Source organism: Alkalicoccus luteus (assembly GCF_052061695.1).
Taxonomy (GTDB): Bacteria; Bacillota; Bacilli; order Bacillales; family Salisediminibacteriaceae; genus Alkalicoccus; species Alkalicoccus luteus.
Map to the genome: position 1 here is coordinate 1 of NZ_JBPZEY010000009.1, position 57,671 is coordinate 57,671.

Below are 57,671 nucleotides of genomic sequence, written 5' to 3' on the forward strand. Positions count from 1 at the left end.
AAGTAGTAAACTAAGTATAGACGATCATCTGGGAAAAAGGGAGCAAAAAAGATAAAGAAGACCAAAAACGTCCACAAGGACGTTTCTAGTCTTCATCAAGGACTTTTTCAGTGGCCCCGGCTTCCACTGGTCCGGCTTTATGCTCATACAGATCCTTCTCTGAAGACCTCAGCTTCCGCTGTCCGCCGCTATGACCCTGCTTGGTAGCCAAAGATCGATAAGTAGCCAAGATAGTACGAAACAGCGAACGTAAGCAGCATGGCACCGTTAATCAGCCCGAAAAACGACCAGTCCCGTGCCTGTATCTGCATGTGATGGTAGTGTGTCCGCTCGGTGGAGCCGGTGAATCCTTTTGATTCCATCGCATTTGCCGTCCGTTCTGCCCGGCGGATCGCATTGGCCATCAGGGGAACAGCGTAGCGGCGGAACTGCAGCATCCGTGCCTTTACCCCTTTCGCTCTGCCAACTCCGCGAACCCGCTGCGCCTGCCGCAGCAGCTGAAATTCATGACGGAACAATGGCAGAAACCGGTAGCCTGCAAGCACTCCATAAGTAATGGAAGGCGGAAGTTTAAACTGCTGCATTAAACTAAGCATGAACTTCGTAGAGTCGGTCGTCAAAATAAACAGCAGCGACAAAGCCCCAAAGCAGAGAGAGCGCAAGGCAAGACTTATCCCGACAGCAACGGATCCTGTGGTCACCTCAAACCGCCAAACGGTAAATAACGTTCGGCCTTCAGCAAACGATCCTGAAGCATACAACATGCTCATCCAGGCAAACCCTGCCGCAAGCACCGTAAAAGGCATGAAGAACAGAAGCCACTTTTTCAGCGGAACGCCGCTGAAAAATACGGTGTAGCCGATGATAAACAGTAAAAACACAAGCGGGGTGAATATATCGAAGCTGAAGCTCAGTATGACACCCGGAATGAGAACCGTCACGGCTTTCAAAGCCGGATTAAGGGAAGCTGTCATCCTGTCACCGCCTCCCGTTCCGGCTGCAGCAAGCTGCAGGACTGCAAGAGGTCCTGCTCTTTCCAAAGCTGCTGCGGTTCCCCCTCGAAAGCCGCTTCTCCGCCCTTCATGACTAACACGCGATGACAGTAGCGATCGACAAGCATCATGTCATGGGTGATCAATACAACTGCGGTTCCGCCGCTGCGCAGCTCATCAAGCATGTTCATCAAATCAGCTGTAGACGCCGCATCCTGGCCAAACGTCGGCTCGTCCAAAAACAGCACGTCTGGAATGTCGCCCAGCATGACTGCTGCACTAAGACGGCGCTTTTGACCACCGGAAAGCGTAAACGGATTGTGATACCGGTGCTTCTCCAGCCGGAAGCGCCTCAACAGCGCCTCCATCCACTCTTCTGCATCATCACGTCCTGCAAGCTCCGGACCGAATAACAGCTCCTCTTGAACCGTATCGGTAATAAACTGGTGCTCCGGATTTTGGAATACAAATCCGGTACGCTTGCGAAACTGCTCCTCACCCAGTTCCTGCAAGGCTTTTCCACCGAGTTCAATACGGCCGGTGTCCAGCGGGAGCAGTCCGGCGGCTGCCTGAAGAAGTGTGGTCTTTCCAGATCCGTTTTCACCGGCAATTGCCAGCATTTCTCCGCGGTGCAGTTGAAACGAAGCGTGCTGCACGATCGCTTTTTTCCGCTTGGAGACTGTCAGGTTTTCTGCACGGAAGATTGTCTCTCCGCGGTGTGGACCCGGACTTCGCGGCGGAAGCGGATCGTATCGGAAAGGCAGATGAATGCCTTCGCGTTTAAGCAGGCTTCGTTTCGTTTGATAGATAGTATCCGGACTCCCGTCCAGCATGACGCTGCCGGCTGCAAGAAACACGGCCCGGTCTAGAAGGGACAGCCAGCGGTCAGCCTGATGCTCGATAATCAACACCGTACAGCCGCGTGATCGGCGGATTCGGCCGATCAGCTCTACCAGCTCTTCTCCTGAAGCTGGATCAAGATTGGCCGCCGGTTCATCGACGATCAGCACCTCCGGATCAAGAAGCAGCACGGAAGCAAGCGCAATCTTCTGCTTCTGGCCGCCGGACAGCTCATGAATAGCCCGGTGGCGAAAGTCGGTCATGTCTGTTTCTCTCAGCACATGATCGATTCGTTCGTCCATTACGTCTCGTGGAGCGGCAATATTTTCGAGCACAAACGCCAGCTCGTCTTCCACACTGATCATACAGAACTGACTCTCCGGGTCCTGAAACAAGACGCCGATGTGCTGTGCTGCTTCCCCTTTCCTATAGCTGGAAAGCGGTCGTCCATGCAGCCGGACCTCGCCGCGCATCGTTCCTTCCACCGCTTCTGGATAGAGTCCGTTCATGATCAGAGCGAGCGTGCTTTTCCCGCTCCCGCTCGCGCCTCCGATCAGGCAGCATTCGCCTGCCTGAAATTGAAGACTGATATCGTGAAGAAGCGGAGCTTCTTCTTCATAGGCAAAGCTGACGCGCTTCAGCTCTATGACAGGAGGTTTAGGATGCTTTTCGAATCCGTCCATGCTGTTTCACCTTCCCTAATGCATAGCCTCTGAGCACCCCCGTCTTGGCGAGCTGATCGCTGATCCATTTTCCGAGTACGCCGGCGAGCAGCGCACCGCTTGCCAATCTGACGAGCAGCGTTGCAATAATCAAGCCTGCCGGAAGTGCAGCCAGGCCGGACTGGAACCAGCCCCAGGCGTAGCTGAACAGCGCAGCGGACATCCCCGCTGCAATAAGCACCCAGAGGGAATAATTTTTCCATTTTGTCGCTGCAAACGCAGCTTCGGCACCGAGCCCCTGAATCGCCGCAGAAATGATCAACTGTGGGCCTGCCGGGCTCCCGACCAGCACCTGTACCGTGCCTGCTATCAGCTCCGACCAGAACGCAGCGCCCTTTTTCCGGATGATGTAGGCCGCTACAATGGAAACGATAAACCAAATTCCAAAAATCAGCTCATAGCCGAACGGCGCGAGGCCGAACGGCATGAGTGCATTTCGCAGACCTTGACCGAAGAAGTAAAAGCCGAGATAAATAAAGGCAAATACGACGCCGAGAATGGACATCAGGACAATTTCTTTCAGCTTCCAGTCTCTAAGCAGCATCAGCCGTTCCTCTCATTGTCTTTTTTCGACGGGCTGTTCGCAGATACTGTGGCGGTCATCGTTACGTGTCCGTGCGAGCTCGACTGCGCTGTATCAACAAATATTTCTTCAAGTGTCCCGAACACCTCATTCGCTGATCCATCGAGCCGTGACGCATAATGAACGCCTTTCGTAAACGTACCGTGCTCTTTTGCCGTTTCAACCTGGTCGGCAATGACTTGCATATACTCCGGGTTGTTCATTGGATATAGGGCGAAATGGGTCGCTGCTTCTACGTTTGTGTCGGCCGATGCTTCTTTATTCAAGCGCACGCCGTCTTCTGACATATACGTGTCGCCCTCACTGTCTCCAGGACAGCCGATCGAAAACGTACCGTTAAACACCGTGTGCGTGCCGTTTTTTGCCGCTTGTACGAATACAGCTTCAGCGACATCAAAAACGTGCTCACTCCTGCCGCGGACACAGGTCGTAATATCATCTGTCTGCATCCATACTTTCGACGTATCAACCTCTTGCAAAGCGGATTTGATAATGTCCGCAAACTGATCGGACATCGGATATACCGCAAAGCGCACTCCTACAATTCTGCTTGTTCCACAACTGACCTGACTCATTGAAACATTCCTCCAGCCGGCGGCGAACGCCAGATTATTTTACGATTCGAACGAAAAAAAGACAGTCCCCCCGCGGGACTGTCTTACATGCTGAAAATTCATTTATTCTGACAGGCGGCACCGAAAAAAAAGAGCATCTTCATGATCAGTCTCAGAAGATGCAGGTAACCGGCAAAGAAAGCCGCCTGCACTTCCCCACGCTGGTATTATCCAGTTCGGGTTCAAAGGGTTAACGGGAAGACCCGTCTCTCAGCATTGCAGCACCCCCAGTGCGTTCCGTATCGAATTGTAGTTTCATTGTACCCTTTCAAGCGGTACTCTGTAAAGCCCGCTGCCGAAAAGCACCTCTTCCCTGCGAACAAACCCGGCCCTTGCAGCAAAGCGAGAGCCTGCTGCAGGCTCCTATTGTCTGATCGTTTAGGAAGCAGGTTCTTCCCCCGCCTCAGGCTGCGCAGGTGCTGCCACTCGCTCCAGTACAAGGAGCAGTTTGTCACGAAGCTTCGTCAGCCGCTCCAGATCAGCAGCGGACGGGACGGGACCCGCTGCAGCCGGCAGGTACAGGCGCCTGTTCAGCTCAAGCTGTATCCACGGAATATCTGTCCGCGGTCCGTGCAGCTGCGTAATGTACCCGCCTCTGAACGGGGCGTTTACAAGCACAAGCGGGATTCCTTCTACCATTTCATCTGCAAACTCCCGTTCCAGCTCCTGCTTAAACAGCTGCATGAATTCCGGCGGCGCCGTGATCGTCTCTGTCTCTCTGCCTCCGCCTGCACTGCCGCGGTTGCTGATGCACATTAACGGACGCTGTTCCCACGTATTGCCGTCCTTAGCCGGTCCAATGTCCAGCATCGTATGGCAATCCACTGCAAAACGCAGCCCTTCTTCACTAGATGCATGCATCAGCTTTTGATGATACGGAGCATGTACGGCTTCAATCAGACTATTCGTTTCCTCGTCGCTCAACGGTTCGCTCCACACCTGCTGGCCGTCGACAGTGAGCGTTTTGACAATTCCGTCCGGATTTGCTGGAGGACGGTCCGTCGGATCCCTGTTCAGGTCAATGACGACCCTGGCAGTATCAGCTGCCATAAACGTCTGCACGCTGCCGCGGAAATCAAACAGCTCCTGCGTCCACGTGTCGCCGTCACGAGCAACGTCCGCCTCGGACAGCAGCAGTCTTTCTTTTAAATGGTCCGGAATATGCGATCCCCCGTGAGGGACTGAAATCAAAATCGGAAGGAGAGCTTGCTTCATGTAGATTCCTCCTGCAGGTAAAGTGCTAACAGGACTGCCCGCTGTACAAGTTCACTTCGATGCATCGCCTCATCCGGCGTATACAGCCTTCTGCTTGCCGGTGAAAATCCGCAAATACACGGAATATTCTCCGGTACGACTCCGGACGCTGTCGCCAGCAAGCTTGATTCTGTTCCAAAAGGCAGCTGATAGGCCTTTGCCCAGTGCTCCAGCCGCTCCAACATCGGGTGACTCTTTTGCCGTCTCAGCGGCGGCCGGGCTGTGATTTGTTCAATGTACGTTTTCATTCCCGTACGACCTGGTCTGAACAGCTTTTTCATTTGTTCTTCTGCTTCTTCTGCCAGCTTATCGTCCAAATAAGTAACGGCAATCGTTGCTGTGACGCGATGCGGCATGAGGACGCTGTACCGTTCGGATTGAATATCCTGGACGGAGACAGCGATCTTTTTTCGGCGGCTGCTTAACTCACGCAGACTCGCTGTCTGATCCAGAAACCACGTAAGCACGTCAAGCGGCTGGCTTTTTCTGCCGATGCGCTCCGGGTCTCCCTCCGCAATGATGTGATAGTCACGTGAACCGCGGCGCTGATCGACGACTTTTCCTTCCACAAAGCCCGGCTGCAGCACGATAACATCCTCAGCCTCTGCCGCTGCTTTTTCGAGCATCGCAGAGGAATAGCGCATCCCGCGTCCTTCATCAGCATAAAAGAAAATACCCGTTTTCGTGCCCGCAAGCTTTTTCTCATCCTTCAGTGCCTTCAAGGCTGCAAGAGCTGTTGTAATTCCCGCGCGGCTGGAGGCGACCCCTTCGCCATAAATCCATTCCTGCTCCTTTCGAAACGAGAGCGGATAACCGGTTCGCTTCCCCGGCACATCGATCGGAACCACGAGAAGCGTTCCTCCTTTAAGACCTGCCTTCGTTTCCCACGTCCATGCCGACCTGCCGTTAGTCAGTTCGGGAACTTCCTTCAGCGACAGCTTTGCAAGCCGTTCCTCAAGCCGTTTCCGTACGCTGCTTAAGCCGACTGCATCCTCTGTTCTCGAGGAAAGATTCGTCCAGCTTTTCAGCTCTTCTTCCAGCCTGCCGCGCGTAGTGGTAAGCCGCTTAAACAATTTATCCGCAGTCGTCTTCATTTCATGTGATTCCTGATCAAAGAAATCCTTGCCAAAATAGCGTTCACACGTCACATCGATCAGCCGGTTAACGAGCGCCGCATAATCCATGCCGATTTTATCGGCCGCAAACACGAGCGAGCCGTCTGCACCAAGACTGGCCATTGAGTTCACTTCCAAAATATACGGGTTCCCTTCCCGGTCAATGCGGAAGTCGACCCTCGCACTGTCATGACAGTGAAGCGCATTAAACGTCTGTACAGCCAGCTCTTTCACTCGTTCTGTTTCTTCATCGGAGAGCGGCGCCGGGCAGACTTTTTCGACGGTCCGGCCGCTTTGATTTTTCTTGTCTTCAAACGTATAAATTTGCGGACCTTCCCCGAATACGAGTTCAACCGGCGGAAGTGCTTCTACCGGATTGTTGCCGATCAGCGCTACGTTTACTTCCCGGCCTTCGATGTACTCTTCTACGAGCGTCGGAGCGTTGTATGTTTCATAGATGACACGGACGCCTTCGCGAAGCTCTTCTTCGTTATGCACGATTTTCAAACCGAACGATACCGCTTCGTCCTTTGGTTTTACGATAAGAGGATAGGTAAGCGACTCCCGCAGCGGGCTGTCCGGCTTATCAAGAACAGCAAATTTTGGTGTAGGCAGCCCCTGCTGCATGAGCAGGATTTTTGTCACAACTTTATCGAGCGCTAGAGCATGCGTTTCCGGACCTGAACCGACGTAAGGAATGCCGAGCATTTCCAGCATGCCGGGCACGTGCATATATCTGCCGCGCCCTTGGATACCGTAGCTTAAGTTGAAAACAAGACCAGGCCGCTCTCCTGAAATAACGGAGGGCATAAAATCTTCCAGGTTTTGAATCAGGTTTTTATCGCCTTCAAACGTTTTTACTTCGTGCCCGCCTTTTTTCAATCCTTCCCGAATGAGCCGGATCGTTTCCAAACCATATTTCTCCCGATTCTGGGTTCCAAATAAGTTAATGACGGCTTGGCTTTCTCTGTTGTACACCACTGCTATTTTCACGCAAACACACCCTTCTTCCTAATAGTAGTCATTAATGAGTCTGTTCCGGCCCTTCTGCCGTGCCATCACGGCGCGGGTCTGCAACTCCCTGGTACTTTTCCCAAAACCGTACAGGAAGCTGGACTCCCTGAACACAGCCCGTATAAAAACTGTACGCATCTTTTCGCTGCAGTTTAAAACTGGCCAGCTGCAGCGCTTCATACACCTGCTTGGAAAAACGGTCTTTTTCGATCATCAGTTCACCCTGGTCAGACGCATGGAAACGCGGTGCGGCAATGGCATCCTCCAGTGACTCACCTTTATCAATCAGCCGCACGATCACCTGTGCAAGAGTTGTTGAAATACGGGCACTTCCTGGGCTGCCGAGCAGATACTGAATTTTACCGCGTTTTTTAATCAGTACCGGCGCAACGCTGCTCCACGGCACCCCGCCCGGAAGCAGAAAATAAGGATGCGTTTTATCTTTGTATTCAAATGCACTCATGTAATTGTTATAAAAAAAGCCAAGTCCTTTTGCCATCCGCTTGCTGCCGAATACGAGCTCCACAGACTGCGTAATGCCTACGGTATTCCCGTCTTTATCGGTTACAGACAAATGTGTCGTTTCCCCTGATACCGGCGGTGCTGCGAAGGTATCTTGAAGCGCCAGCTTATGAATGTCCCGGATCCGCTTTGTAATTTCGGAAGCATATCCTTTATCGACCATCATTTGCGAAACAGATTGCAAATAGTGGTCTGGGGAAACGGGCATCCGCTGGCGGTAATTTAACGCAAATCGGAAGGCAAGTGCTAAAATCACTGCACCGGCCGGAGTATCCGGATCCAGCTCGTCAGGCTCAAATCCTTCCAGGGTATTTAATATTTGAACGAGCACTCTCCCGGCTCCCGGCGGCGGATACGTGACGATCTCCATGCCGCGGTAGCTGCTCTCAAGCACTTCCCTTTCCACCGGCAGGGGGATTTGCTGCAGGTCCACTTCTGTAATCAGCCCGCCGCGCTCTTCCATATCCTGCAAGATCTTTTTCCCGATGCTGCCGGTGTAAAAATCTCGCCAGCCTTCTGCTGCCATCGCCCGGAACGTGGCAGCAAGCTCCGGCTGCTTTAGTATACTGCCTGCCTTCAGCGGCTTCCCTTTTGCAAAATACCGCTTCAGAATGAGCGGATCTTTTCGAAGCTGCTCAGCTTCTTTTACGATTTTACTGTGAATGAGCGACGTCACTTCCACCCCCTCTTCTGCCGCGCGGATGGATGGAGCGAGTACTTCTTCGAGCGAAAGGCTTCCGTAATTCTCATGCAGATAGCCTAGAGCTGCCGGTGTAGACGGAACGGTGCTTGATTTTAAGCCAAGCTTAATCGCCTTTGACGGATTTTTATGCGGGGACAGGACGTAAGGGGCACGAGAAGAGCCATCCAGCGCAAATGTTTTTCCTTCATCCTCGAGGTGGACCAGAGCCATCGATTGTCCGCCGATTCCCGACGCCTGTGGTTCTGATACGCCAAGACAGAAGGCTGCGGCTACTGCTGCATCGACTGCATTGCCCCCTTTTCGAAGCATGTCCACGCCTGCCTGTGTTGCTGTAGAGGACGCGGTCGAGACCATTCCCTCACTGGACACCGCATGTGATACGGGTCTAGATTCCTTCATGACGATCCCTGCCTCTCCGGACATACATAATATTCCATTCGATAGTAAAAAAGAGCGTCTGCTGGTGAGCGTGCAGACGTATTATTTTCATTATAGAGGGAAAAGCCTCCGCATACAATCTGCAGAGCGATTCTCCACCGTATACGTCGTTATTTCTGCGAATTACGTCTCATTAATCGAAATATCATACTTCTTGATTTTTGCGTACATGGTGTTACGAGCCAGACCGAGCGCTTCCGCAGCCTTCGACACGTTGCCGTCTGATTCTTTTAGTGCCCTGGCTACGGCTTCTGCTTCTATTTCTTCAAGCGTGCCGCCTCCATGTCCGGCATGTATCTCATACTCATCTTCAAATTGAATATGAGCTTCGTCAATCTGATGATGCCCTGCCAGAAATACACCTTGCATAAGCACACTTTGGAGCTCCCTGATGTTTCCCGGCCAGCTGTACACCTCCAGCCTGCGTTTCGCGGCTTCCGTTAAGCTACTGCCTGCCGCCAGCTGTCCGAGAAGCACCTGTGCCACCTCCAGCACATCCTGCCGTTCACGCAGCGGAGGCATTGTCAGATGAATTCCCTTCAATCTGTAATACAAATCTTCCCGGAAGCGGCCTTCGCGTACTTCCTGCTTTAAATTTTTATTCGTAGCTGAAATGACCCGAACATCAACAGGAATCTGTGCTACGCTTCCGATACGCGTGATCGCTCGTTCCTGCAGCACACGCAGCAGTGATCCCTGCGCCTTTAATGACAGGTCCCCTACTTCATCCAGAAAAATTGTGCCTTTATCAGCCGCCTCAAATTTTCCCGCCTGGCCGCGGTGGCTGGCGCCGGTAAAAGCTCCTTTCTCATAGCCGAATAATTCACTTTCAACGAGCGTTTCCGGAATGGCACTGCAGTTCAGTGCTACAAACGGTCCCGAGCTTCTGCAGCCTTCTGTATGCATCGATTGAGCCATCAGCTCTTTTCCGGTTCCGCTCTCTCCGTATATGATCACAGGATAATCTGAATCGGCCGCTTTTTTTCCGAGCTCTTTCAGCTGGGTAATGCTCGGGCAGGAGCCGGCAATATCATGAAATTGGTGCAGATGCTGCTCGGAACGGTCCCGCAGCGCGACAACCGTTGTATGCTTACCGACCGAGGTGCTTCTGCCTGAAGGAAGGCGGGAAATTTCCTGGCCGACAATGCGGGAGCCAAGTTTTGACCTGGCAAGTCCGTTGGCACGAATCACCTTGCCCTTCTGCACGGTAATCATCGGAATTCCGGCCAGCCGTGACGTAACGGCCAGCTCTTCTTCGAGCATCAGCTCCTCCTCCCTGGAGCGGTCCAGCTTCATCGCCTGAGCAGCTGCTTCTGCAATCGTTTCTGTGAGACTTAACAGCATCGGATGATAATTTTCTTTTGCGGTACTGATATTTATTGCGCCCCGAAAGCACTGGTCTGCGTCATAGAGCGGACTTGCTGCGCAAGTGAGGGAATGATGCGCTTTGTAATAGTGATGCTCCCCGTGAATGACTGCCGGTCTCCTGTCATACAGAACGATCCCCATTGCATTGGTGCCCATCGCACTTTCCGACCAGTTCGTACCGATCTCCAAAAATCGATCCTTAGCAGCCGCACCCAGACTTCCGCATTTCGTCAAAATATACCCTTCTCTGTTTACAAAAACGGCCGTATACGCTTTTGAATCAAACGCATGCTCCAGCTGACGAAACAGCTGTTTGATGTGCGTTAACAACGTTTCGTCCTGCTTAAGCATCATACGCAGCTTCCCTGCATTTACCCGTTTCGGCTGAACGGGGCTGTCGGGCAGAATACCGTAGCTTTCACAGCGCTTACGTGACGCCCCAATCAGTGACAGCTCCATGCGGGCCCCTCCTTTCAAACCGGTTCTACCGGAATCATACTAAATATTCAGAAATGTTTGTACTAATTTGAGACATCTTTGTTCATTTTTTGCACATTTTACCTGAACGCCGGAAATGAAAGCGCTTTTACAACGCATTTTACACGCTGGCATCGTTTTTGCATAGTAAATAGACTGCAAGCCATTTTCATCACTAAAAAGGAGGCACACGTATGGGTGGAAACAGAGCGGTAGCGTACATGGGGGCAGGCAAGGTTGAAGTACAGGATATTGATTATCCGGAGCTTATTTTACGGGACGGACCGGGGGTTAATCCGCTTAACGTCGGGCGCAAATGTGAACACGGGGTTATCCTCAAAGTTGTAACGACGAATATCTGCGGCAGTGACCAGCACATGGTGCGCGGACGGACGACCGCGCCAGAAGGATTGATTCTTGGACACGAAATTACTGGTGAAGTCATTGAATGCGGCCGGGATGTTGAATTTATGAAGGTCGGCGATCTCGTCTCCGTTCCATTCAATATCGCCTGCGGCCGTTGTCGAGCGTGCAAAGAACGGGATACGCATATTTGTCTGAACGTGAACCCTGACCGGCCAGGCTCTGCATACGGATATGTAGACATGGGCGGATGGGTCGGCGGACAGTCCGAATACGTCATGGTTCCTTACGCTGATTTCCAGCTGCTTCGTTTTCCGGATAAAGATAAGGCCATGGAAAAGATACGTGATTTGACGATGCTGTCTGACATCTTCCCGACCGGCTTCCACGGAGCTTACAGCGCCGGGGTATCACCAGGTAAAACCGTTTATGTTGCCGGAGCCGGGCCTGTCGGACTTGCTGCGGCTCACTCCGCTCAACTTCTAGGTGCATCTGTTGTTATCGTCGGCGATTTGATTCAGGAACGGCTGGACCAGGCGAAGAGCTTCGGATGTGAAACCATCAACCTCCGTGAACATGATGATATTGGCGAACAGATCGAACAGATTCTTGGTACAAATGAAGTAGACTGCGCGGTTGATGCAGTAGGCTTTGAAGCCTCCGCTCACGGGGCAAATGCCACCGAGGCACCGGCAACCGTGCTGAACTCCATTATGCAGCTCACCCGCGCAGGCGGAAAACTCGGTATTCCGGGACTCTACGTAACGGGAGATCCGGGTGGTGTCGATGAGGATGCAAAAGAAGGAACACTCAAAATCCGTCTCGGTCTCGGCTGGGCAAAGGCGCATACGTTTGTAACCGGTCAAACGCCGGTTATGCGTTATCACCGCGAGCTGATGAACTCCATTTTAAGCGGGAAAGCCCAGATTGCAAAAGCCGTAAACGCTACGGTTATTTCACTCGATCAGGCGCCTGACGGCTATAAGGAATTCGACGGCGGCGCCTCTAAAAAGTTCGTTATTGATCCGCATAGCATGCTGAAGTAACCATTCACGTGAAAACCGCCCGGACTAGTGTCCGGACGGTTTTTTATGCTTATGTTGATTCATGCTCCGAACGGCTGATGACCCGGTGACCGATGTCACGCCGGTAAAACAATCCTGGCCATTCCTTCTGACCGAGCACCTCATACGTCAGCTTGAACGCTTCTTCGAGTGTGGGTGCCTGCGTGGAAAGCAGAAACACACGGCCCCCAGCTGTTTTCCAGCCTACCTGTTCGCTGTTAACAACCGATCCGGCATGGAAAAACTGCTGTGTTTCGTTAGACCGGGTCATCGGCATCGTAAAAGGCTGACCCTTTTCGTAACTGCCGGGATACCCTTCAGATGCCACCACTACTGCAGCACAGGCATGATCGCTCCATTCTGGAGTCGTTTCCCGGTCATCTAGGACATCGAGCAGGACCTGCACGAGATCGCTCTTCAGGCGCGGCAGCACGACCTGCGCTTCGGGATCCCCGAAGCGGGCATTGAACTCGATCACTTTCGGTCCGTTTTCTGTAATCATCAAGCCGGCATAGAGAACACCTGTAAACGGGACGCCTTCCTGAATCATCGCTTCTGCTGCAGGACGCAGAATGCTTTCTTCTGCTTCCTGCAGCCATTTGCCATCCAAATGAGGTACCGGAGAATAGGCTCCCATTCCTCCTGTGTTAGGACCCTTATCTCCCTCGTAAGCACGTTTATGGTCCTGAGCCGTTACCATTGGAATAACTGTGCTGCCGTGAACAAATGCCATGAAAGAAAGCTCTTCTCCACTTAAATACTCTTCAATAACTACAGACGATCCTGCGTCGCCAAAAGCATTGTCGTCTAGAATATCGTGCACAGCGCGGATCGCTTCATCTACCGTTTCGGCAACGATAACGCCTTTCCCGGCTGCAAGACCATCTGCCTTTACAACGATCGGAGCTCCCTGCGAACGGATGTAGCTGACTGCCGGTTCCGCTTCGGTGAACTGCTTAAACGCAGCTGTTGGGATCCCGTATTTTTTCATAAGCTCTTTAGCAAAGGTTTTACTGCTCTCCAGCTGAGCGGCTGCCTTTGTGGGGCCGAAGACACGGACCCCTTCTGCCTGAAGGACATCTGTCAGTCCCGCTGCAAGCGGCGCTTCAGGGCCGATCACAGCCAATTCAATTTCATACTGTTCAACGAGGCGCTTCATCCCTTCATGGTCATCTTCTTTCACGTCTTCAATCGTACACTCCAGAATTTGCCCAATCGCATCGCTTCCTGGTGCTACTACAATCTCATCTGCCAGATCGGAATCCGCGAGCTTCCAGGCTAGCGCATGCTCACGTCCTCCGCTTCCAACGAGTAATATATTCATAGGTTCCTCCTGTCTGCCGATCAGTGCTTAAAGTGACGCACGCCCGTAAAGACCATCGCAAGACCGTGCTTGTTGCAAGCATCGATCGATTCCTGATCACGTTTGGATCCGCCCGGCTGAATAATCGCACGAATTCCAGCTTCTGCGGCTGCTTCCACCGTGTCCGCCATCGGGAAAAAGGCGTCAGAAGCCATAACAGAGCCTTCTGCCTGCTCTCCTGCCTGTTTAATAGCGATTTCAGCAGCTCCGATCCGGTTCATCTGCCCGGCACCGATGCCGATCGTACGGTCTTCTTTCGCAAGTACAATTGCATTGGATTTCACGTGCTTCACTACTTTCCAGGCCATTGCAATCTGCTCAAGTTCTCGATCAGACGGCTTGCGGTCTGTCGGTATTGTCACTTCGATGTCCTCATATGAGAGTGTATCTGTTTCCTGAATAAGCGCACCGCCAGATACTGTCGTCACACGGCTTTCTCCAGCATAGTGGCTCTCCATATCAATTTCAAGCAGACGGATGTTTTTCTTTTTTTGCAGAATCGTCAGTGCTTCCTCTGAAAAAGATGGAGCGAGGATAATCTCCAGAAAAATATCTTTCATCATATCGGCTGTCTCAGCATCTACTTCGCGATTGCAGGCTACTATGCCCCCAAAGATGGACACTGGATCCGCTTCATAAGCTTTTTTATACGCCTGAGCAATATCTCCGCCGATCCCGACACCGCACGGATTCATGTGCTTAACCGCTGCAGCTGCAGGCTCGTTAAAATCGCGGATAACCGCAATCGCCGCATCCGCATCATTGATGTTGTTATAAGATAGCTCTTTCCCGTGCAGCTGCTTAGCCCGGGCAATCGTAGCTGAACCGGCAAGCGGCCGCTCATAAAAGCTTGCCATTTGATGCGGGTTTTCACCGTAACGAAGCGTCTGTTTCAAGTTATATGTTTTCGTCAGCTTTTCCGGTGCGCCTTCTCCAACATGCTTCGTCATGTATTCTGCAATGAGGGCGTCATAGGCAGCAGTGTGCCGGAATGCTTTAGCTGCAAGCTTTTGACGGTGTTCGTAGCTCAGTTCACCGTGCTGCTCCAGCTCATGAATCACCTTTTCATAGTCTTCGCTGTCGACAATCACTGCCACGTCCTGATGATTTTTAGCAGCCGAACGAATCATCGACGGGCCGCCGATATCGATGTTTTCAACCGCATCCTGAAACGTGGAATCCGGATTTTCAATTGTCTGCTGGAATGGATACAGGTTAACAATGACAAAGTCGATCAGCTCAATATGTTCCGAGCGGAGCGCCTGCATATGGGACTGATTTTCCCTTACGCCGAGCAAGCCTCCATGAATTGCGGGATGCAGTGTTTTCACCCGGCCGTCCATCATTTCAGGAAAACCGGTCACTTCTTCAATTCCAATTACGTCCATACCTGCTTCTTCCAGCGTTCGCTTCGTTCCGCCTGTAGAAATGATTTCGATCCCTTGATCCACAAGGTTTTGAATGAACGGCACAATACCTGATTTATCCGATACACTTACGAGTGCTCGTTTTGCCACGTGCTCTCACGCTCCTCTGCAGTTTTTCGCCAAGCTTCAATCGTTTCCGGATACAGTGAATGTTCAATACGGTGTATTTTAGCCGCGGTCGTTTCGTATGTATCCTCCGGTTCTATTGTAACAGGTTTCTGAGCAAGAATCGGGCCTGTGTCCATGCCCTCGTCAACAAGATGAACCGTAACACCAGTTACTTTTACTCCTGCATCAACGGCTTGTTCGACTGCCCGTAGACCGGGAAACGACGGCAGCAGCGATGGATGAATATTCATAATTCTGCCTTCGAATGCGCCTAGTAAAACAGGTCCGATCAGCCGCATGTAGCCGGCAAGCACGATTACATCTACCTCTCGTTCTTTTAACAGTGCAACGAGCTCTGTCTCAAACGCTTGCTTTGACTCATAATCAGATGGAGAAAAGGAAAAGAGCGGCACTCCGGCCCGCTCTGCTCTTGTTTCTACGTAAGCACCCGGCTTATCACAGACGGCCTGGCACACTTCCCCTTTAATTCTGCCTGAAACACATGCCTCCAGCACTGCCTGAAAGTTGCTTCCGCTTCCGGAAGCAAACACGGCAATCCGCATCATAGTGGAAGCTCCCCTTTCCAGTTCAACTGCCCTGAATCCGTCACGCGTCCCAGCAGAAAAGGCACCTCTCCAGTATCTCTTAACAGGTCGAATACAGTGTCTGTATGCTCCTCTGCAACAGCGAGCACCATGCCGGTTCCAGTGTTGAACGTGGTAAGCATGTCAGATTCAGTCAGGTTTCCGTTCTCACGAAGCCACGAAAACACAGGCAGCTGCGGCTGTGCATCCAGCTGTATATCGGCTCCTGCACCTTCAGCGAGCATACGTGGAATATTTTCGGTCAGGCCTCCGCCGGTAATGTGGGCAGCAGCACGGACGAACCCTTTATTATAGAGCGGCTTTAACGACTCAATATAGATTCTCGTCGGCTCCAGGAACACATCGGCGTAGCTGCTCCCGGCAGCGAATGATGCTTCGTCTTCCCAGTTTACTCCGGTATCTGTGATGATTTTGCGGACGAGCGAAAAGCCATTGCTGTGTACACCGGAAGAAGGGAGGCCGATCAGAACGTCGCCGGCCTCTGCCTTTTGCCAGAGTGCGGATTTTTCAGCAGCTCCTACGGTAAAACCTGCGATGTCATACTCAGACGGGCTGTACAGATCCGGCATTTCTGCTGTTTCCCCGCCGATCAGGGCACACCCAGCCTGACGGCAGCCTTCGGCTACTCCAGCAACTATCTGCTCCACAAGATCCGGATCATTTTTCCCGAGAGCGAGGTAGTCGAGAAAAAAGAGCGGTTCTGCTCCCTGAGCGGCAATATCATTTACACACATCGCCACTGCATCGATGCCGATCGTATCGTGGCGGTTCACGGTCTGCGCAATCAGCAGCTTCGTCCCGACGCCGTCTGTACCTGAAACCAGCACGGGTTCTTTCAGACCGAGCCGGCTCATATCAAACATCGCTCCAAAACCGCCGAGTCCATCCATTACTTCCGGACGCATCGTGGAACGGGCATGAGGACCAATCCGCTTCACGCCTTCATAACCCGCCTCGATATCGACTCCCGCTTTCTTGTAAGCTTCCCCCATGCTATTTGCCTCCTAATACTTTATCGTACGGATGGTCTGCTTCCGGAAAGATTTCGGTCGGATATTCTCCTGTAAAACAGGCCAAACACTGTCCGCAGTTCGGCATATTATCCGGCCTGCCAATTCCGTCCTTCAAGCCGTCCACGCTTAAATAAGCGAGTGAATCAGCGCCCATTTCTTCGCGTATATCTTCCACGGATTTCGTAGAGGCAATCAGTTCCCCTTTTGTGGATGTATCAATACCGTAATAGCATGGATTGATAATTGGAGGCGAGCTGATGCGGACATGCACTTCCGCTGCCCCTGCTTCCTTCAGAAGACGGACGATTCTGCGGGCAGTTGTTCCCCGGACAATCGAGTCATCCACCATGACGACCCGCTTTCCTTCAACGACACCGCGAACGGCTGACAGTTTCATTTTCACACCTTGCTCCCGCAAAGCCTGGGAAGGCTGGATAAACGTTCTGCCGACGTACCGGTTTTTGATTAACCCGAGCTCATATGGAATCCCACTCGTTTCGGCATAGCCGATGGCAGCTGAAATGCTGGAATCAGGAACTCCGGTGACAACATCCGCTTCAACCGGGGCCTCATCTGCCAGTTTTCTGCCGAGGTTTTTTCGCGCCATGTGGATATTAATCCCGTCTACGCTGGAGTCCGGCCTTGCAAAATAGACGTACTCCATGGAACAGATCGACCGGTTCGTCGCAAGAGAAAAGCGGTCTACGTGCATGCCTTCATCGTTGATAGTAATCAGCTCTCCCGGCTGAACATCGCGAATATATTCTGCTCCGATGATATCAAACGCACATGTCTCAGACGATACAACATACGCGTCGCCGAGCTTTCCGATTGCAAGCGGACGAAGACCGTTCGGGTCAAGTGCTACGATCATCGCATCTTCGACAAGACATGCGAGCGCATAGGCGCCTTTTACCATGGTCAGCGCGTTTTTAATCGAATCCTGCAAATTCGGATAGCCGCTCCGCTTGATCAAGTGAGCAATGACTTCGGTATCAGAGGTCGTCTGAAAAATACTGCCCTGATGTTCAAGCTGGTGCTTCAATGCTGTTGCATTGACGATATTGCCGTTATGGGCAAGCGCCAGACTCGAGGTCTGCGAGTTAAACAGCAGAGGCTGACAGTTGATAAAATCGCTGCCCCCTGCCGTTGTATAGCGAACGTGCCCAATCGCTCCATGGCCTTTTAAATGCTGCAGGCTGTCTGTATTGAACACATCGTTGACGAGTCCCATTCCTTTATGGATATTTAATTTATCTCCGTCTGTCACGACAATTCCGGCGCCTTCCTGGCCGCGGTGCTGCAGGCTGTGAAGTCCGTAATACGTGATGCTGGCAGCGTCTATGTGTCCCCAGACACCGAAAACGCCGCACTCTTCATTCAGCCCTTTGATTTCAGCGCGCATGCGATCGCTCCTCTCCACTTCTCCTCCAGATTACGGATCTCAGCGGAAATGATCGTTTCTCCACTGCGGTTTCTGAGCGTCAGCTGCTGGTCGTCTGTAATCGTGCCAATTTCCTCCGCATCCGGCAAATAAGCAGCGAACTGCTCCTTCTGCTCAGCCGACACGGTAAATAAATAGCCCGTTCCTTCCTCAAACAGCGCCGCCGTAACGGGGGCATCTGGAAGCGTCAACTCTGCGCCGAACGCTGTGCCGAACAGCTTCTCTGCAGCTGCACATGCCATGCCGCCTTCACTGATATCATGAGCGGATTGCACGGTACCAGCCTGAATCGCTTTCAGCACCTGCTGCTGCTGTTCTTTTTCGGCTTGAAGATCTATTGGCACCACGCGGCCGCTGTAGCTGCCCTGCACAAGCTTCTGCAGTTCAGAGCCTGAAAGCTCGCCGTGCACCTGTCCGAGAAAATAAACAGTGTCACCGGATGCTTTTGCCTGCTGCGTCGTGATGTGATCCAAATCATGAATCAGACCTACCATGCCGATGACCGGTGTCGGATACACGGCACCGTTTACCGTCTCATTGTACAGCGATACGTTTCCGCCTACGACCGGTGTTTGCAGCTCACGGCACGCCTCACTCAATCCGTCCGTTGAACGCTCCAGCTGCCAGAAAATCTCCGGCTTATCCGGGCTTCCGTAGTTGAGACAGTCCGTTACACCGAGCGGCTCGCCCCCCGAAACAACAATGTTCCGTGCTGCTTCCGTCACTGCCCGCTTTCCGCCTTCGTAAGGATCCAGGAACAAATAGCGGGAATTGCAGTCTGTCGTCATTGCGAGCGCTTTTTTTGTGCCGCGAATACGGACGACCGCTGCATCTGAGCCAGGGCTTACAACCGTGCTTGTCCGCACCATGTAATCATACTGCCCGTAAACCCACTCTTTACTTGCAATCGTCGGCTGCTCTAAAAGACGCTCGAGCGTTTTGGATGCATCGACTTCCGGCAAAAATGGCTCCTGAGCCTGAAAAACACGGAACGATTCCGGCTCTGTAGACGGCTTGTGGTATACTGGCGCTTCTTCTGCGAGCGCATCAACCGGCACATTCGCTGCCGTTTCTCCTGCGTGAATTAACTCCAGACGCTTCGTATCGGTTACTTCTCCCACTTCAACTGCATGCAGGCCCCACTTTTCAAACATCTCAATGAATTCCTGCTCGCTGCCCTTTTCTACTACGAGCAGCATCCGTTCCTGCGATTCGGAAAGCATCATTTCATAAGGCGTCATGTTCGTTTCACGCTGAGGCACCAGATCCAAATTCATACGGATGCCGGATCCGGCTTTGCTCGCCATCTCAGCTGAGGAAGAAGTCAATCCTGCAGCGCCCATATCCTGAATGCCGACAAGCTTCGGATGCTTTGTTGCTTCGAGACATGCTTCGACGAGAAGCTTTTCCATAAACGGGTCGCCAACCTGCACGGCAGGACGTTTCGCCTCGGAATCCTCGCTCAATTCTTCCGACGCAAATGTCGCTCCGTGAATGCCGTCACGCCCGGTCGAAGCGCCAACATACAGCACCGGATTGCCGATCCCTTTCGCCTGGCCTTTTTGAATATCCTGATGATCGATCAACCCTACACACATGGCGTTCACGAGAGGGTTGCCTTCGTAACCGTCATCAAACTGAATTTCACCGCCGACAGTCGGAATACCGATACAGTTTCCGTAGCCGGCAATACCCGCTACGACACCTTCAAACAAGTAGCGGACGCGCGGATTTTTCAATTCGCCAAACCGAAGTGAATTCAGCAGGGCAACCGGCCGGGCTCCCATAGAGAACACGTCGCGGATAATGCCCCCGACTCCGGTTGCAGCACCTTCATACGGTTCAACAGCGGAAGGGTGATTGTGACTTTCGATTTTGAACACGACAGCCTGTTCATCGTCGATATCGATGATTCCGGCGCCTTCGCCCGGCCCCTGCAGAACACGTGGTCCTTCCACAGGAAACTTTTTCAGCAGCACTTTGGAATTCTTATAGCTGCAGTGCTCCGACCACATAACAGAGAACAGACCGAGCTCCGTATAGTTCGGCTTTCGGCCGAGTTCTTTTACAGCGAGCTGATACTCATCAGCAGTCATCCCCATTTCTTCATAAAGACGCTGCTCTTCAATCATTTCCGCGGATGGTTCACGAAGTAACTGCATGCTTTTCCCTCCATTGCCTTACGATAGATTCGAACAGACGGCGGCCGTCCTCTGATCCGGTGAGGGCTTCTACAGCCCTCTCCGGATGCGGCATCATGCCAAGTACGTTGCCTGCTTCGTTTATAATGCCTGCTATATCAGCGACAGACCCGTTCAGCGCTTGCCCGTACGTAAATACGATTTGATCCTTCTGTTTCAGTTCCTCAAGCTGTTTTTCACTGCAGTAGTAGTTTCCTTCTCCGTGTGCAACCGGAATCTGCAGTGTTTCACCTGCTTCATATGCGCTCGTAAACATCGTGTCTGCTTTTGTCACCTGAAGCGGCACGGTTCGGCAGATAAAATGGAGGTCTTCGTTGCGGCGCATCGCCCCTGGAAGCAGACCGCTTTCAAGTAAGATCTGAAAGCCGTTGCAGACTCCCAGCACCGGCTTTCCAGCGGCAGCTGCCTGTTTGACTGATTCCATCACCGGAGAGAAGCGTGCAATTGCCCCGGCCCGGAGGTAGTCTCCATAGGAAAACCCTCCCGGAAGGAGAATGCCGTCAAAACGGTCCAGGTCGGTTTCTGTATGCCAGACATATTCTGCCTGCTCTCCGACGGCATCGGTTACAGCGTGATACATGTCGAGATCGCAGTTCGATCCCGGAAATACGATTACGGCGAACTTCATGTGGAGATAACCTCCTCCACCTCAAAGCGGTAGTCTTCAATCACCGGGTTCGCGAGCAGCTTTTCACACATTTCCGTCACTTTCGTTTCCACTTCCTCCGGTGCTGCCTCCAGCCGAAGCTGAAGCATGCGGGAGATGCTGACAGATTCTACTTCCCCGTATCCGAGCTTATGGAGAGATTCCGTTACTGCCGTACCCTGCGGATCGAGTACGCCTTCCTTCCACGTTACGTAAACTGTCACATCATATGTCATGCTTCATGACCTCCTAATCGGGATAAAATCGTTTCATAGCCTGTCTGTAAATCACCTTGACCAAATCGGAACAAATCTTTATCAAAGGAAGCGCCGGTTTCCTTATCCCAAAGCCGGCACGTATCCGGTGAAATTTCGTCTGCCAGCAGAATCTCGCCGCTGCGGCGGCCAAATTCCAGCTTAAAGTCCACAAGCGTGATGCCAGCACGGTCAAACAGCTTTGAGAGCACGTCGTATACGCGGAGTGACAGCTGTTTCATCGTTTCAAGCTCTGCAGGCTCTGCCAGCTTCAGCAGGCGGATATGCTCATCATTGAGAAGCGGGTCTCCGAGTGCATCGTCCTTAAAGTAGCATTCCACAACAGGCGGATCCATGATCGTTCCACGCTCCAGTCCGGTCCGTTTTACGATGCTTCCTGCAGCGATACGGCGCACGACCACTTCAAGCGGCACGATTTCCACTGGATGTACCAGCTGTTCTGTTTCAGACAGTCTGCGGATGAAGTGGCTCGCAATTCCTTCTTCCTGCAGCCGTTCAAATAGAAGCGAGCTGATCTCATTGTTAAGACGACCTTTACCGGTAAGCACTTCTTTTTTCTCTCCGTTAAATGCAGTTGCGTCATCCTTATAGGCAATACGCAGAACGTCCGGATCTTCTGTTTCAAAAATACGCTTCGCTTTTCCTTCGTACAGACAAGCAGTTCCCATTACGACATCCTCCTTCAAGGCGCTTGTGAATTATCCTTCAAGACCAAGTCTGGCAAAAATCATATCAACTTGCTTTAAATGGTGGCGGTAGTCAAAGCAGTCATCCAGCTCTGCTGCACTCAGCTTTTCCGTGATCGATCCGTCAGCTTCGATCAGCTCCCGGAACTGGCGTCCTTCTTCCCATGCCTGCATTGCTTTGGGCTGTACAAGATCATACGCTTCCTCCCGGCTCATACCTTTATCAATCAGCGTCAGCAAAACCCGCTGGGAGAAGATAAGCCCGTATGTACGTGACATATTTCGTTTCATATTATCCGGGAACACAGTCAGGTTTTTTACGATACCGGCAAACCGGTTCAGCATGTAATTCAAAGCCGTTGTGGCATCCGGGAGCATAATTCGTTCCGCTGAAGAATGAGAAATATCGCGCTCATGCCAGAGAGCTACGTTTTCATAGGCTGTAACAACGTGGCCTCGTAAAATCCGGGCGAGTCCTGTCATATTCTCTGATCCGATCGGATTTCGCTTGTGCGGCATAGCCGAGGATCCTTTTTGTCCTTTTGCAAAAAACTCTTCCACCTCACGCGTTTCGCTCTTTTGCAGCCCGCGGATTTCAACGGCCATCTTTTCGATCGATGCGCCGATCAGTGCAAGCGTGGAAATATAGTGTGCGTGGCGGTCCCGCTGAAGCGTCTGCGTAGAAATAGGAGACGGCTCTAATCCGAGACCGCGGCAGACGAACTGCTCAACGAATGGATCGATGTTGGCGTACGTACCGACTGCACCAGAAAGCTTGCCGACGCGAATCGTTTCTTTTGCCTGACGGAAGCGCTCCAAATTTCGCTTCATTTCCTCATACCATAAAGCGAGCTTCAGACCAAACGTTGTCGGTTCTGCGTGAACGCCATGCGTTCGTCCCATCATCACCGTATGTTTATGCTCCTGCGCTTTGTTTTTTAGAATGTCAATGAAGCGGATAATGTCCTGTTCAATGATTTCGTTCGCCTGGAGCAGCATGTAAGAAAGCGCAGTATCGACCACGTCCGTTGACGTCAGGCCATAGTGCACCCATTTTTTCTCTTCTCCAAGTGTTTCCGAAACGGCGCGAGTGAACGCGACGACGTCATGCCTTGTTTCTTCTTCGATTTCTAAAATGCGATCTACGTTAAAGGAAGCACTGCGGCGGATTTCCGCTGCATCCTCTTTTGGAATATCACCGAGTTCGGCCCAGGCTTCACAAGCCAGAATTTCAACTTCCAGCCATGCCTGATAACGGTTTTCTTCATTCCAAATTCGCTTCATTTCCGGTCGTGTATAGCGTTCAATCATCGTTTTGTGCCTCCTGTAGCTGCTTCTTTCCATACTGGACTTTCATCGAGCTCGTATAAGAGAGCTTCCGGATCGTCGGTCAGGAAGGTAATATGTCCCATTTTCCGATTATGCTTTGCCTCTTTCTTTCCATAGACGTGCAGGTGTCCTGCCGGCAGCTGATCCAGTTCATCCAGGCAGGCCTGCAGGTGCTGCCCCAGTAAATTTACCATGACAGCCGGCTTCAATAAGTCTGTGCTGCCAAGCGGCAGGCCGCAGACAGCCCGAATATGCTGTTCGAACTGCGACGTCTCACAGGCATTGATGGAAAAATGACCGGAATTATGCGGTCTGGGAGCTATTTCATTGACGTAAAGCTGCTCTCCTTCGGCAAACATCTCTACCGCCAGCGTACCGGTCAACTCCAGTGATTCTGCCAGACGGCGGGCGAGCATCTCGGCTTTTTCAGCTAGATTTTCACTGATTCTTGCGGGCACGATTGTACGGTGTAGAATACCGTTTCGGTGCTCGTTTTCCGCTATCGGAAAAACGGACATCTCTCCGGACGTGCTCCTCGTCATGATTACGGAAAGCTCCAAATCAAATGCAATTTTCTTTTCCAGCACGAGCGGCGCTGCTTCCTTCAGCTCTTCCCACGCAGCGTGAAGATCTGCTTCTGAGTGAAGCACGACCTGTCCTTTCCCATCGTAGCCGCCCCGCGTCGTTTTCAGCACGGCTGGAAGACTGATCGCATCAATTGCTTCTTTTAAACCTGCAAACGTGTATACGGCCTGCCAAGGAGCAGCTGGAATACCGAAGCTCTGCACCGTTTCTTTTTCCTTTAAACGGTCCTGGCTTATTTTCAGCAAGGCGCTCCCCTGCGGCAGGTACATGTTCTCCTCCAGGTAAGCGGCTGTTTCAGCAGTAATGTTCTCGAATTCGTACGTGAGAACATCGCAGACTTTTGCAAGTTCAGCTGCTCCCTGCTGATCGTCATATCCGGAAACGATTTCTTTATCGGCAATCATCCCGCAGGGAGAATCTGCAGCTGGCTCCATGACAGCAACCCGATATCCCATTTCGCGGGCCGACAGTGCCATCATCCGTCCAAGCTGCCCTCCGCCGAGAATGCCAATTTGAGCTGGAGGCAGCAGCCGTGTCCCTTTATTCATACGAGATCCCCCGTTTCCAGAACTTCTTTTTCTTTTGCATCACGGCGGGCCTGAAGCGCTTCACGGACAGCTGGATCATGGACAGCAAGCTGCTGTGCTGCAAGCAGTCCTGCGTTGATCGCACCGGCTTTTCCGATCGCAACAGTTGCAACCGGCACGCCAGCAGGCATCTGTACGATAGACAAGAGCGAATCCATGCCGCTGAGTGCTTTAGACTGCACCGGCACGCCGATGACCGGAAGCAGCGTCTTAGCCGCTACCATCCCCGGAAGATGCGCTGCTCCTCCTGCTCCGGCAATCAGCACGTGCAGACCGCGGTCTGCTGCTGCTTCTGCGTAGCGGAACATTTCGTCCGGTGTACGGTGAGCCGATACGACCTTTGCTTCAACCGACACGTTCAGCTCCTTCAGCGTCGCCACTGTGTGTTCCATCGTTTCCCAGTCCGAAGTGGACCCCATAATAACGCCGACTTTTGCTTCCATAACTTCCTCCTTCAGCAGTAAACAGTCATAAAAAAAGTCTTACCATCCACCTGCTAGACGGCGAGAGACGGTAAGACACTGGACTGTCAGATAATTGGACATGCTTTCTGCCGCACGGCAGCACATCCCGGTCTGAACCAGCCGGGTATCTCGTCCCTCATAGTCCGCTGATTTACGGTCAGCAGGTAGAAACTCTCAGGCCCTATCCCTGATATTATATGAGGTTTCGTATGAATCTACGCTAATCATATCAATTTTCGACAAACAGAGTCAACTATTTTCGAACATTAAACAGATGTTAATTCTCCATCGTTCGTATTTTCATTCTTGCCTGGAAAACGGCATTTTACCGCTTTTTATTTGGTACACTGTCCTGCCTTCTTAAGAAGGATCAGCAAGAAGGAGAAATACGCACAGAAGAAACGCATGATAAACGGGCTGAAAAAAAGCAGAAACCCCGGAGCAAGGGATTTCTGCTTCTTTTCATTAGAAAAATCAGTCACGATCCGCGTCTGCCTTCAAAGACGATACGCTGATAGGCTACTTCCACGCCGCTTCCTTTTTCTTTTAATACCGGTTCTTCCATGCGCCGGACCGGCGTATAGCCTTCTTCTTCCATGCGCCGAAGACAATCATCAATCGTTTCATTCGTTTCTACATAAAACTTTTTCTTTGCCATCGATTCCTACCCTTCCTTGAGCACGTCTTCTTCTGTCAGTTTATCACAGGAATACGGCTTCTTTAAGCTGCAAGGTTATTCACCGAGATAAACAAAGTAAGCAATGAAGACGAAGAAGAGTACATACATAATCGGATGAACTTCCTTTGCCCGTCCTGAACAGATCATCGTGATCGGATACATAATAAAACCGAGGGCGATTCCAGTCGCGATGCTGTACGTCAGCGGCATCGCGATCATCGTGAAGAAAGCCGGCACAGCAATCTCGAACTTCTTCCAATCAATGTTGGCAATCGCTCCTGCCATGAGAACACCGACAACAATCAGTGCAGGCGCTGTAACAGATTCCGTGATAACAGCGAGCAACGGCGAGAACAGCAGTGCAATCAGAAACAGACCGCCTGTAACGAGGGAGGCAAATCCAGTTCTTGCTCCAGCAGCGATACCGGACGTGGATTCAATATATGCCGTCGTTGTTGATGTACCGAGCACGGCCCCGACAGACGTTGCAGAAGCATCTGCCAACAACGCACGCTGCGCTCTCGGCAGCTTGTTGTCCTTTGTAAAACCTGCCTGATTTGCCACGGCATACAGCGTACCGGCTGTATCGAAGAAATCGACAAACAAAAACGTCAAAATAACAATCATCAGCTGTACGGTAAAGATCTCACCGAGCGACATTTCTGCAAACGGTGTAAATGCAGCACCAAACGTAGGCGCAAGGCTTGGAACCGAACCAACGATTGCACCCGGCATCGGAATAACACCCGTGAGCACTCCGAGTACGGCGGTAGCCACAAGTCCGTAAAAAATACCGCCGCGCAGCCCCAGACTCATAAAAATAACGGTGATCACGATACCTGCTACAGCAAGCAAGGTGGATGGCGCGCCAAGATTGCCGATTTCCACAAGTGTTGCTTCAGACATCACAACAATCTCAGCGTTCTGCAATCCAATAAAGGCGATAAACAGCCCGATCCCGGCACCTGCTGCAAATTTCAGCTCAGCTGGAATCGCATTGATGATCAATTCCCGAATTCCGACAACCGTGATGATGATGAAAATAATACCTGAAATAAACACCCCGAGGAGCGCAGTCTCCCAAGGAATTCCCATGCCGATGACGACAGAGTATGTAAAGAAGGCGTTCAGCCCCATTCCAGGTGCCAGCGCAATGGGGTATTTTGCAATAAGCCCCATAATAATCGTTCCGATAGCGGCAGCAAGCGCTGTTGCCACGTATACTGCCCCTTCGTCCATTCCCGTCGGTGCCAGCACCGATGGATTGACGAATAAAATATAGGCCATGGCGAGAAACGTCGTCAGGCCTCCAAGAAATTCTCTCGAATACGTCGTGCCGAGTTCATCAAATTGAAAATAGCGGTTCATAACATGCAGTCCCTCCAACAATGATCTGTGTGATTGCCAGCTGTTGTTCAACACGACCTGCGGCCCCGCTGCAGCTTCCGTCAGATGCTTCTTGCACAGCGGTCCAAGCGGCCGTCCTCTTTTCAGCGAACGATGGTCCTCTCATTGAATAAAGAAAAGGCATGCCAAAAAACGGCATGCCTGAAAAGGAATTCGGATAGAAACTGCACAGATCCCGCACCTGACACGTGCCGGTCTGCAAAGTATCCGTCCGTAGTCAGACCGTTTCAGGCAGTCTGGTAGAAACTTTCGGGCCATATTCCCGAGATTATACGAACATTCGACTTTTAATCACAACACGGCTTATTTTAGCAGGGTGCCAGCAGCGTGTCAACGCTGTATCCGAATATTAAATTGTGAATAGAGATCTATTTTCGTTCTTTTACTCCCACTCGATGGTCGACGGCGGCTTAGAGGTGATATCGTAAACGACGCGGTTGACGTGCTTCACTTCATTGACTATTCGAACCGATATTTTCTCCAGAACATCGTATGGGATCCGTGCCCAGTCTGATGTCATTCCGTCAATAGAGGTAACTGCACGTACGCCGACCGTGTAGTCATAGGTGCGCTCATCCCCCATGACGCCAACACTGCGCATATCCGGCAGGGCAGTGAAATATTGCCAGATTTCACGGTCCAGTCCCGCTTTTTTAATTTCGTCGCGCAGAATAAAGTCTGATTCCCGAACAATCTCAAGCTTTTCCTCTGTAATTTCACCGAGAACACGAATACCAAGTCCTGGACCTGGGAACGGCTGTCTCCAAACGATTTCTTCCGGCAGACCAAGTTCGGTGCCGACTTTACGCACCTCATCTTTAAACAGCGTATTCAGCGGCTCAATCAGATCAAATTTCATATCTTCCGGCAGACCGCCGACGTTATGATGGGATTTGATCGTCTGAGCCGTATCTGTTCCGCTTTCAATGATATCGGTATAAAGCGTTCCCTGAGCGAGAAAATCAACGTCTTCCAGCTTGCCAGCTTCTTCTTCAAACACGTAGATGAACTGATTGCCGATAATTTTACGCTTTTGTTCCGGATCGCTGACACCTTCCAGCTTGCCAAGGAAGCGGTCCTGGGCATCAATTTTCATCAGGTTCATGTCGAATCCTTCTCCGAATGTTTTCATCACGCTGTCTGCTTCTCCTTTACGGAGCAGACCGTGATCAATAAACATACAGATGAGCTGGTCGCCGATTGCTTTATGCACAAGTGCTGCGACTACGGAAGAGTCTACGCCGCCGCTAAGCGCACAAAGTACTTTTTTGTCTCCTACACTCTCTCGGATTTTCTCTACTTCCATATCAATGTAGCTTTCCATCGACCAGTTACCTTCACATCCGCAAATAGTGTAGACGAAGTTATGAAGCATGTCGTTGCCGTACTCTGAATTGCGAACTTCCGGATGAAACTGTACGCCGTACAGCTTTTTCTCTTCATTACTCATCGCTGCCACTGGGCAGGATACATTCGTCGCGTCAACCGTAAAGCCTTCAGGCGGAGCCTGTACAAGATCACCGTGGCTCATCCATACCGTCTGCTGCTGCGGCAGTCCTGTAAACAGACCTGCATCGCGCTGTACGTCAATGGTCGCTTTACCATACTCGCGGTGGTTTGCTGCTGCTACGGCACCGCTGAAGTGATGGGTCATCAGCTGCATGCCGTAGCAAATACCGAGAACTGGCACATCCAGATTAAAAATATCCGGGTCACACTGCGGCGCGCCCTCTGCATAGACACTTCCCGGTCCCCCGGAAAAAATAATGCCGGAAGGGTTCATGTCCTTTATTTCCTCTGCTGTCAGCTTGCTGCTGACAAGCTCACTGAACACACCGAGGTCACGGATCCGGCGCGCAATCAGCTGATTGTACTGGCCTCCAAAGTCGAGCACAAGAATACGTTCGTTAATTTCCATTGCTTTCCCCTCTCCAATCTAACAGTATCGCCCTCTCAGAGCGTTTCAATACCGCCTGCAGACGGCGAACGGGCCTTTACGCCCCGTCATCCTGAAAAAACCGGGAGCTGTCTCCGCATAAAAAAATACGAAGGCAGACTCCCGGCATAGACCAGAAAAAATCTGCCTTCATAGTCGGACCATTTAAGGTAGTCCGGTAGAGACTCTCAGGCCGTATTCCCGAGGATATATGAGGCACCGTTCTTCAGTTAAATACTGCATCATTGTATCAGCAGCAGAAAGGCAGGTCAAGCGCGCAGGGAGCGCATAATTTCCTCCCAGTCCCGGCGGCGGCGCTGCCATTCTCCTTCAGGTGTTCTGCCTCCATAGTAAATTCGTTCGTAGGAATTCGTGAGCTTCATCATCGCCTGCGAGCTTAGAGCCATGTCTACCCGCTTCGCATATTCACGCAGCGTTTCCCCGCCCCTTCGCGGAAGCCCTTCCGTTTGCAGCATCCATAAAAGCCGCTCGTATGCATGCTCAAACGATTTGTCACTGCCGAAGAACCGGTAGCGGAACATGAAATAATAATTTTGCAGCACGTTCTGCTTTTGGTAGAGCACCATCACGACGATAAGCATCGGGATGGAAATCAACAGACTTTTCAGTGAGAACACCGGCGCTCCTTCTTCTCCGGAGTCATCCAGCTCGTCACCGGACGGACCACCGTCTGCCCCTTCTTCCAGCAGCTCATCAAAGTCGCCGTCCGGCTCCGGAATTTCCGGATCCGGCGCTTCCTGATCCGGGAGGTCCGTGTCGATATCGACATCCACCGATTCCTCTTCAAAATCAGCATAGTTTGTAAAGCCCTGTGTTGGTTCGAACGGCACCCAGCCGACTTCCGGAAAATACACTTCCACCCAAGAATGTGCGTTCGAGTTTGCTACTTCATAGACGCTGCGCCCGTCTTCCAGCTCTTCCACTTCTTCTCCGGACGTGAAACCTTTTACCCAGCGTGCCGGAATATCAAGCGTCCGCAGCATAACGACCATAGACGTTGAATAATTGTCACAGTAGCCGACCTGTGTCTCAAACAGGAACTGATCTACATAGTCCTGTCCCTCTTCCGGAACAGGGACATCGGTTGTCTGATACTCAAAATCGTTCTGGTTAAAATACTGTTCAACTGCAACTGCAGTATCATAGCGGTTGTCATACTCCGACGCGATATCGGCAGCAAGCTCTCCGACCCGCTCCGGAAGTTCGTCCGGAAGCTGCAAATAGCGTTCGGTAATTTCTTCAGGATCTTCGTCCGGCGCCCCTCTCAGGGCCTCAACCGGAAAAACGGCATCTTCAAATGCAAGCGTATAGCTGTCAAAGCGAACCGTTTCATCCGTAGTTGTCCGGGCCTGGAAACGACCATTTGCCACGTCCGTATAAAACTGAAGCTCGCTGAGACCGAAGCTGCCATCGTCCGTTTCTCCCTGCACGTCGAGCACATCCTGAAGCTGACCGGGATAAAACAGCAGGCTGAAGTCAGCTTCTTCTGCCATTTCAATCTCCACCTCAGCTTCTTCAATGCCGGCAGCCTCCTGGAACATCCGGTAATCAATACCGTCGCCAAACACCAGCTCTGATTCCACATAGCCAGGCTCTGACTCCCATCCCTGACCCGTATACGTAGCCTTTGATTCTCCGCGCCAGTAAGATTCACGGTCGGTTACCGCTTGAAAGACAGGTCCGTCATCCTGTACGAAACCGCCGCCGAGCCGTTCGTCGTTTTCACCATAGCCGACTCTGCGGACACTGCCGCTTCCGCTTCCGCTTCCGCCTCCCGTCAGCCCTTCCACACCTGCAAACCGCTCAAGAGCCGGTACCGGATCTGCCCACTGCGGCTCCGGTTTCGGAAGCAAAAAGCCCGCAGCAACCGCCGTACTGACGACTATAATCAGCGTATACATCCAGGCTGGAGAAATAAAGGTGCCCCTTCTCCGTCCGATCGCACGCTCTTCATCCTGCACATTTAACATATGAAGCAGCGTTAAAATAAAGAATCCGATGACGACGACCCTTACAATTGCCTGTGAAGCGTCTACGACCGTAAATGTATCCAGGATCGTTATATAGACGATGGTGCTGAACAAAAAGAAAAAAACCTTCCTGGTATGCAGCACCCAGAAATACAGCAGGTAGCTGATCAAGGCGAGCAGCATAAACAAGAGAAACGTCCGGAAAAAATCGCTTAGATCAGCAAAATTGCCGGAAAGAATGGCGGACACATTCACTGTCAGCTCACCTGCAAACTGCTGGATCGTTGCCCCGCCGCCCTCTCTGGATAAAAAGCTTCCTTCTCCAAAAATCAGGTGCAGCCCGAATAAGCTTCCTCCAAAAACAAGCGGAGCGGTGATGAATGCCGGCATTCGGAAGTAGACGAGCACGGCGCTGAACAAGGTAAACCAAATAAATACTTCCATTTGCCCAGTCGCTGTGATTACCGGAATCGGCCGCAGCCACTCCCACACGAGCAGGAATGTCAGCGCATAAATAAACAAATGAGTGATGGATGTTTTTGTTTTAGTCTGCATCTGCTTCACTGAATCACCCTTCTCCGCTCATACTTTCCCGGGACCAACGGCCGTCTGAAAGAAGGTAGGCATCCGCCCCTGCATCACGCAGCTCCTTCAATCTCCGGTATTCCCAGGCATCCACCTGTTTGTTTTTGTCCAGTAAGGCAGCAAAGACGCGCACGCCTCGTGAAAGAAGTATCCTGCATCGATTCATAACGTCATCTGTCAGCTCGACTGTCACCAGGATCAGCGTGACGCCATCCGGTATGTCATCTTCAAACGGAAGAAACGAAGCACCGAATGATCCTTGGGCAGAAGGTGACGTCTGCGCCAAGTACGAAATCATCTCTTTCTGCTGATCTGAAGCGAGCCCGACCGGAAATCGTTTCAAATCGTCACCGATCGACCATAAGCCAATATGCAGCTGTTCCCGGTAGGCGTACATAATGATGGATGTAACCAGCTCAATCGCTTTCTCATAGGCATCTGAAACAGCAAAGCTTGAATCCGGAACGCGGTTGTTGAAAGCGACGAGAAAGTTTTGTCCAATGTATTCTTCGAACTCTTTCGTCATCAGCTTTGACGCCCTTGCTGTTGCTTTCCAGTCCAGACTTGTCAGTTTGTCTCCGGGCACATATTCTCTTGCTCCGGCAATAGAAGTGCGGTCCTCGATAAAATCCTGCATCGTCAATGACGTTTCAATATCATGTTTTTCATATGCTTCCCATTGGTCGATGTCGAAATAGTTCGGGTACACGAGCAGCTCTCCCGGAATCGAGGCAAATGTCTCTTTATGGAAGAAACCAAACAAATCACTCGTGGAAAGCTTCACTCCATAAGAATAGTACTTCCCGCGCTTCAGCTCCGGAATGGTGTAGCTGTAAGTAAGCCGCTTTTGCAAAGTAGGATAAAAAATCATTTTAGAAGCCTGATACGGAAGCTGCTTGGTTAAGGCATCCTCTGCAATATCTTCTACTGCTAAGTATAAAAATGGAAACGGCCAGCTCCGCTCAATTTCAATTTCCGTTCGGAGCTCGGTACCAGCGGGCATGGCACCCTCCCCGGTATGACGCTTGACTCGAAAGCTTCCAAGCGGGATCAGCGCGTACAGCACCATAAGAATAAACAGCGTCATCACGCTGTAAAATAGAAACCAGCTGACAAAATTCCCTTGAAACATCGCATAGCTGAAAAGACCGGCTGCCACCGCGATAGCAGCCGTTCCTTTTAAAATCCGTTTCGTCCAAAACCAAATGTGCTTCATTGCGCCTGCTCGTTCCCTGCCGGTACGCGAACCTGCTCAATAACTTCCTTTACTATTTTGGAAGGGGTCGTTTCAGACAGCTTTGCGTCTGAGCTGAGCAGAACCCGGTGCTCAAGTGCAAACGGTGCGAGGTATTTTACATCATCCGGAATGACATAATCACGGTTTTGCAGCAGCGCGTATGCCTGAGCCGCTTTCATGATCGCGATGGAAGCCCGTGGACTTCCACCGAGATACACGGCGTGATGCTGTCTCGTCGCCGAGGTGATGCTGATAATGTATTCTTTGACGTTGTCCTGCACATACACTTCTTTCGCCTGCTTCTGCAGGTCCAGAAGTTCGTTAAGCGTCATGACGCTCTCCAGCGTCTCAATCGGATGCTCCCTTTCGACACGCGTCAGCACTTCCATTTCCTCCGCTTTTGTCGGATAACCGATGCGGAATTTAAATAAAAAACGGTCCAGCTGAGCTTCCGGGAGTGGATACGTGCCGCCGTATTCGAACGGATTTTGTGTCGCCATTACAAAAAACGGCTGCTCGAGTTCTCTCGTTTCCCCGTCCGTCGTCACGCTGCCCTCTTCCAGTGCCTCAAGGAGAGCCGCCTGTGTTTTAGGTGATGTCCGGTTAATCTCATCTGCCAGAACGATATTGGCCATCACCGGCCCCGGCCGGAATTGAAATTCCAGTGTCTTCTGATTAAAAATAGACACACCGGTGACATCAGACGGGAGCAAATCCGGCGTAAACTGAATCCGCTTAAATTCCGCTCCCAGCGATTTTGCAATCGCACGAACCATCATCGTTTTTCCTACACCCGGAACGTCCTCCAGCAGCACGTGTCCGCCGCTTAAGATCGCAATGAGGCTGAGCTCGATCTCCGCCCGTTTTCCAACTACTACTTTCTCGACATTTTGAATCAGCTTTTCTATTTGAGGCTGCTCTACAAGAGAGCGCTCCTGTTTACGTTTCATCATGACCTGCCATCCTCCTTCATACGAGTACGGGTCTGTAAGTATCCACGTTCCATTTTAGCATGAATGATCTAAAATATCGCTTCTCACACCATGCAGGACTGGTGCATGTTAAATCGCACATCTTAGACGTAAAAAGACCATGACGGCATGTCATGGTCCCAGGTTCGTCTTCCCTAATCAGCTCCGTTTGTTTGTCAGGACAGCAGGGTGTTCAGCTTGCAGATTCATGCAGCGGCTTAAAATCCTTGCTTCATCTGATGATGCGGCATGTGGTGATGGCCTTTTGGTGTCCGGTGTTCATCCAGCGTTTCTTCTTCTTCAACTGGAATACGGCCGATCTCTTTTTCAACTTCAACGAGCACGACGTAATTTCCCTGCTCAAACTCTTTTTCAAAGTGACGGGCTTCCTCGTCGTCTTTATGAATAAACTGGATGTGATCGTGTTCGACGCCTTTTAATTCCAGCTCCCGGATCACGGCATCCTTTTGATCGAGTGACTTCATTACAGCAACAATCTGCTTGTCCATATCAGGCACCTCCGTCCTCTATCAGCGTTAATCTTCTATACCCGCCGCAGCGGGATTGAAACGCTGCCGCTTATGCAAGCTCATTTAAAATCTGTTCAATAGAGGCGTGGTCATCCGGGCTTTTGTCGAGATGGTACCATTCCAGCGCCCCTGACTCTGAGTAGATCCACGTCCCGCCCTGAAGATAGACATCCTGCGTTTTCATGGAGTATAGCGCAACAGCCCGCTGCGCTTTATCACGCGGCAGAAAGGAATCGATTTTTCCTGCGGCAGCAGCGAGCGCTGCCATAAGAAGAAGCTTCGCTTTATTCATGGTGATATGACCCATTGCTTTATATAGGCTCCTGTCCCGATCTCCGTAAAATGGAAACGGATAAGGGCCAAATTCTTTCAGGAATCGTTTTATCAACCTGCCGGAAGAAGGCACGATAATTTTCAGATCGGCTCCTTTTTGTTCAATTTCATGATAATTCCTGCGCAACTGCGCAAGATGACGCTGACAGATTGGTCAGCCAAGATGGCGGACAAATACGATGACCGTTTTGTTTCCTGCTGTCAGCTGGTTATAAGGAATGCGTTCCAGCTGCGGTGTTTCTACCTTGTATACCTGCTTCATATTCTCCCATCCTTTCTGCAATTGCTTTCTTCTTCCATATACCCTGCTGCTTTTGCCAAAACACTCCTTTTGACAAATCACACCCTGCAGGCTAGAATAGCTTGGTAATCCTGATAATTTGACTATGAATAGGAGGATTAGTGATGGCATCGACAACATACGTGCATGCAACTGGTGCACAGGAGGACGTGGAGAAGCGAGATTCCAACGCACTGAACCCTCCCCAAATGAAACTCATATACGGGGCATTAGCTGTAACGGCAGTGCTGCTGATTTATTTACTGCAGACTCAGGAAGCTATGCACCCGATTCTGCTGTTAATTGGGCTATTGCTAGGCTATACGCTTTTCCATGCCAGGTTTGGATTCACCTCGGCGTTCCGACGATTTATGTCGGTCGGAAACGGTCAGGCCATTCGCTCCCATATGGTTATGCTGGCAGTGGCGGTAACCTTGTTTGCGCCGATTCTCGCCTTCGGATTTTCCTTTTTCGGCACTGGCGTCAGCGGGTACGTCTTCCCGATCGGTACGAGCTTAATTGTTGGCTCTTTTTTGTTCGGAATCGGTATGCAGCTGGGTGGCGGGTGCGCATCCGGCACACTCTTTGCTGTAGGCGGCGGGCGGACCGTCATGTTTATTACGCTGCTGTTCTTTATTATCGGGTCCGTTATTGGCGCGGCCCACCTGCCATTCTGGACAGATGATATGCCAAACGGCCAGGCTATCTCTCTGGCCGAAACAACCGGTCTGGGATATGGCGGGGCGTGGCTGGTGTCGATCGCCCTGTTTGGCCTTATTGCATGGATCACGCTCGTAGTAGAGCGGAAGCGAAAAGCTCCAAAGATGGCGCCTGTACCAACAACTTCCGGATGGAAGCGCGTGTTCCGCGGTTCCTGGCCTCTTTTCGCTGCCGCTATTGCTCTGGCTGTATTAAATGCACTTACACTGATGACTCGAGGTGAGCCATGGGGCGTGACGTTTGCCTTTGCTCTATGGGGTTCACAGGCAGCTGAATTAATAGGGATCAATGTGTCAGCCTGGGATTTCTGGCAGGGCGAGAATGCGGCGGCACTTGAAGCTTCAATCTTTGCAGATACAACAACAGTGCTTAATTTCGGCGTTATTTTAGGCGCATTTATGGCGTCGGCTGCAGGCGGACTGTTCCGCTTCACCGGCATCAAACCAGGGAATGTTGCCGCCGCCGTCATAGGCGGTCTGATGATGGGCTACGGCGCCCGGCTTGCGTTTGGCTGCAACATCGGTGCCTACTTCGGTGGTATTGCCTCATTCAGCCTGCACGGCTATATTTGGGCAGTGATGGCGCTCGCAGGTACTTTCCTGGCGCTCTATTTAAGGCCGTTATTCGGTCTTTCCGTGCCGAAGTCGAAGGACACGTTCTGCTGATCAGAAAAAGAAACGACGAATAGAGCCGGTGATCCTGATAAATTGGATCGCCGGCTCTTTAAGCTGTAAAACGTACAGGAGCTCCCTTCCTGATCCGGAAACCAGCATGTTTCTAAGCACTTTCTAAAATGAGGCCGCTGCAGGGCCAGACGTTGATGAAAGCGGAGCACTTATCCGGGAAGTTGTTCGTATCTGCCTCTAAATAAAGAAAAAACCGCAGTGAATGCGGTTCTTTCGATCAGGAAGGCCCTTCCCGACTGCGGTGTTTTTTGATTTTGAGAAGATCTTTTGCATCTACCTGCCTGTTCAGTCTGGCTCTGTAGAGGAGCCAGGATACGCCAGCGATCAGAAGCAGGATCACTGCTGTAAGGATTAAAAATACGGGCAGATACATGGTGCTCTCCCTCCTTTAGTTACAGTTTATTGGGAAGCGAGCAGGATTTCTCCTTCCGGCTGCAGACTGTTTGGCTGCGGCTCCAGACTGATCGCAATTTGATCAATCTGCGTATCCTCCATATCCGTCAGTCTGTAGGTTACAGCTCCGTTCCCGTTCTCGTCAATCGTAAAACTGCCTGCCGGAACCGGCGTTTCTCCTTCGATTACCCAGGCCTGAAACGCTTCGGTGCCTTCCAGCTGCGGCATATTGGACACTTGAATAACTAAATCAATATGTCCGTTCTCTGAAATGATCGTGGCTGATCCTTCTCCCTGAAAGCCCTCGCCAGCTGGGCTCAGAGCCGAAGCAAGCAGCACATCCGATACCCCGTCTTGCTCCTCCAACTGTGCAGCCAGTTCCTCGTAATCCGCTTCAAGCAGATCACGCTCAAAGACGAGTTCCTGCCGCTCTTCTTCTAATAGGGAGGTCTCTTCGGCAAGCTGCTGCCGGTCATTCGCTTGAAATATATTTCCGGATACAGAAAGGAGAAGCGCAGCCGCTGTTAATCCCAGTGCCCATACGGGGATTCCACGCTTCTTCTTCATTTTTTCTTCTAATTCCGCCGGCTGTTTTCCTGGCGGAGGCATTTCTTCCTTCGTTTCTTCTTCAAAAACCGTCCCAAGAATTCGATCTTTCATTCCCTCCGGCGGTTCGGCAGCTGCACTCATGAACGGAAGCTCTCCGGCTAATTCTTCCCATTCCTGAAGCTCTTCTCTGCATGATGCGCAGGTCTCCAGATGCTGCTCAAAATCGCGGCGCTCCTGCTCATTCATTTCTCTGTTGAAGTAATCAATCAGCTGATGACATTCTGTGCTGCTCACTGCCAATCCCCCCTCTCCTCATAAAGCTCCTGTTTCAAATGTTTTAGCGCCAGTCTGATACGTCCTTTCACTGTTCCAAGCGGAATCCCTGCCGATTCCGCAATTCGCTTGTGTGAATAGCCTTTAAAGTAAAACAGCTCAATGATCACCCGCTGTTCACTTTTCAGTTTTTTCATGGCTTCTTTAATCGTTTCCCGCCTTTGTTTCCATTCGACCAGGTCATCGACGCCCGGCCCCGCATCTGCTGTTTCTGCTTCCGTATGCATTTCTTCAGCGGCAGTCCGTGTATGCTTGCGTATATAATCAATCGCCGTATTACGCGTCACGGTAAGCAGCCAGGAGGAAAACCTCCCCTTGTCCGTGTGATACACGCCTTTGCCGCGCCATAGCTTAATCATGACTTCCTGCACGATTTCTTCAGCGGCGCTTCTATCCTGAACCATCTTATAAGCAAATGAGAACAGCAGCTTTGCATATTTGTCATATAACTCTTCCATAGCCTGCTTATCCTTCTTTTTGAGTCTTTCATAAAGAGCCGCATCTTCCTGATTTCCCATTTCACCCTCCTTCCGGCAGAAACAGCACCTCTGCCTATAAAACGAAAAAAATACCGGTTTGGATCATTTATTGCCTGGTCGTGCGGGCAGAGATTGTGTCCACAAAAATGAACGCTCAAATAAGGATGCTGTTTGAAGCAGCAGGTCCTCACGACCTTTTGCCGCCATCACCTGGATGCCCAGCGGCATGCCTCTGTCAGATCCTGCCGGAATGGATATAGCAGGCTGTCCGCTCAAGTTCGCCAGCTGCGTAAAAGGCGTGTAGCACAAGCTAGGCTCAAACATTTCTTCAATGAGCTCCAACCTGTCGCCCCCGTGAAGCATCCGTTCCCGCATACGTTCTTCTTCTTCCGTTGTTTTCGTGAGCTCACCTGTTAATGGTGCGCGCGAAGCAGTCGCCGGCGTTATGTACAAATCAAACGTATCGTGAAAATCCTGCATTCGGGCTGCGGTCTCATCCCAGCTTTTAAGGCTGTTTGAATAAGCTGCCGCATCTACGTAACGGCCAGCTTCCTGCAGCATCCACGATTCAAGCTCAAGCCCGCTGCCGTCCACTGATAACCCAGCCTGCTCCAGCTGCTGAACCACCGATCTCATTTCTCCGGCGTTCATCGTATAATAGTTTCTCATCAGTGAGCGGCCGTCTATGTCCGGCTGCTGTTCCTCTGCGGCGTGACCTTGTTCTTCCAGGAATGAAACGGCACGGCGGACAGACTCCTGAGCTTCAAATGAGACGGTCGTTCCGACAGGAGAATCAAGCGAGAAAGCGATTCGCATGCTTTTAGCCGGATCCCGTAAGGCGAAAGCAGCTTCCGGCAATGTTGGCCAAGGAAAAGCGGCTTCCGGCTGAAATGTCTGTGAAGCTTGCAACAGTGAAGCACAGTCCCGCACGGTTCGTGTTAAAACAAAATCGATCGCCGCTCCCTGCCACTGTCTTCCGGCTCCTGGTCCTACGGGTGTCCTTCCGCGCGTCGGCTTTAAACCGACCAACCCCGAAAACGAGGCTGGAATACGGATAGAACCGCCTCCGTCACTCGCACCAGCAGCGGGAACCATCCCTGCTGCAACAGCGGCGGCTGCACCCCCGCTCGATCCGCCGGGACTTCTGTTCGTATCATGCGGATTGCGGGTCGCCCCAAACGTTTTTGGTTCTGTAATGTTTTTCAGCCCGAACTCCGGCGTATTAGTCTGACCGATGATACGCAGCCCTGCCTGCCTCCACTTCCGCACCAGATGTGAATCTGCTGCAGCTGGAGCAGTTAACAGCTTCGAACCAGCTGACAAACGTACTCCTTTTATTGCCTGGGAAATATCTTTGACAACGAACGGAACCCCGGCAAACGGCCCGTCCTGCTCCACGTCCGGCTGCACCCTACGAACGATTGCGTTCAACAGCGGATTCCACTGCTGGATCGTCTTTTCAGCAGCGGCCTGCACCTCTGCTGTCCGCACGTCTCCGCTTTTCAGCCCTGCTGCCAAAGCGGTTGCATCCATGTTGCGGTATTCATCCACTCTCATCGTGTGCACGTCCTTTCTCTGCTTACTATCATACCTGAAGTCCTCTCGTGATACGACTGATTTGCGGCTTTATTAGACAGATCTTCCACCTGCAGCATTAAAAAAGCTGCCCGTCCGGATTTAGCGGACTAGGCAGCTTTCCTCACTCTATTTCCTGCGTCAGCGTCTGACGCTCCATGCAGACATGATACAATCGTTCAGCTTCTTGTTTATCAGCAGTTCCATGAATGAGTGCACGACCGTCTGCGAACACCATCATCCGCCTGTCTTTAATCAGCAGCTCAGTAAAGGCGCCCACCTCTCTGACTGCTTTAGCTTCCCTTACAGACCGGCGCAGCTGATACGAAAGACCCACTGGACGAACCTGAACTGTGTTTCTTCCGCAGAGCGTCATGACCGCGAGCCCATTTTCCATCCGGCTTAAGGCTGGATAAGTTGGACTGTTCCCGCATGAGGAGCAGGATTCCTGTTTCATCTGGCTTACTTGGAACGTCCGGACAGAGAAATCGATCAACTCCGCCTGAAGCAGGCCGTTTCTCCGTTTCTCTGGCTGACCTGAAAGCAGCTTCAATGCTTCTGCTGTCTGCAGTCCGGCTGTAATTTGTACAGCAGGTCCGAGCACACCTGCCGTTTCACAGGACTCCGTTTCCTGATCGCTTTCACCGAATAAACAGCGCAGACAAGGTGCCTCCTCACCGGGCAGAACGGTATACGACATACAGCGGTCGGCCAAAGCGCCGCCGTAAATTAGGGGAATGCGATGCTTCAGCGCAAAATCATTAAGCAGCAGCCTCGTTTCAAAATTATCAAGACCGTCCATGATCAAGGAAACGTCTTGGAAGGATTCCACTACTGCTGGCGTAAGTTCAGCTGTGTACGCCTCTACCTGAACCGAGCTGTTTACTTGCTGGAGCCGTTCGAGCGCGGCTTCTGCTTTAGGACGGCTTTGTTCCACATCCCATTCCGTATAGAGCTGCTGGCGCTGCAGATTGGTGAGCTCCACTATATCCCGGTCAATCAAACTGAGCCGGCCGACACCGGCTCTGCAAAGACTTTCCGCGATACTGCTTCCGAGCGCTCCGACGCCGGCTATCAGCACGTGGCTGTCCTGAATCTGCTTCTGTGCACTCCCGCCGAATCCCGGAACACGCATTTGTCTGGCATAGCGCTCCATCACGATTTCCGGCTCATTCCTGCAGCAGGACTGCTTGCTGATGCTGATGATGCTTTTGCGATTCGCCCTGCTTCAAAGCCGGCTCTGCCTGCCTCACATGCACGTCGGACAGCTTCTGCCATTTTCGCAGGATCTTCTGCCCCGGCTACCGCTGAATTGAGCAGCACTCCGTCTGCGCCGAGCTCCATTGCTAAACAGACATCAGCTGCCCCGCCCAGTCCTGCGTCCACAATAACAGGACAGTCGAGCTCTTCTGTAATTATTTTTAAGTTATACGGATTTAAAATACCAAGTCCGGAGCCGATCGGGGAGGCTGCCGGCATCACAGCATGGCACCCAAGGGCTTCCAGACGTTTTGCAAGCACGATATCATCTGACGTGTAGGCGAGCACGGTAAAGCCCTTTTGCAGAAGCGCTTCAGACGCCTTCATTGTTTCAATCGGATCCGGCATCAGCGTCCGGCTGCAGCCGATCACCTCTACCTTTACCATGTCACAAAGTCCTGCTGCACGAGCGAGTTCTGCTGTCCGGACCGCTTCTTCTGCTGTAGAGGCTCCAGCTGTATTGGGAAGCATATGATACTTGTCAAGGTCCAAGCCGGCAAATACGTCCTGATCTGCCGTCTCCAAATCAATGCGCCTCACTGCGAACGTAAGCACTTCGGTTCCGGAAGCGGTTACTGCCGCTTGCTGTTCTTCTGTATTGCGGTATTTACCTGTTCCGAGCATCAGCCGTGACTGAAGCTGATAGTTTCCTACTTGAAGCATGCGTCATCCTCCTCCTACAAAATGTACGATTTCCAGCTGATCTCCATCTCTAACCGGCTGGCTTTCCCACTCGTCTCTCCGCAAAATAGTTCCGTTTTGTTCAACCGCCGTGCGCTTTCCGTTTACTTCAAGTGACGCGAGCACATCAGCTATCGTTTCCGTCTCTTTTGTCAGCTCTTTCGTTTTCCCGTTTACGATCACGTTCATCTGTTAGTCTCCTTCCGGATTGAATGGCTGCAGTGCTTCGGGCACCCGTCCAGAGCTGCACGCTTCTGCCAGCAGCTTTCCCGTGTAGCCTGAAAACAAAATTCCATTGCGGTAATGGCCGGTGTTCACATAAAGACCGGCAGCTAATCGACCAATGGCGGGTCTTCCGCGAACACTTTTCGGCCTCACGCCAGCCCACCTTTGTTTAACTGCTCCACCTGAAAGCTCCGGACAAATTCTTTCAGCTTCTTTGAGGAGCCATTCTTCGGACGCAGCGTGAACGTGCAGTGTCGTGTCATAGGGCGTTTCTGTCGCACCGCAAATAACTGATCCATCGGCTTTCGGCACGAGATAAACCGTTTCTGTAACAATCACCGTATCCAGTATGGGAGCTTCCGGCTTAAAGCGGAGGCATTCTCCTTTTACCGGAACCATTTCCGGCATTCCCGGACAAGGTGCGGGGCCTATTCCGCCAGCATAGAGTACGTGTCGTCCGACGTATGTTTCTCCGGCAGCCGTTACGCTCCAGAGCGTATTTTCCGCCGTGATGCTTGTTGCCTGAGCAGGATAGATCACCTTCACCCCTTCTGCGTCCGCCGCTGCACGTAAGGTGTTCAAGTAAGCAGTTGCTTCCACCTGCGCTTCACTTGGAAATGAAATACCAGAAAGCGCTTGGTGAACACCCGCTAATTCCGGAGCATCTACACAAGTGAGGCCGGCCTTATCCGCATGAGCCCTCAACTCTTCCTGCCCCTGATCCGTATACGCAAGTCTCCATGCTCCTGTGTTCAATAATCCCGCCTTCACGCCTGTCTGCTTCTCTAAATCCGGGACCCAGCTCTTCAAATAATCACGTGCCGATTCAGCATAGGATCTGACGGACTCATCCGGAAGCCATTCGGTCGAAGCACCAAGCATACCAGCAGCAGCTGAAGAGGCCCCTGCCCCCGGTTTATCCCGTTCCAAAACGACTGTCTTCATCCCTTTTCGCGCGGCGTGCACGGCAGGCGCCATACCGTTGACTCCTCCACCAATTACGATCAGATCATACATAGACGATCACGCTCCTTTCGAATTTCTGCTGCAGCCTCACCGGGATGCGGTGCCAGCATCACCGCTGACAAAAAACAGGCACCGGCGTACCCTCGCTCGTGAAACTGCTTCAGCGTCGAGCGTTCAGCACCTCCGATTCCGATCACAGGGATCGACGCACGGCTTAAAATGTGCTGCTGGACATGAAGCGGCAACACCTGTTTGGGCGCGCTGAATGGAGGCAGAACCGGTCCGCTGACCGTATAAACTGCTTGCTCGTTCTCTGCCTTCGAAAGCTCTCCCAAGCTGTGGATCGACATCCCTCCACCGCGTTCGACGGTGCTGTCAGACGGGGAGTGAATGGTTCCTTTCCACAGTTCCCAGCCCGTTGTCTTCTTATTCACAATCAGCTTTATCGTAAAAGCCTCTTGTAAAAACCATTGAAAAAAGGCGCTGCTTTGTTCCGCTGTCCACGATGGTTCTCTCAGATGCACGGCGTCAAAACGTCCATTCAGCTGTGTAATCACTTCTGAAAACTGATCAGGCTGCATCAAGCCCGTACTCACCGCGTGAAGGTCCAAGCCATTTCCCCCTTTTATCAACATGCAAAAAGCGCTCCCCTGGATGCAGGAAAGCGCTTCAACAGTCACATTACGTGCCCTTGTCGTCACTTCCCTACGCCAGTATCAACTGGATCAGGTTCCGGGAGTCCCAAAGCGCCGCTTCGATCTCAGCCCCTGCATATGGGGCACCTCCAGTGAGCTTCTATTTAATTTCCAGTCTAGTTGCACCCGAGCCTTTTGTCAATCCGAACGTTCAGGCTACAACGTCTGCTTCTACCTGCTTCATTTGGTAGAAGACGCCGCGCTGATGCATGAGCTCCTGATAGGAGCCCGATTCAACCAGCCTGCCTTCTTCCATGACAAGAATCTGATCCATCGCTTCCAGTCCATTTAAGTCATGGGAAATGACAAAAAGCGTACTGCCGGCTGAGGCCCGTTCCACTTCCATGCCTACTTCTGCTGCCGTAGCTGCATCCACCGAAGCTGCAGGTTCATCCAAAATCCAAACCGGCTTCTCCCGCAGCAACAGTCTCGCTGTACCGAGTCTTCGGCGCTCGCCGCCCGACAGGTTCGCAGCACGTTCCTGCAGCACGGTATCCAAGCTTAAATATCCGAGACGGACGCGCTCCAGTACTTGCTGCAACTCCGTTTCATCTGCCCCGTTGCTGAATAGATTGTCCCGAACAGTTCCGGCAAAGAAATGCTGCTCTTGCAGCTGTGCATTGACATGCGGCCAAATGGTCGTTTCATCCAAGCTGGAGGTGGATGCCTCACCATAGCGGATAGTGCCTTTATCCGGCAGGTAAATGCCGAGCATCAGCTGTGCTAATGTTGATTTTCCTGATCCGCTCGCGCCTACTACTGCCGTTCGTGAACCACTCGGAAGCTCAAAGGAAACGTCTTTCAGCACTGGACGTGCTTCATTCGGATACGTAAAGCTGACAGAGTCAAACACGATTGGAACGTCTGCCTGCTGCAGCACAGCTGCGCTTCGCTCAGGCTGATCCTGCAGTTCTTCCTCAATCGCTTCGTTCAGACGTCCGGCTGCCTGCCGGCTCTCCTCGGCATAAGAAGGATACTGGGCCATCGGCACCGCGTTTTCAAATACGGTCAAACTGATCATCATCAGCATTGCCAAGTAGACCCCATCAAGTGTTCCATTCGCTGTCATGACAACACCGGTTACAAGAATCAGCCAGGAGATAAGAAACGCCGTGCTTTGATTCCACGTAAGCCCCGCCAGTCTGCTCCCCGCAGCCTGACGCTGCTTGCCAACGTAGCTGTCCGCCGCTTCAAGCAGCTCGGCCTCTTTCGCGTCCAGCTTTTGAAACAGCTTCAAGTCCTGGTAGCCGTAGAAAAACTCTGCAGCATCGGTTGACAGCTTGCCTCTAGCAGAACGAATACCGGCCGACGCGCGCTGCTGCCGTTTCCGGTAAACAGTCGGAAGGATCCATCCTGCCAGTAGCACTCCGCCGACGAGCAGTGCAGCGGCTGCCGGTGAAAAAAACACCGTAAAGGCGACCGTTGCTGTAAACACAGCACCCATCACGACCGGCGGATAAAAGACACGCAGAAAATAGTTCTGCAAGCTTTCAACATCCCCGACGATCCGGGATAAGAGATCTCCGCTTTGAAACCGGTGCGTAATCCGCGGAGCAAGCGGTGCAATCTGCCGAAAGAAATGCGTTCTAACGCTGCTCAGCATGGTAAACGTCGCCCGGTGTGAATACAGCCTTTCTCCGTAGCGGCTGAGCCCTCGCGTAAAGCTGAATAGTTTGAGCAGCGCAATCGTCACCGTCAGAACATATAGCGGTGGTTCGATTGCTGCTCTGGAAATCAGGTACCCGCTGTTTGCAAACAGGGCCACTGCCCCCATACCAGCGAGAAAGCCAAACAGGACCGATAAAAAGACGTCACGCTTCTCACGTAATACAAATGATCGAATAAGCTTCATAATTCCACCTCCTGGCGGTTCAGCATGGTTCTGTAGCGCTCTGAACTTTTTACGAGTGCATCATGTGTTCCAGCTTCAACTACCTGGCCTTGTTCCATGACAAGAATCATATCAGCATCGCGGATTGTGTGGAGACGGTGCGCGATTGTCATTACGGTCGCGTGTTTACCGAGCTCTTGCAACGCTTTTTGCAGCACTTGCTCTGTCCGGACGTCGAGTCCTGCTGTCGGTTCATCAAAAAAGAGCAGGTGCGGCTTTTTCATAAACGCTCGGGCAAGAGCTACACGCTGCTTCTCTCCTCCCGACAAGCCGCGTCCTCCGTCGCCGATGACCGTATCCAGCTTGTCAGGCAGCTCCTCTATGAGCGGTGTGAGTCCCGACTTCGCCACTGCAGCTGCAATCTCCTCTTCAGACGCGGTTTCCATTCCAAGCGCAATGTTTTCCCGCAGCGTCCCTGCAAACATGTACGGGTGCTGGGTGATGTAGGCTGTTTTCTGAAACCAGCCGGCTTCACTGTAAGCTTTCTGTTCCAGACCGTCTGCTGTAATGTGGCCTTCGGTCCCGAGCAGACCAGATGCGGCCTGCATCAAGGTCGTTTTGCCGGATCCGCTTCGTCCAATGACGGCTGTACTCGATCCGGCTGGCAGGACTGCAGTTACAGGTCCAAGCTGAAAACGGCCGTCGTCATAGGCATATGAAGTCGCTTCAAACGAAAGCTGCGGAGCTTTTTCCAGAACAGCTTTCCCTTCTCGTTCCGCCTCTGTTTCTTCATCAAGCTCTGCATAGACTCGTTCCGCTGCTGCCATGCTCCCTCTCCCCGTATGAAAAGCGCTTCCCATTTCCTTCAAGGAAGCAAAAAATTCAGGCGCCAGAATCAGTACAAAGAAAGCTGTGAAGAAAGAAAGCTGGTCATAAACGACAAGTCTTAAGCCCACTTCAAGTGCAACGAGCGAAACGCTGAGCATCGATATAAATTCGAGCATGAGAGAAGAAAGAAAGGCAACTTTTAAGACCGTCATCGTTGCATCCCGGTACCCGATGCTGCTTGCCTCTACTTCCTGCTCCTGCTGTCTCGCCCGTCCGAACAGACGAAGCGTGCCGAGCCCCTGCAGCACGTCTAAAAATTTACCGGAAAATGCCTGCAGCTTCTCCAGCTGTTCGTCTGATTTAGCCTGTGTACTTTTGCCGATCATAATCATGACAAGCGGTATGAACGGTGCAGTGACGAGCAGGATCAATCCGGATACCCAGTTCATGTAAAAAATGGCGCCGAGCAGAATCAGCGGGACAATAGATGACTGCATCATCACCACGTAGTAGCTGCTGAAATAAGCATCCATTTCATCGACTGCATCCAGAAGTGTACTTACTTTTCGGCCTGTTTGACGGGTGCCTGCCTGCTGAAGCGGCTGCTTTTTAAACGTCGCCAGCAGCTGCCGGCGAAAACGCTGCTTCACTTCCGCAGCGAGCCATTCACCTGTGCGATTATTCACATATTGAAGCGCAGCACGTAACAGCAGCGCTGCTGCAGCTCCTGCGAGCAGCCAGATCACCTCTGCCGGTCCGCTTCCGCCAAGAAAAACGGCATCAACAACGGCTACGATAAAATAGGTCTGCAGCACAATTGTAAGTCCAATCAGAACGGAAATCGTCATCAGCAACATTCTTGTTTTTTTGTATTCTTTGGAGAGCTCTTTTAACCTCTCTTTGACACTCATAAACGTTCTCCTTTATGCATTGATCGTTACTTTTCTCATTATAAACGATAAGCATACGATTTCGACAGCACAAAGACCGGTCCGATAAAACGGCCGGTCCTCTCAGGCACCTTAGTGGGACATCCACTTTGGCGGTGTATTTTTATCCCAGTAAACATCTGCTATCGTATGATGTTCTTCAAAATCATCTTCTTTCATATGATAATGAAAGTTAAAATAGTATCCTTGCTTTGGCTTCATATCACGTCTAACGTGAAACCGGACCACGTCTGTTTCCGCTTCTTCATCATAAATGTGAAAAATCTTTTCGCCATATCCGCTTGACGGATGCTCGGAAATCGAAAGCTTCACCGGGATATCATCTTCTTCGTAAATAGATGATATGACATCTTCCATCTTAGGAATAATTTCTTCTAAAATATTGTCTTCCACTTTGTTCAATATTTTAGGTCCGAGTTTGGAATACATCTGCTCCTTCGCCTGCGACGTTAAGTCTTCAAGCTGCTCCTCTGCCGTTAAGTAGAGGGTCTCCTCTTCCATGATGGAACTGTCGGAGACAGAATCAAATGCACGGGACGTATCGTACTTAACCTCATCCGGCTGTTCGGAATCCTTCTTTTCTTTTTTGTCTTCCTCATCTCCAGGAACGTAGGCACCGAGAGTCAGGATGGACAGTGTAATCATTGTTAATCTTCTGAGCCACAATTTCATGTATGACACATCCCTTCCCGCACGGCCCTTTGCTTTAGTTTAACACGCAGAAGAAGTCGTTTGGCATTTTTTTCACTATTCGCTACTTTTCGACCGGCTGCCCTTGTTCGGCCAGCTGAATCCAGGATTGTCCTCCATCGTCTGTCACATAAACATCTTCTTCAGCTGTGCCGACAGCGAGCTTCCCACCCTCTTCAGGATGCGGTGCAATATGGAGCACAACGTCATCATCCAGCGTCAGATCAACGTCATTCCAGCTTTCTCCAAAGTCTTCACTCATCATGAGACTTCCGCCTTCTGCGTCAGCCGTATAGGCATAAAGTCCACTGCTGGAAGCTGCCGCACTAACCATAACACGCGCCTGGTCCACTGCTTCCCAGGAATCACCGGCATCCGTCGATGCATAGATGCCTCCGCGTCCGCTTATGAGTAAATGGTCTGGATTTTCCGGATTGGATACAAGGCTGATCAGATCCGGGTACTGTTCCGGAAGGTTCGATGCGTCAAGACGATCCCATACCAGCCCTCCATCTTCCGAGCGATAAAAAGCAGAATCCGCTGCATTGATTCCGTACAGCCGGTTCTCGTCGCCCCGATTGACGTCCATGAGGTGAAAATCGACCTCGCCTTCAAGCGCAGTCTGCTCCCAGCTTGCTCCGCTGTCAGTGCTGCGGATAAAGCCAATCGGGTCCTGCAGGTCGGAATCGTGAGATGGATGACCGCTCGATACCATTGTATTATCCTCTAAAAGGGTAAAGCCCATCAGATCATGCTGTTCCTCGTGTTCAGCAGGATCACGCCAAATACCGTTTTCATCGATCGTTTTCACGCCGTGATGCGTCGAAACGTGCAGCACGTCTGTCTGATTTCGGTCGAACTCCAACCCGTGTATATGTTCAAATGAATCCACTTCGTGCCCTGCCGCCTGTGAGCATCCGCCGGCGAGCAGCAGCAAAGCGGCTGCAGCTGTCTTTTTCATAACGAGTCCCTCCCATTCTGAGAGCATCATAGCATATTCCCTGTCATACAGCAGTACTTAGGTGAAAATGTACGATTATTGTCAACATTTTGCGGTCTTCTACTGACGTTTAAAGTGTCCCGGCATTGAAAAACACGGGCGTTTCGTTCAATATAGATGAAGAGACGAAAGAAATGAGGGCCTGGCATGAACGAAGATAACATTACAAGACTAACAATGAACGATAAAGAACTGATTTTAATCGGCACTGCTCACGTTTCTAAGTCGAGCGCCGAAGAAGTGAAGCACGTTATTGAAATGGAACAGCCTGATTCTGTATGCGTGGAGCTCGATGAACAGCGGTATCAATCTGTCATGGACAGTGACAGATGGAAAAACATGGACATATTTAAGGTCATCCGCGAAAAGAAAGCAACACTGCTGTTCATGAATCTTGCAATCTCATCCTTTCAAAACCGGATGGCCAAACAGTTCGGTATTAAGCCGGGACAGGAAATGATACAGGGAATCGAATCTGCTGAATCCATTGGCGCCGACCTAGTCCTTGCTGACCGCGATATTCAGACGACCTTTGCCCGTATTTGGGGAAACCTCCGCTTTGGCGGCAAAGCGAAGCTGATCACGTCGATCTTCGGAAGCGTAATCGTTCAGGAGAAAATTTCCGAAGCCGAGCTTGAGCGGATGAAACAGCAGGATACACTCAATGCTGCGATGCATGAGTTCTCTCAAGCCTTCCCGCGTCTGAAAGAACCGCTGATCGACGAACGGGATCAGTATTTGGCGCAAAAGATTAAAGAGGCTCCCGGTAAAAAAGTTGTCGCGGTGCTCGGCGCTGCCCATATACCGGGTATTTTAAAGGAAATTGAACACGAGCAGGATTTAACTAAACTGACTGAAATTCCGAAAAGATCACCGATTCCTAAATTGATCGGCTGGGCCATCCCGCTTGCCATTATTTCCGTGATTCTCTATACCTTTTTGAATAATCCCGCGGCCGGCTTAGAGCAGACGATCAGCTGGCTTCTCTGGAACGGATCCCTCTCTGCTCTTGGAGCTGCTATCGCCTTTGGTCATCCGCTTGCCGTTTTGACCGCGTTTGTCATAGCACCGCTCAGCTCGCTTAATCCGCTGATGGCTGCAGGCTGGTTCTCCGGATTCGTCCAGGCATATATCCGCCGTCCGAACGTCGGTGATTTGGAAGTGCTGTCAGATGACGTGCAATCGTTAAAAGGCTTCTGGCAGAACAAGGTTACCAGAGTGCTGCTCGTCGTGATCCTTACGAATATCGGCAGCACGCTCGGCACCTTTATTGGAGGAGCCGATGTCCTTCGTGTCTTTTTTGAGAACTTGTAGGAAGAGTTGGTTAATCTTTCTTTACGCCCTGTATTCAACTGCATAAAAGAAAGCCCTGATACGTCAGCTTGTATCAGGGCTTTTTCGCTGTAGATCCTGTGATTTATACAGAGGGCCTGTCAGCCGCAGATGACCCCGGCGATGGAGCGTGGTCATCTGCATCCTTTGACCTAAAAGCAACTTATCGCAGAGCAACAGCTGCTCCAGCGTCGTAAAAAGAAACGCAACAGAGGGCGAATGTCACTCAACGATGGTCAAAAACGATTCATCCAACTTACAATACCGTTATAACAAATAAACAAAAATAAGGCCGCTCAATCGTTACTCACTTTAACGAAACTACGCCAATCAATCATAAACGCAGCCCCCTGAAGCTTATTCTGCACTCCGGTAAAAACGAGTACAGCCCTGACGCGTTCGTGTCAGGGCTGCCTTTAAAGGGGCGTTTGACTGACGGCGGATGCACTGATCGAGCCCTTACCGTTTTTCACGATTGGCACCGTACGGTATAGTGTAAAAATAAACATCCTCGCGCTTAAAGCGCTGAAAAAAACCAGGAGCTTCGTTCGTGGCAAGCTGTTTGGGTGTGTACGTTCGCCCGAGCAGCTGCTGCATTCGTTCCTGAGACTTAAGCGGCGTCGCTTCTGCTTTTGCGAGAACGTCTCCAACGATGCCAAGAGAAAGTTTTTCTTCGAGAATCTGCTTTGTCTGATAGATAGATAAGAATGGATAGCCTGAACCACCTTCATAAACAGCATGCAGGAAAATCAATTCATAGTCCAGCTGCATCAGTTTTCGGAACCAGCTCAGCTTTTCTTTTTTCGATTTCGTTCTGACGATTGCTTCCGTTATTTCAGAGCTTTCTTCGTAGCGACCAAAAATCATGCTCTCCAGCTGGCTAAATGTATCGTTAAAATAAACTTTCCGGTGATCATGAGGGATGCCTTTTGGATTCAGCTCGACCTCGTACATATAGTAGCCGGCGCTGTCCTTTTGTATCTCTCCATCCCGGAACATTCGTCGAAGGTCAATATCGTGATAACGCCGCTTTTCTTGCAGCTGCGAGGGAGCCGGAGGGTTTGGCCGCTTTCTGTCATGTGGCAGCATAGCGTTCACCCTTTTCTTCGATGTTACTCGTATTGTACACCCTGTATAACACTCGTACAAGGAAACGGTTTCATGCTGATGGAAGACCGCCGCAACCCCACTTTACTCCCAGCGTTTTAACGCTTCGTCCGCAAGCTGGTCAAGTACAATATCATCCATCGGCGGATTATGCAGGCCTGCGCGAATATCCCGGTAGCAGCGCTGCAAGGTGCTTTGCGCTGACAGGCTGCCGGCTCCGCCGACCCGCATTGCCAAATCGACGATCCGCATGCCGTTATTTGTCACCGTGTACTTTGCAGCTGAGAGATCCGGCTGTACGAGACCTCTCTCCTCTAATGGCAAGGCTTCATACTGCTCCGCTACCTTGTACAAGACTGCTTCACTCTGGCGGAGGAGCAGTTCCATTTCCCCAAGCTTTGACCGTACGTGTGCTGTTTCACTGATTGTCCCATCCAGGGAATTCGGGGAGTAAGAGCGACTGAATTCAGCAGCTGTTCGAAATGCACGCTCTGCAATTCCCAAATAACAGGCCGGGATGTGCAGAAGCCATCCATTGACCGGCGGCACAGGCTGAGGCTTCAGCTGAATCTTAGCCTCCTCACTCAGCTCCACGTTCTCAAGCTGTAAATCATGACTTGCAGTGCCTCGCATCGCAACCGAATCCCACGTAGGCTGGATTGTTATACCTGCTGTTTTCATTGGCACGAGAAACTGCGCCGGACCCTCTCCTTCTATATCTGCGGTGATGGCCGCGTAATCAAGCGCTGGGGCCATAGAGGCAAAGGCTTTGCTGCCGTTCAGCTTCCAGCCCTTATTCGTCCGTTCTGCAGTTGTTTCCGGCAGGCCTCCTCTTGCAGGACTTCCGGAAGCCCGCTCGGAAGCAACTGCGTTATATAGTTTTCCTGAAACGGCTTCCTTCATGAGAAACTGCTGCTGCTCTTCGATCCACAAATCATACTGTCTCATATGATAAAGCAGTCCGTTATGCCATCCCATACATAAAGCGGATGCTCCATCTGCACGGGCAAGCCGCTGCTGCATCCTTAAAAAGTCCGGCAGATTCAAACCGGCTCCCCCAACGTGCTCGGGTACGGTCAACGCGGTATAACCTGCATTTATCAGCATCTCAGCTGTTTCGGCCGGAAAGGTCCCTTCCCGATCATGCTTGTCACCAACCGCTGCAATCGTTTCTTCCTGTTCCAGCAGCCAGTCCATCATGTTTTCTGTCACATCCGTCACCTCCACATACCCATATGCTACACCTTGTCTTTCTATTATAGCTACTCTTACGCCCGCTAAAAAAACAAAAACAGTCTCTATCATAAGAGACTGTCAAATTGCGAACTCTGTATTAGGTTTACAGGTAAACGGGCCATTTTGCTGAGGTTTTGCCGTAATGGTGAAGAAGTTAATCTTTCATATCATCCTGATAAACAACTACTTGATTGCGTCCGCCATTTTTCGCGGCATACAACGCGTGATCAGCCCGCTGCATCATTGTTTCAGCAGAGTCAGAAGGCTGCCATTCGGCAATTCCTCCGCTTACCGTAATCGGACGGGATTCCCAATTTCGTGACTCCATATGCATCCGGATATCATTTCCTGCTGCTTCAGCCTGAAGGGCGTTAACGGAGCTGAACAGAACGAGGAATTCTTCTCCTCCCAGACGCCCGACAGTATCCCCTTCACGAATGATTGCCTGCAGCTCCCTGCCAAGCTCGCGCAGCACGTCATCGCCTACATGGTGGCCGTATTGGTCATTTACCAGCTTGAAGTGATCAATGTCGATCAGCATGACAGTGAACGGCACGTAATTCACATTAGCAGCATGAAGCAGCGATTTAAGACGCTCCTCCAAAAACCGCCTGTTCGGCAGACCGGTTAATTCATCCGTGATCGACAGACGTGAAAGTTTCTTATTTAAATTCATAAGTTCACGTCGTTTATCTTCATACTCCCGCATGACCGTCTGCAGTTCTCTAAACGCTGCATCTTTATCTTCCAGAATTTGCTCAGACTGCTTTTTGGCATGCATTAGCTCCTGTTCATATTCTTCCCGCTGACTCATTTTCACCAGTGCACAAAGAACGAGGTCGTCCTGCCGCACGGCGTTGACCAACATAGGTATGGAGGAGCCGTCACGGTGTCTGAACGTCAGGTGCATCTCTGCAATTTCCCCGTGGACCATCATAAGCGGGGCAAAATACGTTTGAAAGTAAATGCGTGATGGTCTCGTTAACAGATCATGTACATGGGTTCCTGGCGAATCAGTACGGCCTAACATTGTATCCAGTGTCTTATTCACCGCTAAGACATTTCCATCTATATCCAGTTCAAGCAGTCCGCACGGAAGATCATCAAACAGCCGGTTCATTCAGTGCTCCCTGCCTCTCGCGCAGTTACAAAGCGAAGGATGTGCGTGACTAACTCCTGCGGGGCACTGAGATGCGGATTGTGACCTGTTGCTTCAAGCAGCACCAGTTCACTGTCTGTAAGCTGGTCATGAATGAATTCAACAGCCTTAAGCGGTGAAATCGTATCCTCCTGCCCCTGCAGAATTAATACCGGCTTGTTCAGCTCCCTAATCCGCTCACGCATATCGATCTGAAACGTCACCTCTGCAAATTGGCGGGTAATGGCCGCATTATTTCGAGTCAGACGTTCTTCAAACTCCGCTGTCAGGTGATCCGGATTCGATGGTCCCATCGCTACCGGTGCGAGCATTTTTGCCCATTCCTTGTAGTTTCTTTCCATCAGCGTCAGCAGCTCATTAATTTCATCCCGCTCGAACCCGCCGTAGTAGGAGTTATCATTCAAATAGTGGGCGGATGGTCCAATCATCGTAAGCGTCTGAAACAAATCCGGCCGCTCAATCGCAGCTTCAGCACCGATCATGCCGCTTACAGAATGACCAACAAAGTGAACACCCGTCAGATTTCTTTCATCCAATATCGCAATAATATCCTCCGCATACCCTGATTCACTGCTGTACCGGATAGGATCATAAGCAGAAAGATCCGACTTTCCCGCCCCCGTGTAATCAAACGTGATCACATGAAATGATTCTGATAAGTGCGGAATCATTTCCTGCCACACCTGTTGATCGGTTCCAAAGCCGTGAGCCAGCATCAGCGTTTCCGTTCCGTTCCCGTATTCCTGAACGTGGTTTTGCTTATATGTAGAAAGCGCCATCATGAATGCCCCCTTTTTTATACAGTATAGCATACCGGAAAGAGCGGTGATTCCTTCTTCTGTGAACAAATCAGGACTATCTCATTCCATATTTACCAGCAGCTCCTATATTTTATCAAACAGGCTCTTTTCTTCACCATGATTCCCACAATTTTTGCTAATGATGTCATATAGCAAAGTAAATTTCCTGTGATATAGTATTTATATCCTACATCTAAAGGTGGCGAAGAAGGTGAGAATTTTTACGGTTATACTACTGACTCTGGCTGCAACAGTTTTTGCAGCACCTTTTATTTGGTGGTATTTGTCTGCTGACTCTGATTTGCAGGCAGCTGTCGTTTCAAGAGATGGTATTACTGAAATCAAAGAAGCTGACGGCGGAGCAGCCTGGCTTTTTCCCCATGCTAAATTAAATACCAATACTATTACAGAAGACACCTATCAGGAAGCCGGTCTCATCGCCGTACTTGATAATGGAAACAGTGATTCTTTCTCCCAGGACGTCTGGCTGCGAGTAAAATCTTCAGTTGAAAGCGGTGATACAGATGTAATCATAGAATCGGCGGTGCTGACAGGGTCAACTGAACACGATGTTCGCAGCGATATTCTGTCTTTTACTGAGTCTTCCTGGTCCGGCTGGAGCGGGCGTTGGATGTCATCATTAAATAAATCGGATGGACACGTGCCTGAAAGTCTGATTTCATTCTATGAACAGAAGAAAGATTGGGATTATAGCGGGTCCGGATACGTGTTTGTCCATGAAAGTACAGGTGATATTCTGGCGCTAGAGTCCGATGGAAACGGCCCTTTTCTTGACTTCACAGAATTAGGAAAGGAGCTCTATGACGTTGAAGAATCTCCTCATTTCAACGGTTGGTTTCAGTTAGTAGAGGCGGACAGCAGTGATCATCTTGCTGCTTCATTCAACCTGAATCTGACTGAATCGGAAGCATCTATTCTGCTAGATGCGTCTATTCCTGTCACGCCAGCGGCTGTACAGCAGTTTCGTCGCAGCGGTTCGAACATTACTTTTTTAAGCGGGACCTTCTCTGAACTGGATGCCGCCCCTTTATCTTATCGCTATAAGCATCCTGCTTTCATCGATCGAATCCGCGCAGCTGTGCCGGGTGAACCGGAAGATCGATTTTTCTGGCTGACCGGTAAAAACTTGTTTACACACGCCATTACTTCAGCTGAAGAGTCAGATGAAGCGGAAGCAGCTCCTGTCGAATTGCCGGCTGGATTTGAAGATTCAGGGGCTGTTTATCACGCTAAAATCAACGATCAGCATATGGAGGTCTACCAGGATGGGGAATGGCAGCACCTGCCTGTCAAAGGCGTGAACATGGGCATGGGCAAGCCCGGCTATTTTCCTGGCGAAGCGGCGATTAACCGTTCGGAGTATCGCCGCTGGTTTGAACAGATCGGAGAGTTGAATGCTAATACAATCCGTATCTATACGATTCATCCTCCTGTCTTTTATGAGGAACTGGCGGCCTACAATCAATCGGCCGAGGAACCGCTGTATGTCATGCACGGTGTTTGGATCGATGAGGAACCATTGGAAGAGACACTGGATGCATTTGATGAAGAAATTATTTCTATTTTTGAAGATGAAATGAAAGACGTTGTCGACGTCATTCACGGAAATGCGATTATCGAACACGTGCCAGGTCATGCCTCAGGAGTATATGAGTCAGATGTCTCGCCTTACGTGAGTGCCTGGGTGATTGGAATCGAGTGGTATCCGTCCATGGTGGAAAACATGGACGAGACCTATCCGGACATACCTGACATGGAAGGCGACTTCGTCTACACGGAAGATGCTGCCCCATTTGAAATATGGCTTGCAGAGCGTTTTGAAACTCTGCTCGCCTATGAATACGAAACGTATGAAGCCGTCAGACCGATCAGCTTCACTAACTGGGTAACGACCGACAAACTGACGCATGAGGCAGAGCCGCTGGAGCAGGAAGATCTTGCCTCTGTTGACCCTGACACGATTTACTTGCAAGGTCCCGCAGAAGCTGCCGGGCAGTTTGCTTCTTATCATGTTTATCCATATTATCCGGACTTTTTAAATCTTGAAGACCAATATTTGGAGTACGAGGATCACACCGGTGAGCCAAACAACTACGCCGGATACCTTCATGATTTAAAAGCAGCACACCGGCTCCCGCTGCTGATTGCGGAATTTGGCATTCCTGCATCGAGAGGACGTACGCATGCCAATCCGTTTGGCTGGGATCAAGGACATATATCTGAACAGCAGCAAGGCCAAATCACCGCCCATCTGTATGAGACGATTGAATCGTTTGATCTGATGGGAGGACTCGTATTTTCCTGGCAGGATGAATGGTTTAAACGGACATGGAATACAATGGATTACGACGATCCGGACAGAAGACCGTACTGGTCAGACATTCAGACAAATGAGCAGCATTTTGGACTGCTGAGCTTTGACCGGTACAAAATACGAATCAACGGAGAAGATGACTGGATAAGCCGAACAGAGCTTGGCACCTCCCCAGAGCAGTTGCGTGTTGCAGCCGAACACGACGAAACGTATTTATACCTTCAATTTGATGGCGCCGAGGCAGATGACTTTACGGTTTACCTCAGTATAAGAGAAGATGAAGGTGTCGATATCAACGGATTCCCTGCAGATTATCGTATGAGGCTGGGCAGTGAACAAGGAAAACTGGAAGTAGCAGGAGACTATGATCCGTTTTATGTGGATTATGCAGAGGAGGCTTTAAACGAAGAGGGCGGCTGGTCTAAATCGCTGACCGACGTCTTCCATCCAATCCGGCTGGCACTGAACAAGGAAATGGTCAGACCGGACACGGGAAAAACATTGCCGTTTGAATACGATGAGACAGGCGTTTTATTAAGAGGCTCCGCTGATCCTGATGATGACAATTGGAGCTCCCTGCACGATTTTGAAACAAACGGAACATATACAGAAGTAAGAATTCCATGGCTCATGCTAAATGCAACAGATCCAGGCAGCCGTGAATTTTTAGGTGACGTGTGGGCGGATGGCTTCTCTGACCGTATTGCTATTAACGCCATCGATATCGCGATTGAACAGAATGGAGATTTATATCAGTTCGATACCGGTTACACATGGGAAACATGGGACTTACCGATGTCTGAGGAACGGTTAAAAGATTCTTATTACGATGTACAAGATGCATTTGAAGACTGATTCACATGGAGGACAATTATGGACCTGCCGACAGGTTTGCTGATCATCACAGCCGTTTGCGCACTGCTGATCGGTATTTCCAAAACTGCATTGCCAACGCTCGGGATATTTGTCGTCGCTGTTATGGCGACGATATTCCCGGCGAGAGAGTCAATTGGAATTGTCCTTCCGATGCTGATTGCAGCAGACCTTGTTGCGGTCGTCTACTATCGGCGAAGCGTCGACTGGCCAACGC

50 protein-coding genes and 5 riboswitches (1 of these 55 running past the window's edge) are annotated in these 57,671 nt (G+C 51.1%); of the genes, 5 read left to right on the forward strand and 45 right to left on the reverse strand.

Annotated features, from left to right (window positions below):
* Nucleotides 1-188: 188 nt before the first annotated feature.
* The 8 genes from ACSZLD_RS12455 to ACSZLD_RS12490 all read right to left on the reverse strand — a co-directional run bounded on the left by ACSZLD_RS12455 (nt 189) and on the right by ACSZLD_RS12490 (nt 10,624).
* On the reverse strand, nt 189-974 hold the full coding sequence (locus ACSZLD_RS12455) for an energy-coupling factor transporter transmembrane component T family protein (protein WP_444685358.1): 786 nt from the start codon (nt 972-974) through the stop codon (nt 189-191).
* Entirely contained in the window at nt 971-2,515 is a 1,545-nt protein-coding gene (locus ACSZLD_RS12460) for an ABC transporter ATP-binding protein (RefSeq protein ID WP_444685359.1), read from the reverse strand. Before ACSZLD_RS12460 ends, ACSZLD_RS12455 begins: the two co-directional genes overlap by 4 nt.
* Nucleotides 2,490-3,095, reverse strand: coding sequence for an ECF transporter S component (locus ACSZLD_RS12465; RefSeq protein WP_377909319.1), 606 nt, complete (start codon nt 3,093-3,095; stop codon nt 2,490-2,492). The genes ACSZLD_RS12460 and ACSZLD_RS12465 overlap by 26 nt, the downstream gene beginning before the upstream one ends.
* 2 nt (nt 3,096-3,097) lie before the next feature.
* A complete protein-coding gene (locus ACSZLD_RS12470; protein ID WP_444685360.1) occupies nt 3,098-3,712 on the reverse strand; it encodes a YkoF family thiamine/hydroxymethylpyrimidine-binding protein in 615 nt (204 codons plus the stop codon).
* Between the two features lie 175 nt (nt 3,713-3,887).
* A riboswitch (TPP riboswitch) is annotated at nt 3,888-3,990 on the reverse strand.
* A 139-nt stretch (nt 3,991-4,129) separates the two neighbouring features.
* Nucleotides 4,130-4,966, reverse strand: a complete 837-nt coding sequence (locus ACSZLD_RS12475; RefSeq protein ID WP_444685361.1) for an N-formylglutamate amidohydrolase — start codon at nt 4,964-4,966, stop codon at nt 4,130-4,132.
* A complete protein-coding gene (locus ACSZLD_RS12480) occupies nt 4,963-7,113 on the reverse strand; it encodes a M20/M25/M40 family metallo-hydrolase (protein WP_444685362.1) in 2,151 nt (716 codons plus the stop codon). Before ACSZLD_RS12480 ends, ACSZLD_RS12475 begins: the two co-directional genes overlap by 4 nt.
* Before the next feature lie 31 nt (nt 7,114-7,144).
* The gene (locus ACSZLD_RS12485) at nt 7,145-8,758 is read right to left on the reverse strand and encodes a gamma-glutamyltransferase family protein (protein WP_377909307.1); all 1,614 of its coding nucleotides are present in this window, start codon (nt 8,756-8,758) and stop codon (nt 7,145-7,147) included.
* A gap of 162 nt (nt 8,759-8,920) precedes the next feature.
* Entirely contained in the window at nt 8,921-10,624 is a 1,704-nt protein-coding gene (locus ACSZLD_RS12490; protein WP_444685363.1) for a sigma-54-dependent Fis family transcriptional regulator, read from the reverse strand.
* A gap of 212 nt (nt 10,625-10,836) precedes the next feature.
* Here ACSZLD_RS12490 and fdhA point away from each other — a divergent pair, with 212 nt between their 5' ends.
* Nucleotides 10,837-12,051 carry a formaldehyde dehydrogenase, glutathione-independent gene (gene fdhA, locus ACSZLD_RS12495; protein WP_377909305.1) on the forward strand — a complete coding sequence of 405 codons (1,215 nt, stop codon included), beginning with the start codon at nt 10,837-10,839 and terminating at the stop codon, nt 12,049-12,051.
* 49 nt (nt 12,052-12,100) lie between these two features.
* Here the strand turns inward: fdhA and purD are convergent, their stop codons facing one another.
* The 20 genes from purD to ACSZLD_RS12595 form a co-directional block, all read right to left on the reverse strand.
* Nucleotides 12,101-13,393, reverse strand: coding sequence for a phosphoribosylamine--glycine ligase (purD, locus tag ACSZLD_RS12500; RefSeq protein WP_377909304.1), 1,293 nt, complete (start codon nt 13,391-13,393; stop codon nt 12,101-12,103).
* Between the two features lie 20 nt (nt 13,394-13,413).
* Nucleotides 13,414-14,949: a bifunctional phosphoribosylaminoimidazolecarboxamide formyltransferase/IMP cyclohydrolase gene (gene purH / locus ACSZLD_RS12505; RefSeq protein WP_377909303.1), complete on the reverse strand. Its 1,536-nt coding sequence runs from the start codon at nt 14,947-14,949 to the stop codon at nt 13,414-13,416.
* Entirely contained in the window at nt 14,928-15,533 is a 606-nt protein-coding gene (gene purN / locus ACSZLD_RS12510; protein WP_444685364.1) for a phosphoribosylglycinamide formyltransferase, read from the reverse strand. The genes purH and purN overlap by 22 nt, the downstream gene beginning before the upstream one ends.
* The gene (gene purM, locus ACSZLD_RS12515) at nt 15,530-16,564 is read right to left on the reverse strand and encodes a phosphoribosylformylglycinamidine cyclo-ligase (RefSeq protein WP_444685365.1); all 1,035 of its coding nucleotides are present in this window, start codon (nt 16,562-16,564) and stop codon (nt 15,530-15,532) included. Before purM ends, purN begins: the two co-directional genes overlap by 4 nt.
* A 1-nt stretch (nt 16,565) precedes the next feature.
* The gene (gene purF, locus ACSZLD_RS12520) at nt 16,566-17,990 is read right to left on the reverse strand and encodes an amidophosphoribosyltransferase (protein WP_444685366.1); all 1,425 of its coding nucleotides are present in this window, start codon (nt 17,988-17,990) and stop codon (nt 16,566-16,568) included.
* Complete coding sequence (purL, locus tag ACSZLD_RS12525; RefSeq protein WP_444685367.1) at nt 17,966-20,191, reverse strand: phosphoribosylformylglycinamidine synthase subunit PurL; 2,226 nt, start codon at nt 20,189-20,191, stop codon at nt 17,966-17,968. The genes purF and purL overlap by 25 nt, the downstream gene beginning before the upstream one ends.
* The gene (gene purQ, locus ACSZLD_RS12530) at nt 20,175-20,858 is read right to left on the reverse strand and encodes a phosphoribosylformylglycinamidine synthase subunit PurQ (RefSeq protein ID WP_444685368.1); all 684 of its coding nucleotides are present in this window, start codon (nt 20,856-20,858) and stop codon (nt 20,175-20,177) included. The genes purL and purQ overlap by 17 nt, the downstream gene beginning before the upstream one ends.
* Nucleotides 20,855-21,112, reverse strand: a complete 258-nt coding sequence (gene purS / locus ACSZLD_RS12535; protein WP_377909297.1) for a phosphoribosylformylglycinamidine synthase subunit PurS — start codon at nt 21,110-21,112, stop codon at nt 20,855-20,857. The genes purQ and purS overlap by 4 nt, the downstream gene beginning before the upstream one ends.
* Entirely contained in the window at nt 21,109-21,819 is a 711-nt protein-coding gene (gene purC / locus ACSZLD_RS12540; RefSeq protein ID WP_444685369.1) for a phosphoribosylaminoimidazolesuccinocarboxamide synthase, read from the reverse strand. The genes purS and purC overlap by 4 nt, the downstream gene beginning before the upstream one ends.
* A gap of 30 nt (nt 21,820-21,849) precedes the next feature.
* The gene (purB, locus tag ACSZLD_RS12545; protein ID WP_444685370.1) at nt 21,850-23,148 is read right to left on the reverse strand and encodes an adenylosuccinate lyase; all 1,299 of its coding nucleotides are present in this window, start codon (nt 23,146-23,148) and stop codon (nt 21,850-21,852) included.
* Entirely contained in the window at nt 23,145-24,299 is a 1,155-nt protein-coding gene (purK, locus tag ACSZLD_RS12550) for a 5-(carboxyamino)imidazole ribonucleotide synthase (protein WP_444685371.1), read from the reverse strand. The genes purB and purK overlap by 4 nt, the downstream gene beginning before the upstream one ends.
* The gene (gene purE, locus ACSZLD_RS12555) at nt 24,296-24,781 is read right to left on the reverse strand and encodes a 5-(carboxyamino)imidazole ribonucleotide mutase (RefSeq protein WP_444685372.1); all 486 of its coding nucleotides are present in this window, start codon (nt 24,779-24,781) and stop codon (nt 24,296-24,298) included. The genes purK and purE overlap by 4 nt, the downstream gene beginning before the upstream one ends.
* Before the next feature lie 140 nt (nt 24,782-24,921).
* A riboswitch (purine riboswitch) is annotated at nt 24,922-25,023 on the reverse strand.
* A 257-nt stretch (nt 25,024-25,280) separates the two neighbouring features.
* Entirely contained in the window at nt 25,281-25,460 is a 180-nt protein-coding gene (locus ACSZLD_RS12560; RefSeq protein WP_377909292.1) for an NETI motif-containing protein, read from the reverse strand.
* Nucleotides 25,461-25,535: 75 nt separating this feature from the next.
* Nucleotides 25,536-26,849, reverse strand: coding sequence for an NCS2 family permease (locus ACSZLD_RS12565; RefSeq protein ID WP_444685373.1), 1,314 nt, complete (start codon nt 26,847-26,849; stop codon nt 25,536-25,538).
* A gap of 233 nt (nt 26,850-27,082) precedes the next feature.
* A riboswitch (purine riboswitch) is annotated at nt 27,083-27,184 on the reverse strand.
* Between the two features lie 86 nt (nt 27,185-27,270).
* Nucleotides 27,271-28,806, reverse strand: coding sequence for a glutamine-hydrolyzing GMP synthase (guaA, locus tag ACSZLD_RS12570; protein WP_444685374.1), 1,536 nt, complete (start codon nt 28,804-28,806; stop codon nt 27,271-27,273).
* A 151-nt stretch (nt 28,807-28,957) separates the two neighbouring features.
* Nucleotides 28,958-29,059: riboswitch (purine riboswitch) on the reverse strand.
* A 34-nt stretch (nt 29,060-29,093) separates the two neighbouring features.
* Nucleotides 29,094-31,370, reverse strand: a complete 2,277-nt coding sequence (locus ACSZLD_RS12575; RefSeq protein ID WP_444685433.1) for a transglutaminase domain-containing protein — start codon at nt 31,368-31,370, stop codon at nt 29,094-29,096.
* Between the two features lie 13 nt (nt 31,371-31,383).
* The gene (locus ACSZLD_RS12580; RefSeq protein WP_444685375.1) at nt 31,384-32,616 is read right to left on the reverse strand and encodes a DUF58 domain-containing protein; all 1,233 of its coding nucleotides are present in this window, start codon (nt 32,614-32,616) and stop codon (nt 31,384-31,386) included.
* Nucleotides 32,613-33,587 (reverse strand): AAA family ATPase, encoded by a 975-nt coding sequence (locus ACSZLD_RS12585; protein ID WP_444685434.1) that lies wholly within the window; start codon nt 33,585-33,587, stop codon nt 32,613-32,615. The genes ACSZLD_RS12580 and ACSZLD_RS12585 overlap by 4 nt, the downstream gene beginning before the upstream one ends.
* A 239-nt stretch (nt 33,588-33,826) precedes the next feature.
* Nucleotides 33,827-34,117: a hypothetical protein gene (locus ACSZLD_RS12590; protein ID WP_377909288.1), complete on the reverse strand. Its 291-nt coding sequence runs from the start codon at nt 34,115-34,117 to the stop codon at nt 33,827-33,829.
* A 70-nt stretch (nt 34,118-34,187) separates the two neighbouring features.
* Nucleotides 34,188-34,598 carry an AhpC/TSA family protein gene (locus ACSZLD_RS12595; RefSeq protein ID WP_377909287.1) on the reverse strand — a complete coding sequence of 137 codons (411 nt, stop codon included), beginning with the start codon at nt 34,596-34,598 and terminating at the stop codon, nt 34,188-34,190.
* A gap of 278 nt (nt 34,599-34,876) precedes the next feature.
* Between ACSZLD_RS12595 and ACSZLD_RS12600 the strand changes: the two genes are divergently transcribed.
* Nucleotides 34,877-36,136 (forward strand): YeeE/YedE family protein, encoded by a 1,260-nt coding sequence (locus ACSZLD_RS12600; protein ID WP_377909286.1) that lies wholly within the window; start codon nt 34,877-34,879, stop codon nt 36,134-36,136.
* A 238-nt stretch (nt 36,137-36,374) separates the two neighbouring features.
* Here the strand turns inward: ACSZLD_RS12600 and ACSZLD_RS12605 are convergent, their stop codons facing one another.
* The 13 genes from ACSZLD_RS12605 to ACSZLD_RS12665 all read right to left on the reverse strand — a co-directional run bounded on the left by ACSZLD_RS12605 (nt 36,375) and on the right by ACSZLD_RS12665 (nt 48,573).
* Nucleotides 36,375-36,530 (reverse strand): hypothetical protein, encoded by a 156-nt coding sequence (locus ACSZLD_RS12605; protein ID WP_168007199.1) that lies wholly within the window; start codon nt 36,528-36,530, stop codon nt 36,375-36,377.
* A 26-nt stretch (nt 36,531-36,556) separates the two neighbouring features.
* On the reverse strand, nt 36,557-37,393 hold the full coding sequence (locus ACSZLD_RS12610; protein WP_377909285.1) for an anti-sigma factor domain-containing protein: 837 nt from the start codon (nt 37,391-37,393) through the stop codon (nt 36,557-36,559).
* Nucleotides 37,390-37,950: an RNA polymerase sigma factor gene (locus ACSZLD_RS12615; RefSeq protein ID WP_377909284.1), complete on the reverse strand. Its 561-nt coding sequence runs from the start codon at nt 37,948-37,950 to the stop codon at nt 37,390-37,392. The genes ACSZLD_RS12610 and ACSZLD_RS12615 overlap by 4 nt, the downstream gene beginning before the upstream one ends.
* Before the next feature lie 63 nt (nt 37,951-38,013).
* Nucleotides 38,014-39,468, reverse strand: a complete 1,455-nt coding sequence (locus ACSZLD_RS12620; protein WP_444685376.1) for an amidase family protein — start codon at nt 39,466-39,468, stop codon at nt 38,014-38,016.
* 142 nt (nt 39,469-39,610) lie between these two features.
* Nucleotides 39,611-40,642 (reverse strand): ThiF family adenylyltransferase, encoded by a 1,032-nt coding sequence (locus ACSZLD_RS12625; protein ID WP_444685435.1) that lies wholly within the window; start codon nt 40,640-40,642, stop codon nt 39,611-39,613.
* Nucleotides 40,642-41,409 carry a thiazole synthase gene (locus tag ACSZLD_RS12630; RefSeq protein WP_444685377.1) on the reverse strand — a complete coding sequence of 256 codons (768 nt, stop codon included), beginning with the start codon at nt 41,407-41,409 and terminating at the stop codon, nt 40,642-40,644. The genes ACSZLD_RS12625 and ACSZLD_RS12630 overlap by 1 nt, the downstream gene beginning before the upstream one ends.
* 3 nt (nt 41,410-41,412) lie before the next feature.
* Nucleotides 41,413-41,616: a sulfur carrier protein ThiS gene (gene thiS, locus ACSZLD_RS12635; RefSeq protein WP_377909281.1), complete on the reverse strand. Its 204-nt coding sequence runs from the start codon at nt 41,614-41,616 to the stop codon at nt 41,413-41,415.
* 3 nt (nt 41,617-41,619) lie between these two features.
* Nucleotides 41,620-42,669, reverse strand: a complete 1,050-nt coding sequence (locus ACSZLD_RS12640; protein WP_444685378.1) for an NAD(P)/FAD-dependent oxidoreductase — start codon at nt 42,667-42,669, stop codon at nt 41,620-41,622.
* Nucleotides 42,657-43,229, reverse strand: a complete 573-nt coding sequence (locus ACSZLD_RS12645) for a thiamine phosphate synthase (RefSeq protein ID WP_444685379.1) — start codon at nt 43,227-43,229, stop codon at nt 42,657-42,659. The genes ACSZLD_RS12640 and ACSZLD_RS12645 overlap by 13 nt, the downstream gene beginning before the upstream one ends.
* A 74-nt stretch (nt 43,230-43,303) precedes the next feature.
* Nucleotides 43,304-43,414: riboswitch (TPP riboswitch) on the reverse strand.
* Between the two features lie 50 nt (nt 43,415-43,464).
* Nucleotides 43,465-45,165, reverse strand: a complete 1,701-nt coding sequence (gene cydC / locus ACSZLD_RS12650; RefSeq protein WP_444685380.1) for a thiol reductant ABC exporter subunit CydC — start codon at nt 45,163-45,165, stop codon at nt 43,465-43,467.
* Nucleotides 45,162-46,883 carry a thiol reductant ABC exporter subunit CydD gene (cydD, locus tag ACSZLD_RS12655; protein WP_444685381.1) on the reverse strand — a complete coding sequence of 574 codons (1,722 nt, stop codon included), beginning with the start codon at nt 46,881-46,883 and terminating at the stop codon, nt 45,162-45,164. Before cydD ends, cydC begins: the two co-directional genes overlap by 4 nt.
* Nucleotides 46,884-46,994: 111 nt before the next feature.
* Complete coding sequence (locus tag ACSZLD_RS12660; protein ID WP_377909276.1) at nt 46,995-47,594, reverse strand: YpjP family protein; 600 nt, start codon at nt 47,592-47,594, stop codon at nt 46,995-46,997.
* Between the two features lie 82 nt (nt 47,595-47,676).
* Nucleotides 47,677-48,573 carry a F510_1955 family glycosylhydrolase gene (locus ACSZLD_RS12665; protein WP_444685382.1) on the reverse strand — a complete coding sequence of 299 codons (897 nt, stop codon included), beginning with the start codon at nt 48,571-48,573 and terminating at the stop codon, nt 47,677-47,679.
* A 186-nt stretch (nt 48,574-48,759) separates the two neighbouring features.
* On the opposite strand from ACSZLD_RS12665, the gene ACSZLD_RS12670 reads away from it, so the two are divergent.
* On the forward strand, nt 48,760-49,926 hold the full coding sequence (locus ACSZLD_RS12670) for a TraB/GumN family protein (protein WP_444685383.1): 1,167 nt from the start codon (nt 48,760-48,762) through the stop codon (nt 49,924-49,926).
* 477 nt (nt 49,927-50,403) lie between these two features.
* Here ACSZLD_RS12670 and ACSZLD_RS12675 read toward each other — a convergent pair whose 3' ends face one another.
* The 4 genes from ACSZLD_RS12675 to ACSZLD_RS12690 all read right to left on the reverse strand — a co-directional run bounded on the left by ACSZLD_RS12675 (nt 50,404) and on the right by ACSZLD_RS12690 (nt 54,225).
* The gene (locus tag ACSZLD_RS12675) at nt 50,404-51,033 is read right to left on the reverse strand and encodes a hypothetical protein (protein ID WP_444685384.1); all 630 of its coding nucleotides are present in this window, start codon (nt 51,031-51,033) and stop codon (nt 50,404-50,406) included.
* Between the two features lie 102 nt (nt 51,034-51,135).
* Entirely contained in the window at nt 51,136-52,263 is a 1,128-nt protein-coding gene (locus tag ACSZLD_RS12680) for an acyl-CoA dehydrogenase family protein (RefSeq protein WP_444685385.1), read from the reverse strand.
* 178 nt (nt 52,264-52,441) lie between these two features.
* Nucleotides 52,442-53,407 (reverse strand): sensor domain-containing diguanylate cyclase, encoded by a 966-nt coding sequence (locus ACSZLD_RS12685; protein WP_444685386.1) that lies wholly within the window; start codon nt 53,405-53,407, stop codon nt 52,442-52,444.
* Nucleotides 53,404-54,225 (reverse strand): alpha/beta fold hydrolase, encoded by an 822-nt coding sequence (locus tag ACSZLD_RS12690; RefSeq protein WP_444685387.1) that lies wholly within the window; start codon nt 54,223-54,225, stop codon nt 53,404-53,406. The genes ACSZLD_RS12685 and ACSZLD_RS12690 overlap by 4 nt, the downstream gene beginning before the upstream one ends.
* A 232-nt stretch (nt 54,226-54,457) precedes the next feature.
* On the opposite strand from ACSZLD_RS12690, the gene ACSZLD_RS12695 reads away from it, so the two are divergent.
* Nucleotides 54,458-57,436 (forward strand): hypothetical protein, encoded by a 2,979-nt coding sequence (locus ACSZLD_RS12695; protein WP_444685388.1) that lies wholly within the window; start codon nt 54,458-54,460, stop codon nt 57,434-57,436.
* Nucleotides 57,437-57,454: 18 nt separating this feature from the next.
* Nucleotides 57,455-57,671: the start of a sulfite exporter TauE/SafE family protein gene (locus ACSZLD_RS12700; RefSeq protein WP_444685389.1), read on the forward strand. Its footprint extends 527 nt past the window's final position; the window shows 217 of its 744 coding nt (coding positions 1-217); its start codon is at nt 57,455-57,457; the stop codon falls past the right edge of the window.

Coding starts and splice junctions, on each gene's coding strand:
- ACSZLD_RS12585 (WP_444685434.1), bottom strand. CDS start 33,587: ATGAAACGTAAACAGGAGCGCTCTCTTGTAGAGCAGCCTCAAATAGAA.
- guaA (WP_444685374.1), bottom strand. CDS start 28,806: ATGGAAATTAACGAACGTATTCTTGTGCTCGACTTTGGAGGCCAGTAC.
- ACSZLD_RS12475 (WP_444685361.1), bottom strand. CDS start 4,966: ATGAAGCAAGCTCTCCTTCCGATTTTGATTTCAGTCCCTCACGGGGGA.
- purB (WP_444685370.1), bottom strand. CDS start 23,148: ATGATTGAACGCTATACACGACCGGAAATGAAGCGAATTTGGAATGAA.
- ACSZLD_RS12685 (WP_444685386.1), bottom strand. CDS start 53,407: ATGAACCGGCTGTTTGATGATCTTCCGTGCGGACTGCTTGAACTGGAT.
- ACSZLD_RS12605 (WP_168007199.1), bottom strand. CDS start 36,530: ATGTATCTGCCCGTATTTTTAATCCTTACAGCAGTGATCCTGCTTCTG.
- ACSZLD_RS12485 (WP_377909307.1), bottom strand. CDS start 8,758: ATGAAGGAATCTAGACCCGTATCACATGCGGTGTCCAGTGAGGGAATG.
- cydC (WP_444685380.1), bottom strand. CDS start 45,165: ATGAAGCTTATTCGATCATTTGTATTACGTGAGAAGCGTGACGTCTTT.
- ACSZLD_RS12460 (WP_444685359.1), bottom strand. CDS start 2,515: ATGGACGGATTCGAAAAGCATCCTAAACCTCCTGTCATAGAGCTGAAG.
- ACSZLD_RS12575 (WP_444685433.1), bottom strand. CDS start 31,370: ATGCAGACTAAAACAAAAACATCCATCACTCATTTGTTTATTTATGCG.
- ACSZLD_RS12490 (WP_444685363.1), bottom strand. CDS start 10,624: ATGGAGCTGTCACTGATTGGGGCGTCACGTAAGCGCTGTGAAAGCTAC.
- purD (WP_377909304.1), bottom strand. CDS start 13,393: ATGAATATATTACTCGTTGGAAGCGGAGGACGTGAGCATGCGCTAGCC.
- purE (WP_444685372.1), bottom strand. CDS start 24,781: ATGGAAGCAAAAGTCGGCGTTATTATGGGGTCCACTTCGGACTGGGAA.
- purF (WP_444685366.1), bottom strand. CDS start 17,990: ATGCGCGCTGAAATCAAAGGGCTGAATGAAGAGTGCGGCGTTTTCGGT.
- purL (WP_444685367.1), bottom strand. CDS start 20,191: ATGCAGTTACTTCGTGAACCATCCGCGGAAATGATTGAAGAGCAGCGT.
- purS (WP_377909297.1), bottom strand. CDS start 21,112: ATGACATATGATGTGACAGTTTACGTAACGTGGAAGGAAGGCGTACTC.
- ACSZLD_RS12560 (WP_377909292.1), bottom strand. CDS start 25,460: ATGGCAAAGAAAAAGTTTTATGTAGAAACGAATGAAACGATTGATGAT.
- ACSZLD_RS12670 (WP_444685383.1), top strand. CDS start 48,760: ATGAACGAAGATAACATTACAAGACTAACAATGAACGATAAAGAACTG.
- ACSZLD_RS12455 (WP_444685358.1), bottom strand. CDS start 974: ATGACAGCTTCCCTTAATCCGGCTTTGAAAGCCGTGACGGTTCTCATT.
- ACSZLD_RS12640 (WP_444685378.1), bottom strand. CDS start 42,669: ATGTATGATCTGATCGTAATTGGTGGAGGAGTCAACGGTATGGCGCCT.
- ACSZLD_RS12590 (WP_377909288.1), bottom strand. CDS start 34,117: ATGGACAAGCAGATTGTTGCTGTAATGAAGTCACTCGATCAAAAGGAT.
- ACSZLD_RS12470 (WP_444685360.1), bottom strand. CDS start 3,712: ATGAGTCAGGTCAGTTGTGGAACAAGCAGAATTGTAGGAGTGCGCTTT.
- ACSZLD_RS12660 (WP_377909276.1), bottom strand. CDS start 47,594: ATGAAATTGTGGCTCAGAAGATTAACAATGATTACACTGTCCATCCTG.
- purK (WP_444685371.1), bottom strand. CDS start 24,299: ATGAATAAAGGGACACGGCTGCTGCCTCCAGCTCAAATTGGCATTCTC.
- ACSZLD_RS12630 (WP_444685377.1), bottom strand. CDS start 41,409: ATGCTTCAAGTAGGAAACTATCAGCTTCAGTCACGGCTGATGCTCGGA.
- ACSZLD_RS12675 (WP_444685384.1), bottom strand. CDS start 51,033: ATGCTGCCACATGACAGAAAGCGGCCAAACCCTCCGGCTCCCTCGCAG.
- ACSZLD_RS12600 (WP_377909286.1), top strand. CDS start 34,877: ATGGCATCGACAACATACGTGCATGCAACTGGTGCACAGGAGGACGTG.
- thiS (WP_377909281.1), bottom strand. CDS start 41,616: ATGAACGTGATCGTAAACGGGAAAACGAAAGAGCTGACAAAAGAGACG.
- cydD (WP_444685381.1), bottom strand. CDS start 46,883: ATGAGTGTCAAAGAGAGGTTAAAAGAGCTCTCCAAAGAATACAAAAAA.
- ACSZLD_RS12690 (WP_444685387.1), bottom strand. CDS start 54,225: ATGGCGCTTTCTACATATAAGCAAAACCACGTTCAGGAATACGGGAAC.
- purN (WP_444685364.1), bottom strand. CDS start 15,533: ATGATGCGGATTGCCGTGTTTGCTTCCGGAAGCGGAAGCAACTTTCAG.
- ACSZLD_RS12665 (WP_444685382.1), bottom strand. CDS start 48,573: ATGAAAAAGACAGCTGCAGCCGCTTTGCTGCTGCTCGCCGGCGGATGC.
- fdhA (WP_377909305.1), top strand. CDS start 10,837: ATGGGTGGAAACAGAGCGGTAGCGTACATGGGGGCAGGCAAGGTTGAA.
- ACSZLD_RS12625 (WP_444685435.1), bottom strand. CDS start 40,642: ATGGAGCGCTATGCCAGACAAATGCGTGTTCCGGGATTCGGCGGGAGT.
- purC (WP_444685369.1), bottom strand. CDS start 21,819: ATGGGAACTGCTTGTCTGTACGAAGGAAAAGCGAAGCGTATTTTTGAA.
- ACSZLD_RS12565 (WP_444685373.1), bottom strand. CDS start 26,849: ATGAACCGCTATTTTCAATTTGATGAACTCGGCACGACGTATTCGAGA.
- purM (WP_444685365.1), bottom strand. CDS start 16,564: ATGGGGGAAGCTTACAAGAAAGCGGGAGTCGATATCGAGGCGGGTTAT.
- ACSZLD_RS12615 (WP_377909284.1), bottom strand. CDS start 37,950: ATGGGAAATCAGGAAGATGCGGCTCTTTATGAAAGACTCAAAAAGAAG.
- ACSZLD_RS12580 (WP_444685375.1), bottom strand. CDS start 32,616: ATGAAGCACATTTGGTTTTGGACGAAACGGATTTTAAAAGGAACGGCT.
- purQ (WP_444685368.1), bottom strand. CDS start 20,858: ATGAAGTTCGCCGTAATCGTATTTCCGGGATCGAACTGCGATCTCGAC.
- ACSZLD_RS12620 (WP_444685376.1), bottom strand. CDS start 39,468: ATGAGAGTGGATGAATACCGCAACATGGATGCAACCGCTTTGGCAGCA.